This window comes from Streptomyces sp. enrichment culture (assembly GCF_964273255.1).
In the GTDB taxonomy this organism is placed as follows: Bacteria; Actinomycetota; Actinomycetes; order Streptomycetales; family Streptomycetaceae; genus Streptomyces.
This window is the reverse complement of the sequence record NZ_OZ186835.1, coordinates 2,863,988-2,919,107: the sequence shown is the minus strand read 5'-3', so window position 1 is coordinate 2,919,107 and position 55,120 is coordinate 2,863,988. Positions and strand designations below refer to the sequence as shown.

General features: G+C 69.8%; 63 protein-coding genes (1 of these 63 only partly in view). 51 read left to right on the top strand and 12 right to left on the bottom strand.

Features of this window, described 5'->3' with window-relative positions; genetic code table 11:
• The 9 genes from rpoB to ACSU53_RS12345 form a co-directional block, all read left to right on the top strand.
• Positions 1-2,429, top strand: the 3' portion of a protein-coding gene (gene rpoB / locus ACSU53_RS12385; RefSeq protein ID WP_432054996.1) for a DNA-directed RNA polymerase subunit beta. 1,057 nt of this gene lie to the left of the window's left edge; the window shows 2,429 of its 3,486 coding nt (coding positions 1,058-3,486); the start codon falls outside the window, past its left edge; the stop codon is at positions 2,427-2,429.
• 110 nt (positions 2,430-2,539) lie between these two features.
• Positions 2,540-6,451 carry a DNA-directed RNA polymerase subunit beta' gene (locus ACSU53_RS12380; protein WP_437027264.1) on the top strand — a complete coding sequence of 1,304 codons (3,912 nt, stop codon included), beginning with the start codon at positions 2,540-2,542 and terminating at the stop codon, positions 6,449-6,451.
• A 241-nt stretch (positions 6,452-6,692) separates the two neighbouring features.
• Positions 6,693-7,250 (top strand): DUF1707 and DUF4190 domain-containing protein, encoded by a 558-nt coding sequence (locus tag ACSU53_RS12375; protein WP_437027262.1) that lies wholly within the window; start codon positions 6,693-6,695, stop codon positions 7,248-7,250.
• 271 nt (positions 7,251-7,521) lie between these two features.
• Positions 7,522-7,893, top strand: a complete 372-nt coding sequence (gene rpsL, locus ACSU53_RS12370) for a 30S ribosomal protein S12 (protein ID WP_003948652.1) — start codon at positions 7,522-7,524, stop codon at positions 7,891-7,893.
• Positions 7,894-7,895: 2 nt separating this feature from the next.
• Entirely contained in the window at positions 7,896-8,366 is a 471-nt protein-coding gene (gene rpsG, locus ACSU53_RS12365; RefSeq protein ID WP_003998848.1) for a 30S ribosomal protein S7, read from the top strand.
• 38 nt (positions 8,367-8,404) lie between these two features.
• Positions 8,405-10,531, top strand: coding sequence for an elongation factor G (gene fusA, locus ACSU53_RS12360; RefSeq protein WP_362090582.1), 2,127 nt, complete (start codon positions 8,405-8,407; stop codon positions 10,529-10,531).
• 170 nt (positions 10,532-10,701) lie between these two features.
• On the top strand, positions 10,702-11,895 hold the full coding sequence (gene tuf / locus ACSU53_RS12355; protein ID WP_437027260.1) for an elongation factor Tu: 1,194 nt from the start codon (positions 10,702-10,704) through the stop codon (positions 11,893-11,895).
• A 177-nt stretch (positions 11,896-12,072) separates the two neighbouring features.
• On the top strand, positions 12,073-13,023 hold the full coding sequence (locus ACSU53_RS12350) for a hypothetical protein (RefSeq protein ID WP_437027258.1): 951 nt from the start codon (positions 12,073-12,075) through the stop codon (positions 13,021-13,023).
• A 156-nt stretch (positions 13,024-13,179) separates the two neighbouring features.
• The gene (locus ACSU53_RS12345) at positions 13,180-13,473 is read left to right on the top strand and encodes a hypothetical protein (RefSeq protein ID WP_437027256.1); all 294 of its coding nucleotides are present in this window, start codon (positions 13,180-13,182) and stop codon (positions 13,471-13,473) included.
• Between the two features lie 91 nt (positions 13,474-13,564).
• On the opposite strand, the gene ACSU53_RS12340 is transcribed toward ACSU53_RS12345, so the two are convergent.
• From ACSU53_RS12340 to ACSU53_RS12300, 9 genes are all read right to left on the bottom strand, one after another.
• On the bottom strand, positions 13,565-14,956 hold the full coding sequence (locus tag ACSU53_RS12340; RefSeq protein ID WP_437027255.1) for a carbohydrate-binding protein: 1,392 nt from the start codon (positions 14,954-14,956) through the stop codon (positions 13,565-13,567).
• Positions 14,957-15,049: 93 nt separating this feature from the next.
• Entirely contained in the window at positions 15,050-16,015 is a 966-nt protein-coding gene (locus tag ACSU53_RS12335) for a LysR family transcriptional regulator (RefSeq protein ID WP_437027254.1), read from the bottom strand.
• Between the two features lie 161 nt (positions 16,016-16,176).
• Positions 16,177-16,854, bottom strand: coding sequence for a toxin glutamine deamidase domain-containing protein (locus ACSU53_RS12330; protein ID WP_437027252.1), 678 nt, complete (start codon positions 16,852-16,854; stop codon positions 16,177-16,179).
• Complete coding sequence (locus ACSU53_RS12325; protein ID WP_437033149.1) at positions 16,851-17,927, bottom strand: ADP-ribosylglycohydrolase family protein; 1,077 nt, start codon at positions 17,925-17,927, stop codon at positions 16,851-16,853. The genes ACSU53_RS12330 and ACSU53_RS12325 overlap by 4 nt, the downstream gene beginning before the upstream one ends.
• Positions 17,928-18,428: 501 nt before the next feature.
• The gene (locus tag ACSU53_RS12320; RefSeq protein WP_437027249.1) at positions 18,429-20,438 is read right to left on the bottom strand and encodes a putative T7SS-secreted protein; all 2,010 of its coding nucleotides are present in this window, start codon (positions 20,436-20,438) and stop codon (positions 18,429-18,431) included.
• Positions 20,438-21,103, bottom strand: coding sequence for a hypothetical protein (locus tag ACSU53_RS12315; RefSeq protein WP_437027247.1), 666 nt, complete (start codon positions 21,101-21,103; stop codon positions 20,438-20,440). Before ACSU53_RS12315 ends, ACSU53_RS12320 begins: the two co-directional genes overlap by 1 nt.
• Positions 21,100-21,633 carry a hypothetical protein gene (locus tag ACSU53_RS12310; protein WP_437027245.1) on the bottom strand — a complete coding sequence of 178 codons (534 nt, stop codon included), beginning with the start codon at positions 21,631-21,633 and terminating at the stop codon, positions 21,100-21,102. The genes ACSU53_RS12315 and ACSU53_RS12310 overlap by 4 nt, the downstream gene beginning before the upstream one ends.
• Positions 21,634-21,833: 200 nt before the next feature.
• Complete coding sequence (locus ACSU53_RS12305) at positions 21,834-22,445, bottom strand: TetR/AcrR family transcriptional regulator (RefSeq protein ID WP_437027244.1); 612 nt, start codon at positions 22,443-22,445, stop codon at positions 21,834-21,836.
• 203 nt (positions 22,446-22,648) lie between these two features.
• Positions 22,649-22,825, bottom strand: coding sequence for a hypothetical protein (locus ACSU53_RS12300; RefSeq protein WP_437027242.1), 177 nt, complete (start codon positions 22,823-22,825; stop codon positions 22,649-22,651).
• Between the two features lie 873 nt (positions 22,826-23,698).
• Between ACSU53_RS12300 and gdhA the strand changes: the two genes are divergently transcribed.
• Positions 23,699-25,057 carry an NADP-specific glutamate dehydrogenase gene (gene gdhA / locus ACSU53_RS12295; protein ID WP_437027240.1) on the top strand — a complete coding sequence of 453 codons (1,359 nt, stop codon included), beginning with the start codon at positions 23,699-23,701 and terminating at the stop codon, positions 25,055-25,057.
• 228 nt (positions 25,058-25,285) lie between these two features.
• On the opposite strand, the gene ACSU53_RS12290 is transcribed toward gdhA, so the two are convergent.
• Positions 25,286-25,759 carry an ATP-binding protein gene (locus tag ACSU53_RS12290; protein ID WP_437027238.1) on the bottom strand — a complete coding sequence of 158 codons (474 nt, stop codon included), beginning with the start codon at positions 25,757-25,759 and terminating at the stop codon, positions 25,286-25,288.
• A 134-nt stretch (positions 25,760-25,893) separates the two neighbouring features.
• Between ACSU53_RS12290 and ACSU53_RS12285 the strand changes: the two genes are divergently transcribed.
• From ACSU53_RS12285 to truA, 33 genes are all read left to right on the top strand, one after another.
• Positions 25,894-26,739, top strand: coding sequence for a helix-turn-helix domain-containing protein (locus tag ACSU53_RS12285; RefSeq protein WP_437027236.1), 846 nt, complete (start codon positions 25,894-25,896; stop codon positions 26,737-26,739).
• Positions 26,736-26,924: a DUF397 domain-containing protein gene (locus ACSU53_RS12280; protein WP_437027235.1), complete on the top strand. Its 189-nt coding sequence runs from the start codon at positions 26,736-26,738 to the stop codon at positions 26,922-26,924. Before ACSU53_RS12285 ends, ACSU53_RS12280 begins: the two co-directional genes overlap by 4 nt.
• 463 nt (positions 26,925-27,387) lie before the next feature.
• Positions 27,388-27,696: a 30S ribosomal protein S10 gene (rpsJ, locus tag ACSU53_RS12275; protein WP_003948644.1), complete on the top strand. Its 309-nt coding sequence runs from the start codon at positions 27,388-27,390 to the stop codon at positions 27,694-27,696.
• A 17-nt stretch (positions 27,697-27,713) separates the two neighbouring features.
• Complete coding sequence (gene rplC, locus ACSU53_RS12270) at positions 27,714-28,358, top strand: 50S ribosomal protein L3 (protein WP_437027233.1); 645 nt, start codon at positions 27,714-27,716, stop codon at positions 28,356-28,358.
• An 8-nt stretch (positions 28,359-28,366) separates the two neighbouring features.
• Positions 28,367-29,026: a 50S ribosomal protein L4 gene (gene rplD, locus ACSU53_RS12265; protein ID WP_192229672.1), complete on the top strand. Its 660-nt coding sequence runs from the start codon at positions 28,367-28,369 to the stop codon at positions 29,024-29,026.
• Positions 29,026-29,445, top strand: a complete 420-nt coding sequence (rplW, locus tag ACSU53_RS12260; RefSeq protein WP_362090612.1) for a 50S ribosomal protein L23 — start codon at positions 29,026-29,028, stop codon at positions 29,443-29,445. Before rplD ends, rplW begins: the two co-directional genes overlap by 1 nt.
• A gap of 50 nt (positions 29,446-29,495) precedes the next feature.
• Positions 29,496-30,332, top strand: coding sequence for a 50S ribosomal protein L2 (gene rplB, locus ACSU53_RS12255; protein WP_164332808.1), 837 nt, complete (start codon positions 29,496-29,498; stop codon positions 30,330-30,332).
• 12 nt (positions 30,333-30,344) lie between these two features.
• Complete coding sequence (gene rpsS / locus ACSU53_RS12250) at positions 30,345-30,626, top strand: 30S ribosomal protein S19 (RefSeq protein WP_010036728.1); 282 nt, start codon at positions 30,345-30,347, stop codon at positions 30,624-30,626.
• 44 nt (positions 30,627-30,670) lie between these two features.
• Positions 30,671-31,018 carry a 50S ribosomal protein L22 gene (gene rplV, locus ACSU53_RS12245; RefSeq protein ID WP_006130776.1) on the top strand — a complete coding sequence of 116 codons (348 nt, stop codon included), beginning with the start codon at positions 30,671-30,673 and terminating at the stop codon, positions 31,016-31,018.
• Positions 31,018-31,842 carry a 30S ribosomal protein S3 gene (gene rpsC / locus ACSU53_RS12240; protein WP_164332810.1) on the top strand — a complete coding sequence of 275 codons (825 nt, stop codon included), beginning with the start codon at positions 31,018-31,020 and terminating at the stop codon, positions 31,840-31,842. Before rplV ends, rpsC begins: the two co-directional genes overlap by 1 nt.
• Positions 31,843-31,847: 5 nt before the next feature.
• On the top strand, positions 31,848-32,267 hold the full coding sequence (gene rplP, locus ACSU53_RS12235; protein WP_125504725.1) for a 50S ribosomal protein L16: 420 nt from the start codon (positions 31,848-31,850) through the stop codon (positions 32,265-32,267).
• Complete coding sequence (rpmC, locus tag ACSU53_RS12230; protein ID WP_007494763.1) at positions 32,267-32,491, top strand: 50S ribosomal protein L29; 225 nt, start codon at positions 32,267-32,269, stop codon at positions 32,489-32,491. Before rplP ends, rpmC begins: the two co-directional genes overlap by 1 nt.
• A complete protein-coding gene (gene rpsQ / locus ACSU53_RS12225) occupies positions 32,491-32,778 on the top strand; it encodes a 30S ribosomal protein S17 (RefSeq protein WP_023587024.1) in 288 nt (95 codons plus the stop codon). Before rpmC ends, rpsQ begins: the two co-directional genes overlap by 1 nt.
• A gap of 136 nt (positions 32,779-32,914) precedes the next feature.
• Entirely contained in the window at positions 32,915-33,283 is a 369-nt protein-coding gene (gene rplN / locus ACSU53_RS12220; RefSeq protein ID WP_003998823.1) for a 50S ribosomal protein L14, read from the top strand.
• Positions 33,284-33,285: 2 nt separating this feature from the next.
• Positions 33,286-33,609, top strand: coding sequence for a 50S ribosomal protein L24 (gene rplX, locus ACSU53_RS12215; RefSeq protein WP_164332812.1), 324 nt, complete (start codon positions 33,286-33,288; stop codon positions 33,607-33,609).
• A complete protein-coding gene (gene rplE, locus ACSU53_RS12210) occupies positions 33,609-34,166 on the top strand; it encodes a 50S ribosomal protein L5 (protein WP_019329632.1) in 558 nt (185 codons plus the stop codon). Before rplX ends, rplE begins: the two co-directional genes overlap by 1 nt.
• 5 nt (positions 34,167-34,171) lie before the next feature.
• Positions 34,172-34,357, top strand: coding sequence for a type Z 30S ribosomal protein S14 (locus ACSU53_RS12205; protein WP_003948630.1), 186 nt, complete (start codon positions 34,172-34,174; stop codon positions 34,355-34,357).
• A 240-nt stretch (positions 34,358-34,597) separates the two neighbouring features.
• A complete protein-coding gene (rpsH, locus tag ACSU53_RS12200) occupies positions 34,598-34,996 on the top strand; it encodes a 30S ribosomal protein S8 (protein ID WP_184760998.1) in 399 nt (132 codons plus the stop codon).
• 24 nt (positions 34,997-35,020) lie between these two features.
• The gene (gene rplF, locus ACSU53_RS12195; protein ID WP_164332813.1) at positions 35,021-35,560 is read left to right on the top strand and encodes a 50S ribosomal protein L6; all 540 of its coding nucleotides are present in this window, start codon (positions 35,021-35,023) and stop codon (positions 35,558-35,560) included.
• A gap of 3 nt (positions 35,561-35,563) precedes the next feature.
• Positions 35,564-35,947 carry a 50S ribosomal protein L18 gene (gene rplR, locus ACSU53_RS12190; RefSeq protein WP_164332814.1) on the top strand — a complete coding sequence of 128 codons (384 nt, stop codon included), beginning with the start codon at positions 35,564-35,566 and terminating at the stop codon, positions 35,945-35,947.
• 41 nt (positions 35,948-35,988) lie between these two features.
• Entirely contained in the window at positions 35,989-36,594 is a 606-nt protein-coding gene (gene rpsE, locus ACSU53_RS12185; RefSeq protein WP_009190144.1) for a 30S ribosomal protein S5, read from the top strand.
• Positions 36,595-36,596: 2 nt separating this feature from the next.
• On the top strand, positions 36,597-36,779 hold the full coding sequence (gene rpmD / locus ACSU53_RS12180; protein WP_362090619.1) for a 50S ribosomal protein L30: 183 nt from the start codon (positions 36,597-36,599) through the stop codon (positions 36,777-36,779).
• A gap of 2 nt (positions 36,780-36,781) precedes the next feature.
• Entirely contained in the window at positions 36,782-37,237 is a 456-nt protein-coding gene (rplO, locus tag ACSU53_RS12175) for a 50S ribosomal protein L15 (protein ID WP_164332817.1), read from the top strand.
• A 233-nt stretch (positions 37,238-37,470) separates the two neighbouring features.
• Positions 37,471-38,784, top strand: a complete 1,314-nt coding sequence (gene secY, locus ACSU53_RS12170) for a preprotein translocase subunit SecY (protein WP_437027228.1) — start codon at positions 37,471-37,473, stop codon at positions 38,782-38,784.
• Positions 38,784-39,437 (top strand): adenylate kinase, encoded by a 654-nt coding sequence (locus ACSU53_RS12165; RefSeq protein WP_437027226.1) that lies wholly within the window; start codon positions 38,784-38,786, stop codon positions 39,435-39,437. Before secY ends, ACSU53_RS12165 begins: the two co-directional genes overlap by 1 nt.
• Before the next feature lie 145 nt (positions 39,438-39,582).
• On the top strand, positions 39,583-40,419 hold the full coding sequence (gene map / locus ACSU53_RS12160) for a type I methionyl aminopeptidase (protein WP_437027224.1): 837 nt from the start codon (positions 39,583-39,585) through the stop codon (positions 40,417-40,419).
• A 158-nt stretch (positions 40,420-40,577) separates the two neighbouring features.
• A complete protein-coding gene (gene infA / locus ACSU53_RS12155) occupies positions 40,578-40,799 on the top strand; it encodes a translation initiation factor IF-1 (RefSeq protein ID WP_003948620.1) in 222 nt (73 codons plus the stop codon).
• Positions 40,800-40,859: 60 nt separating this feature from the next.
• The gene (rpmJ, locus tag ACSU53_RS12150; RefSeq protein WP_003974245.1) at positions 40,860-40,973 is read left to right on the top strand and encodes a 50S ribosomal protein L36; all 114 of its coding nucleotides are present in this window, start codon (positions 40,860-40,862) and stop codon (positions 40,971-40,973) included.
• Between the two features lie 191 nt (positions 40,974-41,164).
• Complete coding sequence (gene rpsM, locus ACSU53_RS12145) at positions 41,165-41,545, top strand: 30S ribosomal protein S13 (protein ID WP_164332821.1); 381 nt, start codon at positions 41,165-41,167, stop codon at positions 41,543-41,545.
• 65 nt (positions 41,546-41,610) lie between these two features.
• A complete protein-coding gene (rpsK, locus tag ACSU53_RS12140) occupies positions 41,611-42,015 on the top strand; it encodes a 30S ribosomal protein S11 (protein ID WP_003948617.1) in 405 nt (134 codons plus the stop codon).
• 244 nt (positions 42,016-42,259) lie between these two features.
• Positions 42,260-43,282: a DNA-directed RNA polymerase subunit alpha gene (locus ACSU53_RS12135; RefSeq protein ID WP_362090629.1), complete on the top strand. Its 1,023-nt coding sequence runs from the start codon at positions 42,260-42,262 to the stop codon at positions 43,280-43,282.
• 151 nt (positions 43,283-43,433) lie between these two features.
• On the top strand, positions 43,434-43,961 hold the full coding sequence (rplQ, locus tag ACSU53_RS12130; protein WP_437027222.1) for a 50S ribosomal protein L17: 528 nt from the start codon (positions 43,434-43,436) through the stop codon (positions 43,959-43,961).
• An 82-nt stretch (positions 43,962-44,043) separates the two neighbouring features.
• Positions 44,044-44,901 carry a tRNA pseudouridine(38-40) synthase TruA gene (truA, locus tag ACSU53_RS12125; protein ID WP_437027220.1) on the top strand — a complete coding sequence of 286 codons (858 nt, stop codon included), beginning with the start codon at positions 44,044-44,046 and terminating at the stop codon, positions 44,899-44,901.
• A gap of 40 nt (positions 44,902-44,941) precedes the next feature.
• Here truA and ACSU53_RS12120 read toward each other — a convergent pair whose 3' ends face one another.
• Positions 44,942-45,823 carry a hypothetical protein gene (locus tag ACSU53_RS12120; protein WP_437027219.1) on the bottom strand — a complete coding sequence of 294 codons (882 nt, stop codon included), beginning with the start codon at positions 45,821-45,823 and terminating at the stop codon, positions 44,942-44,944.
• A gap of 367 nt (positions 45,824-46,190) precedes the next feature.
• Between ACSU53_RS12120 and ACSU53_RS12115 the strand changes: the two genes are divergently transcribed.
• The 4 genes from ACSU53_RS12115 (at position 46,191) to glmM (ending at position 50,001) form a co-directional block, all read left to right on the top strand.
• Positions 46,191-47,156, top strand: coding sequence for a hypothetical protein (locus ACSU53_RS12115; protein WP_437027217.1), 966 nt, complete (start codon positions 46,191-46,193; stop codon positions 47,154-47,156).
• Positions 47,157-47,340: 184 nt separating this feature from the next.
• A complete protein-coding gene (gene rplM / locus ACSU53_RS12110) occupies positions 47,341-47,784 on the top strand; it encodes a 50S ribosomal protein L13 (RefSeq protein WP_437027215.1) in 444 nt (147 codons plus the stop codon).
• Between the two features lie 41 nt (positions 47,785-47,825).
• A complete protein-coding gene (gene rpsI / locus ACSU53_RS12105) occupies positions 47,826-48,338 on the top strand; it encodes a 30S ribosomal protein S9 (protein ID WP_129799256.1) in 513 nt (170 codons plus the stop codon).
• Between the two features lie 304 nt (positions 48,339-48,642).
• A complete protein-coding gene (glmM, locus tag ACSU53_RS12100; protein ID WP_437027212.1) occupies positions 48,643-50,001 on the top strand; it encodes a phosphoglucosamine mutase in 1,359 nt (452 codons plus the stop codon).
• Between the two features lie 205 nt (positions 50,002-50,206).
• Here the strand turns inward: glmM and coaA are convergent, their stop codons facing one another.
• The gene (gene coaA, locus ACSU53_RS12095) at positions 50,207-51,175 is read right to left on the bottom strand and encodes a type I pantothenate kinase (RefSeq protein ID WP_437027210.1); all 969 of its coding nucleotides are present in this window, start codon (positions 51,173-51,175) and stop codon (positions 50,207-50,209) included.
• Between the two features lie 329 nt (positions 51,176-51,504).
• Between coaA and ACSU53_RS12090 the strand changes: the two genes are divergently transcribed.
• From ACSU53_RS12090 to ACSU53_RS12075, 4 genes are all read left to right on the top strand, one after another.
• Positions 51,505-52,296 carry a hypothetical protein gene (locus tag ACSU53_RS12090; protein WP_437027208.1) on the top strand — a complete coding sequence of 264 codons (792 nt, stop codon included), beginning with the start codon at positions 51,505-51,507 and terminating at the stop codon, positions 52,294-52,296.
• A 645-nt stretch (positions 52,297-52,941) separates the two neighbouring features.
• On the top strand, positions 52,942-53,313 hold the full coding sequence (locus ACSU53_RS12085) for a holo-ACP synthase (protein ID WP_437027206.1): 372 nt from the start codon (positions 52,942-52,944) through the stop codon (positions 53,311-53,313).
• A gap of 6 nt (positions 53,314-53,319) precedes the next feature.
• Positions 53,320-53,460 carry a hypothetical protein gene (locus tag ACSU53_RS12080; protein WP_437027204.1) on the top strand — a complete coding sequence of 47 codons (141 nt, stop codon included), beginning with the start codon at positions 53,320-53,322 and terminating at the stop codon, positions 53,458-53,460.
• 141 nt (positions 53,461-53,601) lie between these two features.
• Positions 53,602-55,035: an NAD(P)H-hydrate dehydratase gene (locus ACSU53_RS12075; protein WP_437027202.1), complete on the top strand. Its 1,434-nt coding sequence runs from the start codon at positions 53,602-53,604 to the stop codon at positions 55,033-55,035.
• Positions 55,036-55,120 lie beyond the last annotated feature (85 nt).

Here is a 55,120-nt window from a genome sequence, read left to right as displayed (position 1 = left end):
CCGACGACATCGACCACTTCGGCAACCGCCGCCTGCGCAGCGTCGGCGAGCTCATCCAGAACCAGGTCCGCACGGGCCTGGCGCGCATGGAGCGCGTCGTCCGCGAGCGCATGACCACGCAGGACGTCGAGGCGATCACGCCGCAGACCCTGATCAACATCCGGCCGGTCGTCGCCTCCATCAAGGAGTTCTTCGGCACCAGCCAGCTGTCCCAGTTCATGGACCAGAACAACCCGCTGTCCGGGCTGACGCACAAGCGTCGTCTGTCCGCGCTCGGCCCGGGTGGTCTCTCCCGTGAGCGGGCCGGCTTCGAGGTCCGTGACGTGCACCCCTCGCACTACGGCCGCATGTGCCCGATCGAGACGCCGGAAGGCCCGAACATCGGTCTGATCGGCTCGCTCGCCACCTACGGCCGGGTCAACGCGTTCGGCTTCGTCGAGACCCCGTACCGCAAGGTCTTCGAGGGCCAGGTCACCGACCAGGTGGACTACCTGACCGCCGACGAGGAGGACCGCTTCGTCCTCGCCCAGGCCAACGCGCCGCTCACCGACGACCTGCGCTTCGCCGAGGCCCGCGTCCTGGTCCGCCGCAAGGGCGGCGAGGTCGACTACGTCAGCCCCGAGGACGTCGACTACATGGACGTCTCGCCGCGCCAGATGGTGTCGGTCGCGACCGCCATGATCCCGTTCCTCGAGCACGACGACGCCAACCGTGCCCTCATGGGCGCGAACATGATGCGCCAGGCCGTGCCGCTCATCAAGAGCGAGTCCCCGCTCGTCGGCACCGGCATGGAGTACCGCTCCGCCGTCGACGCCGGCGACGTGGTCAAGGCCGAGAAGGCGGGTGTGGTCCAGGAGGTCTCCGCGGACTACATCACCACCGCCAACGACGACGGCACGTACATCACGTACCGCCTGCACAAGTTCGCCCGCTCCAACCAGGGCACCTCGGTCAACCAGAAGGTCATCGTCAGCGAGGGCGACCGGATCATCGAGGGCCAGGTCCTGGCCGACGGTCCGGCCACCGAGAACGGCGAGATGGCGCTCGGCAAGAACCTGCTCGTGGCGTTCATGCCGTGGGAGGGCCACAACTACGAGGACGCGATCATCCTGTCGCAGCGCCTCGTGCAGGACGACGTCCTCTCCTCGATCCACATCGAGGAGCACGAGGTCGACGCCCGGGACACCAAGCTGGGCCCCGAGGAGATCACCCGGGACATCCCGAACGTCTCCGAGGAGGTCCTCGCCGACCTCGACGAGCGCGGCATCATCCGCATCGGTGCCGAGGTCATCGCCGGCGACATCCTCGTCGGCAAGGTCACGCCCAAGGGTGAGACCGAGCTGACCCCCGAGGAGCGCCTGCTGCGCGCGATCTTCGGCGAGAAGGCCCGCGAGGTCCGTGACACCTCGCTGAAGGTGCCGCACGGCGAGACCGGCAAGGTCATCGGCGTCCGCGTCTTCGACCGCGAGGAGGGCGACGAGCTTCCCCCCGGTGTGAACCAGCTGGTGCGCGTCTACGTCGCGCAGAAGCGCAAGATCACCGACGGTGACAAGCTCGCCGGCCGTCACGGCAACAAGGGCGTCATCTCCAAGATCCTGCCGATCGAGGACATGCCGTTCCTGGAGGACGGCACCCCGGTCGACATCATCCTCAACCCGCTCGGCGTCCCGTCCCGCATGAACCCCGGACAGGTCCTGGAGATCCACCTCGGCTGGCTCGCCAGCCGCGGCTGGGACGTCTCCGGTCTCGCCGAGGAGTGGGCGGAGCGGCTCCAGGCCATCGGCGCCGACCGCGTCGAGCCCGGCACCAACGTCGCCACGCCCGTCTTCGACGGTGCGCGCGAGGACGAGCTGGCGGGCCTGCTGCAGCACACCATCCCCAACCGCGACGGCGAGCGCATGGTGCTCCCGTCCGGCAAGGCGAGGCTGTACGACGGCCGCTCCGGCGAGCCGTTCCCGGAGCCGATCTCCGTCGGCTTCATGTACATCCTCAAGCTGCACCACCTGGTCGACGACAAGCTGCACGCCCGCTCGACCGGTCCCTACTCCATGATCACCCAGCAGCCGCTGGGCGGTAAGGCTCAGTTCGGTGGCCAGCGGTTCGGCGAGATGGAGGTGTGGGCACTCGAGGCGTACGGCGCCGCCTACGCGCTCCAGGAGTTGCTGACCATCAAGTCCGACGACGTCACCGGCCGCGTGAAGGTCTACGAGGCCATCGTCAAGGGCGAGAACATCCCCGAGCCCGGCATCCCCGAGTCCTTCAAGGTGCTCATCAAGGAGATGCAGTCCCTGTGCCTGAACGTGGAGGTGCTGTCCAGCGACGGTATGTCCATCGAGATGCGTGACACCGACGAGGACGTCTTCCGCGCGGCGGAGGAGCTCGGCATCGACCTGTCGCGGCGCGAGCCGAGCAGCGTCGAAGAGGTCTGACGGGAGCCGCGGTCCGGAGGTTCAGCGATGAATTTCCCTGAACCTCCGGCCGGCCCCAGGACCCCGTTTCAGACCCCACGACTTACGACCCTGAGAGGGATTGACGCATAGTGCTCGACGTCAACTTCTTCGACGAGCTCCGGATCGGCCTGGCCACCGCTGACGACATCCGTCAGTGGAGCCACGGCGAGGTCAAGAAGCCCGAAACCATCAACTACCGCACCCTCAAGCCCGAGAAGGACGGACTCTTCTGCGAGAAGATCTTCGGTCCGACCCGGGACTGGGAGTGCTACTGCGGCAAGTACAAGCGCGTCCGCTTCAAGGGCATCATCTGCGAGCGCTGTGGCGTCGAGGTCACGCGCGCCAAGGTGCGCCGTGAGCGGATGGGCCACATCGAGCTCGCCGCGCCCGTCACGCACATCTGGTACTTCAAGGGCGTCCCGAGCCGGCTGGGCTACCTGCTCGACCTGGCTCCCAAGGACCTCGAGAAGGTCATCTACTTCGCCGCGTACATGATCACGTACGTGGACGAGGAGCGCCGCACCCGCGACCTGCCCTCGCTGGAGGCCCACGTCTCCGTCGAGCGCCAGCAGATCGAGAACCGCCGCGACGCCGACCTCGAGGCCCGCGCCAAGAAGCTCGAGACGGACCTCGCCGAGCTGGAGGCCGAGGGCGCCAAGGCCGACGTGCGCCGCAAGGTGCGCGAGGGTGCCGAGCGCGAGATGAAGCAGCTGCGCGACCGTGCGCAGCGCGAGATCGACCGCCTCGACGAGGTGTGGAACCGGTTCAAGAACCTCAAGGTCCAGGACCTCGAGGGCGACGAGCTGCTCTACCGCGAGCTGCGTGACCGCTTCGGCACGTACTTCGACGGCTCGATGGGTGCCGCGGCGCTGCAGAAGCGCCTGGAGTCCTTCGACCTCGAGGAGGAGGCCGAGAAGCTCCGCGAGATCATCCGCACCGGCAAGGGCCAGAAGAAGACCCGTGCCCTGAAGCGGCTGAAGGTCGTCTCCGCGTTCCTGCAGACCTCCAACAGCCCCAAGGGCATGGTCCTGGACTGCGTCCCGGTCATCCCGCCGGACCTGCGTCCGATGGTGCAGCTGGACGGTGGCCGCTTCGCGACCTCCGACCTGAACGACCTGTACCGCCGTGTCATCAACCGCAACAACCGCCTGAAGCGGCTTCTCGACCTCGGCGCGCCCGAGATCATCGTGAACAACGAGAAGCGCATGCTCCAGGAGGCCGTCGACGCGCTCTTCGACAACGGCCGCCGCGGCCGCCCGGTGACGGGCCCCGGCAACCGTCCGCTGAAGTCGCTGTCCGACATGCTCAAGGGCAAGCAGGGCCGCTTCCGTCAGAACCTGCTCGGCAAGCGCGTGGACTACTCCGCGCGTTCCGTGATCGTCGTCGGTCCGCAGCTGAAGCTGCACCAGTGCGGTCTGCCGAAGGCGATGGCGCTGGAGCTGTTCAAGCCGTTCGTGATGAAGCGCCTGGTCGACCTGAACCACGCGCAGAACATCAAGTCGGCCAAGCGCATGGTCGAGCGCGGCCGCACGGTCGTGTACGACGTGCTGGAAGAGGTCATCGCGGAGCACCCGGTTCTGCTGAACCGTGCGCCCACGCTGCACCGCCTGGGCATCCAGGCCTTCGAGCCGCAGCTGGTCGAGGGCAAGGCCATCCAGATCCACCCGCTCGTGTGCACCGCGTTCAACGCGGACTTCGACGGTGACCAGATGGCCGTGCACCTGCCGCTGTCCGCGGAGGCGCAGGCCGAGGCCCGCATCCTGATGCTGTCCTCGAACAACATCCTCAAGCCCGCCGACGGCCGCCCGGTGACGATGCCGACCCAGGACATGGTCCTCGGTCTGTTCTTCCTCACCACCGACGGCGAGATGCGCGAGCTGAAGGGCGAGGGCCGGTCGTTCGCCTCGGTCGCCGAGGCGATCATGGCCTTCGACGCGGGCGAGCTGTCGCTCCAGTCGAAGATCGACGTCCGCTTCCCGGTCGGCACCATCCCGCCGCGCGGCTGGACCCCGCCGGTGGGCGAGGACGGCGAGCCCGTCGGCGGTGCCGAGTGGCAGCAGGGCGACCCGTTCCGGCTGACGACGACCCTGGGCCGCGCGCTCTTCAACGAGCTGCTGCCCGAGGACTACCCGTTCGTCGACTACGAGGTCGGCAAGAAGCAGCTCTCCGAGATCGTCAACGACCTCGCCGAGCGCTACCCGAAGGTCATCGTGGCGGCGACGCTCGACAACCTGAAGTCGGCCGGCTTCTACTGGGCCACCCGCTCCGGTGTCACCGTCGCGATCTCCGACGTCGTCGTCCCCGAGGCGAAGAAGGAGATCGTCCGCGGCTACGAGGCGCAGGACGAGAAGGTCCAGAAGCAGTACGAGCGCGGTCTGATCACCAAGGACGAGCGCACGCAGGAGCTCATCGCGATCTGGACCAAGGCGACCAACGAGGTCGCCGAGGCGATGAACGACAACTTCCCGAAGACCAACCCGATCTTCATGATGGTGAACTCGGGTGCACGAGGCAACATGATGCAGATGCGTCAGATCGCCGGTATGCGTGGTCTGGTGTCGAACGCGAAGAACGAGACGATCCCGCGTCCGATCAAGGCGTCGTTCCGTGAGGGCCTGTCCGTGCTGGAGTACTTCATCTCCACGCACGGTGCCCGTAAGGGTCTGGCGGACACCGCCCTGCGGACCGCCGACTCGGGTTACCTCACCCGTCGTCTGGTCGACGTCTCCCAGGACGTCATCATCCGCGAGGAGGACTGCGGCACCGACCGCGGTCTGCGGCTGCGGATCGCCGACCGCCTCGAGGACGGTTCGCTGCGCAAGACGGAGAACGTCGAGACCTCCGTGTACGCGCGGTGCCTCGCCGAGGACATCGTGGTCGACGGCTCGGTGCTGGCCCCGGCCGGCACGGACCTGGGCGACGTGCTCATCGAGGAGCTCGTGGGCCGCGGTGTCGCGGAGGTCAAGACCCGCTCGGTCCTGACCTGCGAGTCCGCCGTGGGCACCTGCGCCATGTGCTACGGCCGTTCGCTGGCCACCGGCAAGCTGGTCGACATCGGTGAGGCGGTCGGCATCATCGCCGCCCAGTCCATCGGTGAGCCCGGTACCCAGCTGACGATGCGTACCTTCCACACCGGTGGTGTGGCCGGTGACGACATCACCCAGGGTCTGCCGCGTGTCGTCGAGCTCTTCGAGGCCCGTACCCCGAAGGGTGTCGCCCCGATCTCCGAGGCGGCCGGCCGCATCCGGATCGAGGAGACCGAGAAGACCAAGAAGATCGTCGTCACGCCGGACGACGGCAGCGACGAGACGGCCTACCCGATCTCCAAGCGCTCCCGTCTGCTGGTCGGCGAGGGCGACCACGTCGAGGTGGGCCAGAAGCTCACCGTGGGTGCCACCAACCCGCACGACGTGCTGCGCATCCTGGGTCAGCGTGCCGTCCAGGTCCACCTGGTCGGCGAGGTCCAGAAGGTCTACAACTCGCAGGGCGTGTCGATCCACGACAAGCACATCGAGATCATCATCCGGCAGATGCTGCGCCGGGTGACGATCATCGAGTCGGGCGACGCGGAGCTGCTGCCCGGCGAGCTGGTCGAGCGGTCGAAGTTCGAGACCGAGAACCGTCGTGTGGTCCAGGAGGGCGGTCACCCGGCCTCCGGTCGTCCGCAGCTGATGGGTATCACCAAGGCCTCGCTGGCGACGGAGTCCTGGCTGTCGGCCGCCTCCTTCCAGGAGACGACCCGAGTCCTGACGGACGCGGCGATCAACGCCAAGTCCGACAGCCTCATCGGCCTCAAGGAGAACGTCATCATCGGTAAGCTCATCCCGGCCGGTACGGGCCTGTCCCGCTACCGCAACATCCGGGTCGAGCCGACCGAGGAGGCCAAGGCCGCGATGTACTCGGCCGTCGGCTACGACGACATCGACTACTCGCCGTTCGGCACCGGCTCCGGCCAGGCCGTTCCGCTGGAGGACTACGACTACGGTCCGTACAACCAGTAAGCGAGCCGCTTGATCCGAGGGGCGGTCACTCCGTACGGGGTGGCCGCCCCCGGCGTGCGCCCGGGGAGGTTCCCGGGCGTGGCCGGACCCCGGCGCACGCCGGGGTGTGGTTCCGCTCACGCCGGGCGCGCGGAGGTACCGGGAACCGTCCGGCCCATGGTTTCCGTCCGTAACAGTGCCGGAAACGTCCGCTCCAGCGCATCATGGAGGGACCCGGTGTCAACGGGGGAGATGGTGCTCGGTGTCGCATTCGCCGTATCCGCAGTGGCAGCCCTGGCAGCAGGGGCCCGGCGTTCCGCAGCCATGGGCCGGCCAGGCCGGCTCCCCGATGCTGGCCTCGCACGCCGACCGGGAGCGCGCCATCGACGTGCTGCGCTCCGGGTACGGTGAGGGCCGGCTGGAGAAGTCCGAGTTCGACCGGCGCGTGGCACGGGCCTACGCGGCCCGCACGGTGGGCGAACTGGCCCTGCTGGTGGCCGATCTGCCCCAGGGGCCGGTGGCGCACCCGGCGCCCCCTGTGGGTGTTCCTCCGGCCTTCCTGCCCGTGCCGCCCAGACCGCGGACGAACGGCAAGGCGGTGGCGGCGGCCGTCTGCGGCGGGCTCTGCCTCTTCACGGCCGGGCTCACCGGCATTCCGGCGATCATTCTGGGTCATTCGGCGCGCTCCGAGATCCGGCGGACCGGTGAGGAGGGCGACGGGTTCGCGCTCGTCGGACTGGTGCTGGGCTGGCTGTCCACGGCCGGCTGGGTGCTGCTGTTCATGGTGTCGTTCGCGCTGGCGCTCACCTCGACGGGCTGAGACGCGGACACGCCCTTGACGAGGCCGGGGGCATGGCCCATTTGTTTTGACCGCAGCGAATGCGATAGGTACGCTCAGACCTTGTGCCTGGGGTGTGCCCTGGCCTTCGTGCGTGCCTTTCCACCGCACTGAGGGCTGTGAACGGCCACCGCAATCTGCGCATTCTTTCTGCCTTGCGGCGGGAGTCCGCGTGATTCGACACACCCGACCGCGTGGGTCGGTGACGTTCCAGGTTAGCTGTACCCATCGGCACACAGAAACCGGAGAAGTAGTGCCTACGATCCAGCAGCTGGTCCGCAAGGGCCGGCAGGACAAGGTCGAGAAGAACAAGACGCCCGCACTCGAGGGTTCGCCCCAGCGTCGTGGCGTCTGCACGCGTGTGTTCACCACCACCCCGAAGAAGCCGAACTCGGCCCTGCGTAAGGTCGCGCGTGTGCGTCTGACCAGCGGCATCGAGGTCACGGCCTACATTCCGGGTGAGGGACACAACCTGCAGGAGCACTCCATCGTGCTCGTGCGCGGCGGCCGTGTGAAGGACCTGCCGGGTGTTCGCTACAAGATCATCCGCGGCTCGCTCGACACCCAGGGTGTCAAGAACCGCAAGCAGGCTCGCAGCCGTTACGGCGCCAAGAAGGAGAAGTAAGAATGCCTCGTAAGGGCCCCGCCCCGAAGCGCCCGGTCATCATCGACCCGGTCTACGGTTCTCCTCTGGTGACCTCCCTGATCAACAAGGTGCTGCTGAACGGCAAGCGCTCCACCGCCGAGCGCATCGTCTACGGCGCCATGGAGGGCCTGCGCGAGAAGACCGGCAACGACCCGGTCATCACGCTGAAGCGCGCTCTCGAGAACATCAAGCCGACCCTCGAGGTCAAGTCCCGCCGTGTCGGTGGCGCCACCTACCAGGTGCCGGTCGAGGTCAAGCCCGGCCGTGCCAACACCCTGGCGCTGCGCTGGCTGGTCGGTTACTCCCGCGCCCGTCGCGAGAAGACCATGACCGAGCGTCTGCTGAACGAGCTCCTCGACGCCTCCAACGGCCTCGGTGCCGCTGTGAAGAAGCGCGAGGACACGCACAAGATGGCCGAGTCCAACAAGGCCTTCGCCCACTACCGCTGGTAGTCGAAACCCCTTCGAAACCGAGAGAAGACTGAAGCCTTATGGCTACCACTTCGCTTGACCTGGCCAAGGTCCGCAACATCGGGATCATGGCCCACATCGACGCGGGCAAGACGACCACCACCGAGCGGATCCTGTTCTACACGGGCGTCTCCTACAAGATCGGTGAGACGCACGAGGGCTCCGCGACCATGGACTGGATGGAGCAGGAGCAGGAGCGTGGCATCACGATCACCTCTGCTGCGACCACCTGTCACTGGCCGCTTGAGAACATCGACCACACCATCAACATCATCGACACCCCGGGCCACGTCGACTTCACCGTCGAGGTGGAGCGCTCGCTGCGCGTCCTCGACGGTGCCGTCACGGTGTTCGACGGCGTGGCCGGTGTCGAGCCGCAGTCCGAGACGGTGTGGCGTCAGGCGGACCGCTACGGCGTTCCGCGTATCTGCTTCGTGAACAAGCTCGACCGCACCGGTGCCGAGTTCCACCGCTGCGTCGACATGATCTCCGACCGCCTGGGTGCGCAGCCGCTCGTCATGCAGCTGCCGATCGGCGCCGAGTCCGACTTCAAGGGCGTCGTCGACCTCGTGACGATGAAGGCCTTCGTCTGGTCCGCCGAGGCGACCAAGGGCGAGATGTACGACACCGTCGACATCCCGGCCACGCACACCGAGGCCGCCGAGGAGTGGCGCGGCAAGCTGCTCGAGGCCGTCGCGGAGAACGACGAAGAGCTGATGGAGCTGTACCTGGAGGGCACCGAGCCCACCGCGGAGCAGCTCTACGCGGCCATCCGTCGGATCACCATCGCGTCCGGCAAGGGCGGCGGCACCACCGTCACCCCCGTGTTCTGCGGCACCGCGTTCAAGAACAAGGGCGTGCAGCCCCTGCTCGACGCGGTCGTGCGCTACCTGCCCTCCCCGCTCGACGTCGAGGCCATCGAGGGCCACGACGTCAAGGACGCGGAGAAGGTCATCGAGCGCAAGCCGTCGGACGAGGAGCCCCTCGCCGCCCTCGCGTTCAAGATCATGAGTGACCCGCACCTCGGCAAGCTCACCTTCGTCCGCGTGTACTCCGGCCGTCTGGAGTCCGGCACCCAGGTGCTGAACTCCGTGAAGGGCAAGAAGGAGCGCATCGGCAAGATCTACCGCATGCACGCCAACAAGCGTGAGGAGATCGAGTCGGTGGGCGCCGGCGACATCGTCGCCGTCATGGGCCTGAAGCAGACCACCACCGGTGAGACGCTGTCCGACGACAAGAACCCGGTGATCCTGGAGTCCATGGACTTCCCGGCGCCGGTCATCCAGGTCGCCATCGAGCCCAAGTCGAAGGGCGACCAGGAGAAGCTCGGCGTCGCGATCCAGCGCCTGGCCGAGGAGGACCCCTCCTTCCAGGTCCACTCGGACGAGGAGACCGGCCAGACCATCATCGGCGGCATGGGCGAGCTGCACCTCGAGGTGCTGGTCGACCGCATGCGCCGTGAGTTCAAGGTCGAGGCCAACGTCGGCAAGCCGCAGGTCGCGTACCGCGAGACCATCCGCAAGTCGGTCGAGAAGGTCGAGTTCACCCACAAGAAGCAGACGGGTGGTACCGGCCAGTTCGCCCGCGTCATCATCGCGATCGAGCCGATCGAGGGCGGCGACGCCTCGTACGAGTTCGTCAACAAGGTGACCGGTGGCCGCGTGCCGAAGGAGTACATCCCTTCGGTGGACGCCGGTGCGCAGGAGGCCATGCAGTTCGGCATCCTCGCCGGCTACGAGATGACCGGTGTCCGCGTGACGCTGCTCGACGGTGCCTACCACGAGGTGGACTCCTCCGAGCTCGCGTTCAAGATCGCCGGTTCGCAGGCCTTCAAGGAGGCCGCGCGCAAGGCCAGCCCCGTGCTCCTCGAGCCGATGATGGCCGTCGAGGTCACCACGCCCGAGGACTACATGGGTGAGGTCATCGGTGACATCAACTCCCGCCGTGGTCAGATCCAGGCCATGGAGGAGCGCGCCGGTGCCCGCGTCGTGAAGGGCCTCGTGCCCCTGTCGGAGATGTTCGGCTACGTCGGAGACCTCCGCAGCAAGACGTCGGGTCGCGCAAGCTACTCGATGCAGTTCGACTCCTACGCCGAGGTTCCGCGGAACGTCGCCGAGGAGATCATCGCGAAGGCCAAGGGCGAGTGACGGGCTCCGTTTAACGGACGGCGTCCCCACGCTTTAGGCTTGACCCCGGAGCTTGCAGGTGGGTGTCCCGCCGCCATCCTGGCGGGACACCCCGGGCCCGGGTTTCCCAGCACAGATCACCTGGCGCCGATGAAGTAAGGCGTACAGAACCACTCCACAGGAGGACCCCAGTGGCGAAGGCGAAGTTCGAGCGGACTAAGCCGCACGTCAACATCGGCACCATCGGTCACATCGACCACGGTAAGACGACCCTCACGGCCGCCATTACCAAGGTGCTGCACGACGCGTACCCCGACCTGAACGAGGCCTCGGCCTTCGACATGATCGACAAGGCGCCGGAAGAGCGCCAGCGTGGTATCACGATCTCGATCTCGCACGTCGAGTACCAGACCGAGTCGCGTCACTACGCCCACGTCGACTGCCCCGGTCACGCGGACTACATCAAGAACATGATCACCGGTGCCGCCCAGATGGACGGCGCGATCCTCGTGGTCGCCGCGACCGACGGTCCGATGCCGCAGACCAAGGAGCACGTGCTCCTGGCCCGCCAGGTCGGCGTTCCGTACATCGTCGTCGCCCTGAACAAGGCCGACATGGTGGACGACGAGGAGATCCTGGAGCTCGTCGAGCTCGAGGTGCGTGAGCTCCTCTCCGAGTACGAGTTCCCGGGCGACGAGGTTCCGGTCGTCAAGGTCTCCGCTCTGAAGGCCCTCGAGGGCGACAAGGAGTGGGGCAACTCGGTCCTCGAGCTCATGAAGGCCGTGGACGAGTCCATCCCCGAGCCCGAGCGTGACGTCGACAAGCCGTTCCTGATGCCGATCGAGGACGTCTTCACCATCACCGGTCGCGGTACGGTCGTCACCGGCCGCATCGAGCGTGGTGTCCTCAAGGTCAACGAGACCGTCGACATCATCGGCATCAAGCAGGAGAAGACCACCACCACGGTCACCGGCATCGAGATGTTCCGCAAGCTGCTCGACGAGGGCCAGGCCGGTGAGAACGTCGGTCTGCTGCTCCGCGGCATCAAGCGCGAGGACGTCGAGCGCGGCCAGGTCATCATCAAGCCGGGCTCGGTCACCCCGCACACCGAGTTCGAGGCCCAGGCCTACATCCTGTCGAAGGACGAGGGTGGCCGCCACACCCCGTTCTTCAACAACTACCGCCCGCAGTTCTACTTCCGCACGACGGACGTGACCGGCGTCGTGACCCTCCCCGAGGGCACCGAGATGGTCATGCCGGGTGACAACACCGAGATGAAGGTGGAGCTCATCCAGCCCGTCGCCATGGAGGAGGGCCTGAAGTTCGCCATCCGTGAGGGTGGCCGGACCGTGGGCGCCGGCCAGGTCACCAAGATCAACAAGTGAGCTTGCTGATCTGACCTGGTAGCTCCTGCTGCGAGCACCTGGGAGGGCCCGCACGACTTCGGTCGTGCGGGCCCTCCTGCGTTGTGGCGTCAGCTCCCTGCTGCGCGGACCACTCGTTCGCGGGACGCATGGCGCATCTGCGCGAAGCGGACCCGCCGACGCCCATAGTTTTGCGCCATGGTCAGCTCATCCCATGAGGCCCTGCACCGGATCTTCCAGCAGGAACCGGGCCTCTTCGCACGCGCCGCCAGGCATCTCGGCGTCGCCTTCCCCCCACCCTTGTCCGCGTCCGAACTCTCCACCGACCTCACGGAGACGCGGCCGTTGGAGCGTCGGGTGGACACCTTGCTGCGCATGGAGACCGAGGACGGCAGTTTCGTGCTGGCGGTCGAGTCGCAGAGCGCGCCCAGCGCGGACAAGCCCGCCAGCTGGGCCTACTACCTCTCCCACGTGTACGCCAAGTACGGCATCCCACCGGTGCTGCTCGTGGTCTGTCCCGACCGGAAGACGGCTGCCTGGGCCGCCCAACAGTTCGACATCGGCCCCCGCCAGTGGCCCTCCCTCACCCTGCGGCCGCTGGTCCTGGGGCCGAATGACGTGCCGGTGATCGACAGCCCCGACGAAGCCGCCCGGGACATTCCGCTCACGATCCTCTCGGCCGCTCTTCACCGTTGCGAGCCGGAAGCCGATGCCATACTGAACGCGTTGGCAAAGGCGCTGAAAAGCCTGTCGGCCGACGACGAGATCACCGCCGGCACCTTCATCGAACTCACGGAACAAGGCCTCGGCTCGTCCCGGGCCGCGGATCTCTGGAGGCATCTCATGGCCGTCGACCTCTCCTTCTTCCAGTCGCAGACCGCGCAGAAGCTCCGGCAGGAGGGCCGTGAAGAGGGCCGTGAGGAGGGCCGTGAGGAGGGCCGTGAGGAGGGTCGGGCCGAGGGGCTGGCGAGTGCGCTCCTTCTGCTGTTGCGTCATCGGGGTGTCGCGGTGACCGAGGGGGACCGGGAGCGTATCGAGAGCTGTGATGACCTCGACGTGCTGGATCTGTGGCTCACTCGGGCCATTGCTGCGACCTCGATGACGGAGGTCTTCGCGGCGGCCGGGGAGAGGCCGGGAGGCGCTGACTGACGGGGCGTTCTGCACGGCCGTCCGGCTCCGGGGGCGTCGCACTTGGCGGCGGAGGGGGCGGTGGGTGACGGCGGGGAACAGCTCGCGAAGCGCGTCGGCTGCTCGGACGAACAAGGCCTCGGCACGTCCCGGGCCGCGGATCTCTGGAGGCATCTCATGGCCGTCGACCTCTCCTTCTTCCAGTCGCAGACCGCGCAGAAGCTCCGGCAGGAGGGCCGTGAGGAGGGCCGTGAGGAGGGCCGTGAGGAGGGTCGGGCCGAGGGGCTGGCGAGTGCGCTCCTTCTGCTGTTGCGTCATCGGGGCGTCGCGGTGACCGAGGGGGACCGGGAGCGTATCGAGAGCTGTGATGACCTCGACGTGCTGGATCTGTGGCTCACTCGGGCCATTGCCGCGACCTCGATGACGGAGGTCTTCGCGGCGGCCGGGGACACGCCGGGAAGCGCTGGGTGACAGGCGTTCTACACGGCAGGCCGGCCCCGGGCGCGTCGTCAGGGTGCGCCCGGGGCCGGTCGGTTCCCCCGTCGGGTTGGTCAGCCGGTGGTCACACGCGCTGCCACAGGGCCGGGACGTTCGGGGGCTCCCAGCCGGTCTGGGCCTGGTGGGCCTGGAGGCAGCGGTAGGTGGCGCCGCCGTAGGTGACCGTGTCGCCGGCCTGGTAGACGGTGCCCGCGGACCAGGTGCCGCCCGGCTCCTCTCCGCCCGGGGGCGGTTCCTCGTTGCCGCCGGTCGTCTTCAGGGTGAGGCCGTAGTTCTGCAGGAGCGGGTTGAGCGGCTGGAAGTACGTGGTGCCGCCGCTGCTGCAGTTGCCCGAGCCGCCCGAGGTGACGCCCTGGGCCTGGCTGCCGGAGATGTAGGAGCCGCCGGAGTCGCCGGGCTCGGCGCAGACCGAGGTGCGGGTGACGCCGGTGATGGTGCCCTCGGGGTAGGTCACGCTGGTGTTCAGCTGCTGGATGACGCCGCAGTGCCAGCCGGTGGTGGAGCCGGAGCGGCAGACGGAGGAGCCGACCGGGGCCTGGGTCGAGCCGGTGACCTGGACGTTCTGGCCGCCCGCGCCCTTCACGTACGGCGTGGCCGTCCAACTGCTGTTGGTGGCGACCCAGGCCATGTCGCGGCCCGGGAAGACGGAGCCCTGGAAGGTGCCCTGGGCGACGCGGTTGTGGCCGCTGGTGCTGGCGCCGGTCCGGCCACAGTGGCCGGCGGTGGCGTAGCCCTCCTGGGTGCCCTTGGTGACGGGGAAGCCGATGGAGCAGCGGCCGCTGTTGTTGATGTAGTACGCCTCGCCGCCGCGCAGGTCGTAGAGCGGGCGGGGCTGTTCGGCGGACTTCTCGACGCGGGCGAGCGAGGTGCCGACGCCGGCCGCGGAGAGCAGGAAGCGGGCTGCGGAGGGGCGTGCGGCCTGCACGACGACCTGGTTGCTGCGGACGTCGACGTACCAGACGGGGGCCCCGGTGGTGTCACGGCCGGCGGCCGCCTTGTCGAGGCGGGCCTTGGCGGCGTCCAGCTCGGCGAGGGAGTGGCGCACGACGGTGGCTTCGGCGCCCCGTGCCTCGATGGCCGGCACGTCGCGGGTGTCCGTGGTCGCCACGGTCAGGGTGCCGGAGTCGGCGCCGGACACCCAGGCGCCCGCGAAGTCGGCGCCGAGGGCCAGGCTCAGCCGGCCCGTGGTGGCTCCGGCCTCGGCCTCGTTCGCCAGCCGCCGTTCCGCCTGCTTCCGGTCGATGCCGAGGTCGCGTTCCATGGACTTCAGCAGGGCGGGCGGGGCGGCGTCGGTGCGCAGGGTGTCGGCGGCCGAGGGTGCGCTGCCGGACCGGGCCTCGGGGGCGGTGCCCGCGTTCGCGGAGCCGCTGAGCCCGGCCACGAGCAGGGCGGCCGTCGCGGCCAGCGCGGCGCCCGCGGCACCGGCCCGGGGGTGTCGTCTGAGCAGGGAGGACATGGGGCATCTCCTCGGTGTCGGGTGGGGAGGTGCCGAAACCGTAGGGAGGGCCGGGCGGGTGCCGTAAGACGTCGGTCGACCCTCTGCACGGTGTTATGGGAGGGCCGGGGGCGCCGGGTCGCGGCGGGCGGAGAGCCAGGCGGTGTAGCTGTCGCTGCGGGCCGCCACCCCCGCGTGCGCCATCCGCGCCTGGGCCAGGACGGTCGTGGCGAGGGCGTCCCCCTGGGTCACGGTGTGCCGGCCCAGGAGGTGCCGCCAGGTCAGCGGAGTGCCGGTGAGCGGGCGGGTGATCACACCGGGTGTGGTGGGGAAGGTGGCCCGGCACGTGCCGACCGCCCGGCCCACCTGGACGAGGTGGACCAGGGCCGCCGTGTCCGTCTCGTACATGCGCCGGGGGGTGAATCCGGCGCGGGCGCAGGCGGCGGTGAAGCAGTCCCCGAAGCAGCCGTCGCCGGGCACGCAGGCCCACTCCGCGTCGGCCAGCTCGGCCAGGTCCAGCTCCGCGCGGCCGGCGAGCGGATGACCGGCGGCGAGCATCACGAACACCGGGTCGACGGCGACCTCCTGCCACACCAGGCCCGCGGCGCCGGGCGGGTCGGCGGAGCCGCAGGTCCCGGCGAGCGCGAAGTCCAGGCGCCCCTCGGCCAGCAGCCGGGCCAGCTCCCGCTCGGACCAGGAGGTGCAGGTGCTGACCCGGGCGTCGGGCACCGCGTCGGCCAGCCGGTCCACCAGGGCCCCCAGCAGAGGGCCGTGGGTGCCGCCCAGCCGGAGGACCGAGGACGTACGGGGTGCGCGGGCGAACCGCGCCGCCTCCTGCTGGAGTTCGGTCACCGCGGGCAGCACGACCCGGGTGCGTTCCAGCACGAGTTCGCCGAGGGCCGTGACCCGCACCCCGTGCCGTCCGCGCTCGAACAGCGCACCGCCCAGCGCCCGTTCGATCCGCTTGAGCTGTGCGCTCAACGCGGGCTGCGCCAGCCCCAGGTCGGTGGCGGCCCGGGTGAGGCTGCCCGCGTCCGCGATCGCCCTGATCGTCTTCAGATGCCGCAACTCCAGCTCCATGGAGGGAGCTTGCGCCGTGACGGGGGCGGGGGCAAGGGTTTGGTACGGACCAGAGTCGACGAGGTGGCGTCCACCGCTCGGCAGCCCCCGGCCGTCGCCCCGATCGTCGCCCCCGGTCGTCACCCCCGGCCGTCGCCCTCGCTGGCGGTCCGGCGGGTGGGTCAGGAGTCCCGGCCGCCGGGCGGTGCGAGCAGCAGCCGGAGCTCGCGCACCCCGCCGGTGTCCAGCTCGGCGAGCGAGGAGGTCATGGCGTCGAGGAGGACCACGCGGCCGTCGTTGTTGTGCGCGTAGACGAGGTGACCGCTGATCTCCTGGCCGCCGAGTTCGCGCCGGACCCAGACCAGGCCCCGGGCGTCCGGCCCGGCTCCGCTGAGCGCGCGGACGACATCGTCCCAGTCGCCGGCCGGGGTCTCCCGGAACCCCGGGAAGTAGCGCCGGACGAGCCTCCCCCACCAGCCCGGGGCCTCGTGGCCGGGAGCCCACGGCAGCGGACTGGCCTTGGTTCCGTCGATCCGGTGGTGCAGGGCCACCGTCCGGCCGCGGATGTTGAGCCGCTTGGGCTGGGACACCAGCCGGTCGGCGAGTACCCAGGCCGGTGCGGAATCGAGGTCGGCGAGCGGGGCGCCGGGGGAGGGGTGGAAGGGGAGCCCGCTGTACCGGGGGACGACGACCGACGCCGCCAGCATCGGCGTGCGGGGGAAGCCGGGCTGCGTCACGGACCGGCAGGCGAGCAGCCAGGCCGCCGGGGTCTCGTGCACGGGGTCGGGGGCGCTCAGCTCGACCAGACCGCCGTACGTCTGCTGGAGCCATTCGGTGGCCAGCCGCGCGGGCCGGTTCACGCGCGGCGCCCCGGCGCGGTCCCGCGCCCCGGGCCGCCCCAGCGGGCGTGGGTGTGGCCCGCGTCCCACGGGGCGACCAGCGGCCGCACGCGGTCCCCGTACTCCAGGGCGCGCACCCAGTCGGCGGGCCAGGCCGGACCGCCGACCGAGGCCCCGGCGAACGCTCCGGCCAGGGCCGCGATGGAATCGGAGTCGCCGGAGGAGAACGCGGCCCGCTGGACGACGGGGACGGGCTCCTCGGGGAAGAGCAGGAAGCAGTAGAGGGCGGCCGCCAGCGCCTCCTCGGCGATCCAGCCGCCACCGGCCACCTCGCACGGGTCGCGCTCCGGGTCCGGCTGTGCGAGGGCGGCGGCGACGGTGTCCAGGGCCGCCAGGGTCTCGTCCCAGCCGTGGGCGATGAACGCGGCGGGATCGGCCGCGCCGGCCCGCTGGGCCAGGTCCCCGAGCCAGTCGCCGTGGTAGGTCCGGCGCGCCGTCCGGCCGTAGTGGCGCAGGCGGGGCAACAGCTCCGACGGGTGGCAGTTGTGGGCGAGCAGCCACACCGCGTGCGCCGTCAGGTCGCTGGCGGCCAGCGCGGTGGGGTGGCCGTGGGTGAGCGCCGCCTGCAACTGGGCCGTTCCGGCCCGCTGTTCGGCCGTCAGACCGGGCAGCAGGGCGACGGGCGCGACCCGCATGTTGGCCCCGCACCCCTTGGAGGGCAGCACGGTGGCCTCCTGCCACGGCACCCCGCGTTCGAGGGCCGCACAGGCGTCGAGGCAGGTCCGGCCCGGGGCCCGGTTGTTGTCGGGGGAGCGCAGCCAGGCCACGAAGTGCTTGCGCAGGGCCGGTTCGACCGTCGCCGCCGTCACGGAGGAGACGCCGTCCAGCGAGGCCTCCGCGAGGGCCTCGACCACCGCCAGTGTCATCTGGGTGTCGTCCGACACCTGGGCCACCCCGTCCTGCAGGGGCAGCTCCAGCTGCCGCCAGGAGCCGTAGCGCCGGGTGAGTGCGGCGAGGTCGAGGAATTCGGTCGGATAGCCCAGGGCGTCGCCGATGGCGAGGCCGTAGATCGAGGCCACCGCTCCGCCCTTGATGGTGTCCTGGCGCCACTTCCGTCCCGTGAGGTGGTCGAGGACGGCGATGCTCTCGGCCTCGGCGAGGGAGCCCGCGACGATGTGTGAACCGCCCGCGGAGGTCGGGTTCCTCAGCATCTCCTCCAGCACGTGGGTGGGCCGTTCGCCGCGTTCCTTCGCGCGGTGCAGGTGGAACACCCATGCGCCGGCCATGTTCGATTCGGCGGGGGTCGCCGTGCTGTGCAACACCACGCTTGCGGCGTCGTCCTCGTCGTTGGCCCATACGTAGCCGATCACCTGGTTCTCCGGGTTGGCGATCGCCACGTACCGCACCGGGCGTCCCGTGTGCCGTGAATAGCGCGGCGGCCCTCCCGGAACGATGAAGCCGCCGACGCTTTCGGCGAAGCGGGGGTTGACCCGGCGGTCGTGGCGTTCGGAACTCATGCTGGTGAACTTTCCTCGTCGGGGGCGGATGTGCGGTGCTCGAAGGGGGCGCCGGCCGGCCCGTCATCCAGCCGGTAGTCAATCACGGGGCAGCACCTCGCCGTAGATCTGCAGCTGACCGTTGTCGTCCTCGAAGGCGCGCGTCACCCGGTAGCTGGTGTCCCGACCGAGGAGGAGTTCGCGCTCGGTGACGCCGAAGTCGCTGACCTTCTCCACCCACGCCGCGGGCGTGCCCTCCGGCACCCGCAGCCGCAGGATCGCGTCCTTGCCCTCGAAGCTGGGCACCGGGTGGTTGCCGAGTGACGACGACGTGTATCCGGGATCCGTGATGGTCCGGCCGACGAGGTCCTCCACCTGGTCGAACTCGAGGTGCGCGGTGCCTGATCCGCGCACCACCATGACGTCTTCCCGCAACGGATTCCCGGCGAGTGCCCGGTCGACTTCCCGGATGTTGTTCATCACCTCGGGTGTCCCCAGGTCCGTGTCCCCCCGCAGGTAACCGTTCATCTCCCGGTAGGTCGCGTATCCGGGGGCGCCGGGGTAGGGCGGCTCCCCCGTGTAGTCCCGCAGGGCCTGACGGGCCTCGGGAGGCAGGTCGTCCACGTAGCGGTTCCAGTTGTCCCGGCCGTAGGCGATGGCGTCGTCGGGGTCCGTGAACGAACGGGCGCCGCGTTCGAGCTCGCCGGCGGCGACCTGGTGCCGTGCGTCGGGCGCCAGCCCGTCCCACACGTCGTCGGTCACATCGGGCCGGTAGGTGTACCCGCCGCCGGATGCGTCCGCCCGCCCCGGTCCGTCGTAGGTCTCGTCCAGGAAGTCCCGCGCCGACCCGGCGTCCACGGAGTCCGTGTGGGCACCGCGCCCGCCGAGCGGCGAGTCGGCCCGGGCGCCCGCCTCGACGCCGTCCCGCAGGCCGGACCGGGCGCCGGTCTCCAGGCCCTCCTTCACGGCGACGCGGAGTCCGGAGCGGGCCAGCCCGGCGCCCTTGGTGCCGAGCAGTTCGGGGACGAGACGCCCGATGAACTCGGAGGGGTCCTTCTTGAACCCCTCCACCACGTTGTTCAGGGTGCGTTCGGGCTGGGCGACGGCGGAGACCAGCCCGGAGAGCGTCATGGAGACGTTCTGCAAGTACTCCGCGGGGTGGGTCAGGTTGTAGGGGTCGAGGGGATTCACGCCGCGGACGAAGCTGACCAGGCCCGCGGTGCCTTTGATCACGCCGCCGGCCAGGTGGGTGGCTTCAAGATTGCCGGCCATGAAGCCGTCGAGCAGGTTGTTGCCCAGGCGCTCCAGCGGCGGCGGCTCGGCGGGCGCGTGGGCCAGGGCCTTCCTGATGCTGTGCTCGGCGTCGGAGGCGGCCGTGTTGCGCTGATTGCGGGCCTCGGCGAGCTTCTCCCGCGCCCGCTGCACCTTCTCCTTGCCGGGGTCACGGAAGGGCGCGGGGGCAGCACCGGGGTCCTGACCCGCCCGGATCTTGGCGTTGTAGGCGTCGACCTGCTTGTTGTGGTCCTCGACAGCCCGCTCGGAGGCCCGCCGGCCCTCCTTGTAGAGCTGGACCGCCTCCTGCGCCTGCCGCTGTGCCCAGGTGACGGTGAGCGCGTACGACTCCAGGGCGCCCGCGGCCGTCTCGCAGGCGTCGGCGGCCCGCAGCCACTTCGAGGGGTGGACGCCGAACTTCTCGCGGAAGGTGTCGCCGCCCTCGCCGCGCCAGCGGGAGGAATCGATCTTCCTCATCCCCGAGCCGACCTTGTCGAAGGCGACCGAGAAATCGCGCAGGTGCTGGGCGCTGCTCTGGATCCTCTCCGGTTTGCCGTGGATCAGCTCGTCGGCCTCGTCGGTCTGGCCGAGCTGTTTCTCGCCGGGTGTGGCACCGAGGTCGGAGGCGACTTCGTCGCCCCAGTCCTCCACCGCGTCGGCGGCGCCCTCCAGGCCGACCTTCTCCAGGCCTTCGCCGAGCCGGTCGGTACCCCAGTCGACGCCCTCGCCGAGGGCCTTCTTTCCCGCGTCGACACTGTGCTCGATGACGGTCAGCCCGGTGTTGAGGCCGTCCCTGACCTTGCTGAAACCGTCCTCGAGGTCGTCGAGTACGCCCATCAGCCCGGGCCTCCGTCAGCCTCCATACGGGCCCGCTCCTCGGGCGAGGGACCGAACTTCTCGTCCAGCCACTCCTCGTACTCGGCCTCGGAGACCCCCATCTGCGCGCGTACGACGTCCGGTCCCGTCCCCGGCAGGCCGAGGGTGTCGGACGTCATGATGTCGCGGCCGGCGTCCCTCCAGCCCTGGGCGCTGTTCTCCCAGGCCCGGTCGAAGGATTCCTTGCTGTAGTCGGCGTCCCTGATGTGCGTGAACGCGTTGCTCGACAGCACCTCCTTCCAGTCCTTGCCGGCGATCTCCTCCTCCGAGGCGTAGGGGTTGCCCATCACGGAGTTCACGCCGATCTTCAGGGCGCCCTCCACGTACTGGTCGGTCTCGTAGTACGTGCCGGCCGCGAGCCCGGTCTTGAGGGCGAAGCCGTTCCCTTCGTTGATCAGCGAGCGCACCCCCCATTCCCACCGCTCGCAGAACGAGGAGAAGACGCCGGTGAGCCCCTCCGCACCGAGCTCCAGACCGGACAGCGCGATGTCGCTGAAACCGCGGCCCGTCCCGGCCTCGCCGATCATCCCCAGTTCCCTCAGCTCGCTGAGCGCGAGAGTGAGCCCCTGGGCCACCTCGTCGAGACCGACCGCCGCGAGGTCGGGGCCGTTCGCGTCCGCCGTCACCGGGCCGCTCCTCCTGCGGGCAGCAGGTCCACCGCACAGGCGTCCGGGACCACTCCGGCCACCGGCGGGAACAGCACCGCGTGTTCGGCGCCGTCGGCCGCGTCCAGGGCGACACCGCAGGGCACACCCGCTTCGGGGACGGCCACGTCCAGCAGCCGGTGCCCGAGGACGGTCCGGTAGCTCCACTCCTGGTGGCCCTCGCCCCGGGCCAACGCGTAACGGGCCAGCGCCGACTCGTCGGAGAAGGCCAGGATCCAGCGCACGCCGCCGAAGTCGGCGGTGAGCCAGCCGCCGTCGCGCAGCGGAACCAGGACGGCGGTGTCCCGGAATGCCTCCAGCAGGGCGGTGAACTCCCGTCGCCGCTCGGCGACTTCGGCTGCCGAAGGCTCGTCGGGGACCCGTGTACCGGCGGCGGGGGCGGCCTGCTCCCCGCTGTGCTCACCGTCCGCTGCGAGCGGGGTCGTCGCCGGCCGCTCGGTCGTCGGCGGCTCGGTCATCTCTGCGTAGTCGGCCAGTCGGGACCGCCTCACCGGCGGATTCCCGTCGCCCCCGGATTCCGTCACCGTCCAAGCCTGGCACAACACTTGACCCGTTCACACCACAGGCCCCACTGGACCCGAGGACGCGCACAGAATCGATACGCAAGGCTCACAGAAGGAGTTGGGGGAGGGCAGGGAGCGGGGGGCAGCGTGGCGGTGCGGGGGGTGCGGTCAGGGAGAACGGCTCTGAGTCAGTCCGCCCGCCTCAGTCCCGTGATCAGCAGTCCGACCAGCCGGCGCGGGTCGTAGTCGGGGTCGTTCTCGCCGCCGATGCAGAGGTTGCCGACGCCCCGCATGAGGGCGAACGGTTCGATGGACGTACGGACCTCACCCGCGTCGGACGCGGCGTCGAGGAGCCGGCCGCAGACGGGGACCAGACGCTCCAGGAAGTAGGCGTGCAGGGTCTCGAAGCCCGCCTGGTCGGAGCGGAGGACCTCGGCGAGGCCGTGCTTGGTGACCAGGAAGTCGACGAACAGGTCGATCCACCGCCGGAGCGCGGCGAACGGCGACGGGCTGCTCTCCAGCAGAGCCGGGCCCGCCTCCGCGCAGGCTTCGACCTGATGCCGGTACACGGCGATGATCAGGTCCGACCGGGTCGGGAAGTGCCGGTAGATCGTGCCCAGCCCGACGCCGGCCCGGGCCGCGATGTCGCGCACCGGGGCGTCCACGCCCGAGGCGACGAAGGCCGCGGCGGCCGCGTCGAGCAGCGCGGCCTTGTTGCGTCGCGCGTCCTTGCGCCGGGACCCGGCGGCCCCCTCCGGGACGTTGCCGCTGCCGTTGCCGCCGTCGCTGCTGTCGCTCACCGAGCCGCTCCTCCCGCCCTGATGTCGGAACGCTGTTCCGTTTGCGCATGATGGCAGAGGGGAGGCGCAGCACCAAGGTGTGAGGGAGCGAGGCGGCCAGGGGGGGGCCGAGTCTCCCCGGCCAACGGCGCCCGGTGGGGGAGGAGGGCGCGGGGACGCCCTCAGGCGGGCTCCTCCTCCCGCTCTTGAGGAGGAGCCCGGCATCAGCGGGCGGGGGCCTGGATGCTCACGTACCAGCGGACGGAGTCCTCCGTATTCACGGTGAAGTGGAGTCTCCGTGCTGCCTCCAGGTTCAGCTGATGTGCCGTCTTCTCCACGGACACGCCTGAGCAGCCGACGGAGAATCCGCCGATCTTCTCCAGAGAAAGTTCGAGGTTCACCGATTTCGAACGGGAAATACAGTTCACCTTGATCCAGGATTCCCCCTTCGGCAGTCCGATCGTGCCGAACGGCCTGACACCGCGGTGAGGGCCCTCTGAAAGTATTTCCTCGAACCCCGGCTCCACCTCGGGGGCTGTCAATGCCTCCTGGGGAGGGGGTGCGACGGTTGACGCGGAAGGGAGAGGGGAGGGGGGTCCGGGTTCGTCGGAACCTCCCCTTTCCGTGCATGCGGCCAGCGTGCTGCACCAGAGGATGGCGCAGGTGAGGGCCGCACGCCTTGAATTCATCAGCAGCTCGTCTCCCCGTATGTGAACCCGATGGTCCGAAGCGCGCGTTCCGTACTTCTTCGCTTCGTGAGCACACCACTGATTCGGGCCGACCGCATATCAATACTGTGTTGCGTTACGTGCTCGTGATGCGTTGAGCTTGCCCTGAGCTCGTGGGGAGCATTTGCTCGGAGTGGGTGTCTCCTATGTTTTTGAATGAGCGTTCAATGGTTCACGGGGCGGCTTCGCTCGATCCTCGGGATGGAGCCGGCGTCGGTGCCGAGCGGCGAACCTGCGAGGGGTCCGGCCGGGGCCCGGACTCGGCGGAGCGTCCGGCCGGGGTCTTCAAGTGGCGTCGCGGTCCCGGACTGCCGTGGCCGGCGGTGCGGTGGCCCGGTGTCGTCCCGAAACCGGTGCTGTCATGTCTCAAATGGCGGACGTTCCGGCCGGGGCCCTTGGCCTTCCGGTTTACACATGGGTAACACTGAAGGGTCGACTGTTGTCCGGGGCGACCGCCCGGACCGTCGTGTCCTGCGCGCGGCAATGGCGCCGAGCGCCCATCACCGGTTCCCGAACCGGTGTCAGCCGCGCCAGAAAGGGACCGCCGTGACCTCACGCCACGCCTCCACGCCCGCCATCGACCAGCTGCGCACCGACATCCTGCGCCGCAACCCGGCCGAACCCGAGTTCCACCAGGCGGCGCGCGAGGTGCTGGACACGCTGGCGCCGGTGCTCGCGGCGCGGCCGGAGTACGCCGTGCCGGGGCTCGTCGAGCGGCTGATCGAGCCGGAGCGGCAGATCATCTTCCGCGTGCCGTGGGAGGACGACAACGGTCGCGTTCACGTCAACCGGGGCTTCCGGATCGAATACAACTCCGCCCTCGGCCCCTACAAGGGCGGACTGCGGTTCCACCCCTCGGTGAACCTCGGGATCGTGAAGTTCCTCGGCTTCGAGCAGGTCTTCAAGAACGCGCTCACCGGCCTCGGCATCGGCGGCGGCAAGGGCGGCAGCGACTTCGACCCGCAGGGCCGCAGCGACTCCGAGGTCATGCGCTTCTGCCAGTCCTTCATGACCGAGCTGCACCGGCACATCGGCGAGTACACCGACGTGCCCGCCGGCGACATCGGGGTGGGCGCCCGCGAGATCGGCTACCTGTTCGGCCAGTACCGGCGGATCACCAACCGCTGGGAGGGCGGCGTGCTCACCGGCAAGCGGGCCGGCTGGGGCGGTTCGCTGATACGGCCGGAGGCCACCGGCTACGGCAACGTGCTGTTCGCCGAGGCGATGCTGCGCGTGCGCGGCGAGGACCTGCAGGGCCAGACGGCGGTCGTGTCCGGCTCCGGCAACGTCGCCATCTACACCATCCAGAAGCTCGCGGCCCTCGGCGCCAACCCGGTCACCTGCTCCGACTCCAGCGGCTACGTCGTGGACGAGAAGGGCATCGACCTGGAGCTGCTGCGCCAGGTCAAGGAGGTCGAGCGCGGGCGCGTGAGCACCTACGCCGAGCGCCGGGGCGGCTCGGCCCGGTTCGTGCCCGGCGGGCGCGTCTGGGAGGTCCCGGCGGACGTGGCGCTGCCCTCGGCGACGCAGAACGAGCTGAACGCGCAGGACGCCGCCACCCTCATCCGGCACGGCGTGAAGGCGGTGTCCGAGGGCGCCAACATGCCGACCACCCCCGAGGCGGTCCAGCTGCTCCAGCAGGCCGGGGTCGCCTTCGGCCCGGGCAAGGCGGCCAACGCGGGCGGTGTCGCGGTGAGCGCCCTGGAGATGACGCAGAACGCCTCGCGGACCTCGTGGAAGGCCGACCAGGTCGAGAACGAGCTGGCCCGGATCATGACCGACATCCACACCACCTGCGCCGAGACCGCCGAGCGCTACGGCTTCCCCGGTGACTACGTGACCGGCGCCAACATCGCCGGCTTCGAGCGGGTGGCCGACGCCATGCTGGCGCAGGGCGTCATCTGACGCACCCGCGTCATCGCGGAAGGGGCGGCGGTCCCGGGTGCCGTACGAGCGGACCTGGGACCGCCGCCTTTTCGTGCCGCTCGGTGACCGCACGGCAGTACCGGTCCGCGGCCGGCGGCGGCCCGGACGCCTGCCGCCGCCGGCGGCCACCACGGGGACGTGGGACGCGCTGCACCGAGCCGGCCCCGTACGGCCGTCCCGTCACGCGCTGAGCAGCAGCCCTGTCGGTCACGAGGGCGGGTCGACGGGCCGGGAGCCGATGGACCCCGCCCCCACCTCGGCCCAGACGGTCTTGAGCGGGGGCGGGCCGGGGACGACTCCCCACCGGTCGGCGAGGGCGTCCACGAGCAGCAGACCACGGCCGGACTCGGCGTCCTCGGCGTTCTCGGCGGCGGAGCGCTGCGGGCACGGCAGCCGGTCACCGCGTGTGTCGGTGACCTCGATACGGAGCGTGCCACCGACGACGTACAGCAACAGCCGGACGTTTCGGCCGGAGACGCGGCCGTGGGTGACGGCGTTGGCCGCCAGCTCCCCGACGATCAGCTCCGCGGGATGCGGCGGCAGCCCCCACGTGCGCAGTTGCTCGGTGGCGAGCAGCCGGGCGAGATGGGCGCCGCGAGGTGTGGACGACAGCTGGAGGCTGAAGTTCCGGACCGGGACGGCGGCAGTTCGGTGCGTCGAGTCGCTGATTTCCTGGTTCACGTCACTCAGCGTGTCGGAGCCTGCTTCCGTGCAGGAGTGACAACGCCACCACGTACCGTCACTGTCCCGGCTTCTGTCTCGGCTGTCCCGGGCGTTGTACGAGTAGGAGCACGCGTACGCGCGAAGGAGGAGCCGTGGACGAGGGTGTCGGCGAGGCGGGCTGGGACGTCGAACCGGACGACGAGATCGAGCCGGTGGTGCAGGCGGTGGGCCGCCTGCTCAGGGTCTGCCGGGAGTCCGCCGGGATGAGCGTGTCCGAACTGGCGGCCGCCCTCGGGTACGGCGAGGACATGATCCGCAAGATCGAACGCGGGGCCCGCATCCCGCGCCCCGAGTTCCTGGACCGGGCGGACCGGATCCTGAAGGCGCAGGGGCATCTGCGGGCCTTCATGGAGGACATGCGGAAGGCCCGGTATCCGAAGAAGGTGCGGCAGCTGGCCGAGCTGGAGGGGCGGGCGGTGGACGTGCTGCTGTACAGCAACCTCCATATCCACGGACTCTTGCAGACCGAGGAGTACGCACGGTCGATGTTCGGGGTCTACCGGCCCGCGCACTCACCGGACGTGCTGGAGGCCGGCGTCGCTGCGCGCATGGCCCGTCAGTCCATCTTCGAGCGAACTCCCATGCCGGAACTGAGTTTTGTCCAGGAGCAGGCGACACTCCAACGCCCGGTCGGGGGGACAATGGTGCTGCGTGGGCAGCTCGAACGCCTCCTTCAGGTGGCGGCACGGCCCAACGTGGAGCTCCAGGTGATGCCGACCGCGCGGTGGGACCACCCTGGACTGAACGGCCCGATCGAGTTGCTGAGGTTCGCGGACGGCACGGCCATCGGACGCTCCGACGGAGTGTTCAACGGCCGTCCGACCCGGGACCCCCGACAGCTGCGGGTCCTCGAACTGCGGTATGGCATCATCCGGGCGCAGGCGCTCTCGCCGGGGGAGTCCCTGGCCTTCATCGAGCAAATGCTGGGAGCACTATGAGTACCCCTGAACTCCATTGGTTCAAGAGCAGCTACAGCAGCGGCCCCGATGTGAACGACTGCCTCGAAGTCGCCCCCACCCCCACCACCGTCCACGTCCGCGACACCAAGAACGTCTCCGGCCCGCGACTGGCGCTCACGCCGGCGGCGTGGGCGGACTTCGTCACCTACGCGTCGCGGAGCTGATCCCCACCCGGCGTCCGTCCGTGTCTGGGCCGGGCGGGCGGTGGGCGTTTGACCTACGTCACCCTCGGGGTATTCTCTCCGGCTCGATTGGCCAGGCTCCCGCCCGCTGTGGCAGACTGTCCGAGTTGCTCGGTCGAGTGTTGATGCTGCGCGCCTCCCGCCGGGAGGACCGGAAGCGAGTCCCACAGTACTCGTCGTCCCATGCAATGCGCCGGAAGGCGTAGGGGCGGACGTACGGGAATCTTCCGGGAAGCGTGGGCGCGGCGCCGGCCAGGCGCCCGGTGGGCCGTCCGCCCCCGGTCCGCGGTTCTGGTAGGGCCGTGTCAATCCCGCAGGGGTGTTCGAACAAGGGACATCTGTGTCAGCGGGACCGCGACACGCCCGACCGCGTGGGTCGGAGGAACGGGCATCAGGAACCACCGGGTACCAGAGCGTTCACGAGAGACAGGACTACGAAGTAGCCATGGCGGGACAGAAGATCCGCATCCGGCTCAAGGCCTACGACCACGAGGTCATCGACTCCTCGGCGAAGAAGATCGTCGAGACGGTGACCCGTACTGGTGCGTCGGTCGCGGGCCCGGTGCCGCTGCCCACTGAGAAGAACGTGTACTGCGTCATCAAGTCGCCGCACAAGTACAAGGACTCGCGCGAGCACTTCGAGATGCGCACGCACAAGCGCCTGATCGACATCCTCGACCCGACTCCCAAGACCGTTGACTCTCTGATGCGACTCGACCTCCCGGCCGGTGTCGACATCGAGATCAAGCTCTGAGGGCCGGTGATCTGAGAATGGCTAAGCAGATCAAGGGCATCCTGGGCGAGAAGCTCGGCATGACGCAGGTGTGGGACGAGAACAACCGTGTTGTTCCGGTCACCGTCGTCAAGGCCGGCCCCAACGTCGTCACCCAGGTCCGCACGAACGACGTCGACGGCTACGAGTCGGTCCAGATCGCCTTCGGCGAGATCGACCCGCGCAAGGTGAACAAGCCCCTCAAGGGTCACTTCGCCAAGGCCGACGTCACCCCCCGTCGTCACCTCGTCGAGATCCGCACGGCGGACGCCTCCGAGTACACGCTGGGCCAGGAAGTCACCGCCGAGGTGTTCGAGGCCGGTGTGAAGGTCGACGTGACCGGCAAGAGCAAGGGCAAGGGCTTCGCCGGTGTCATGAAGCGCCACAACTTCGGTGGCCTCGGCGCCGGACACGGTACCCAGCGCAAGCACCGCTCGCCCGGTTCCATCGGTGGCTGCGCCACCCCGGGTCGTGTGTTCAAGGGCCTGCGCATGGCGGGTCGCATGGGCAACGAGCGGGTCACCACCCAGAACCTGACCGTCCACGCCGTTGACGCGGAGAAGGGTCTGCTGCTCATCAAGGGCGCGGTTCCCGGTCCGAACGGCGGCCTCGTCCTGGTCCGCACCGCGGCCAAGGGGGCCTGAGGTAACCGATGAGCACTGTTGACATCCTTTCGCCGGCGGGCGACAAGGCCGGTACCGTCGAGCTCCCCTCGGAGATCTTCGACGTCGAGAAGGTCAGCATCCCGCTGATCCACCAGGTCGTCGTCGCACAGCTGGCCGCTGCCCGCCAGGGCACGCACAAGACGAAGACGCGTGGCGAGGTTCGCGGCGGTGGCCGCAAGCCGTACCGCCAGAAGGGCACCGGCCGCGCCCGCCAGGGTTCGACCCGCGCCCCGCAGTTCGCCGGCGGTGGCATCGTCCACGGCCCGCAGCCGCGCGACTACTCGCAGCGGACCCCGAAGAAGATGAAGGCCGCGGCCCTGCGCCACGCCCTCACCGACCGGGCCCGCCACAACCGCATCCACGTCGTCACCGGCGTGGTCGAGGGCGAGACCCCCTCCACGAAGGCCGCCAAGAGCCTGTTCGGCAAGATCAGCGAGCGCAAGAACCTGCTCCTGGTCGTCGACCGCGCCGACGAGGCCGCGTGGCTGTCCGCCCGCAACCTGCCCCAGGTCCACATCCTGGAGCCGGGCCAGCTGAACACGTACGACGTTCTCGTCTCGGACGACGTGGTCTTCACCAAGGCCGCTTTCGAGTCCTTCGTCGCCGGCCCGAACAAGGCCAACGACAACGAAGGGAGCGAGGTCTGATGGCTGCCCGTCACCCCTCGATCGCCTCGAAGGCCGCCAAGGCGGCCAAGGCCCGTCGCGTCGCCAAGGCGCGCCGCCACGAGGCCGAAGGCAAGAACACCGTCGTCACCCCGGCGAGCAAGGCGTTCACGGACCCCCGTGACGTGCTGCTCAAGCCGGTCGTGTCGGAGAAGAGCTACGCGCTCATCGACGAGAACAAGTACACGTTCCTCGTCGCGCCTGGCTCCAACAAGACCCAGATCAAGGAGGCCGTGCAGGCGGTCTTCTCGGTCAAGGTCACCGGCGTCAACACGATCAACCGCGTCGGCAAGCGCAAGCGGACCCGTACGGGCTTCGGCCAGCGTGCCGCCACCAAGCGCGCGATCGTGACCCTCGCCGAGGGCGACCGTATCGACATCTTCGGCGGTCCGACCGCGTAAGCGGTCGGGATCGTCCAGATTTCGGAATCACTTCCGAGGACTGAGAGACAATGGGTATCCGCAAGTACAAGCCGACGACCCCGGGCCGTCGTGGCTCCAGCGTCGCCGACTTCGTCGAGGTCACGCGGTCCACGCCGGAGAAGTCGCTGGTCCGCCCGCTGCACAACAAGGGCGGCCGTAACAATTCCGGTCGTGTGACCGTCCGCCACCAGGGCGGCGGCCACAAGCGCGCCTACCGCGTGATCGACTTCCGTCGTCACGACAAGGACGGCGTGCCGGCGAAGGTCGCGCACATCGAGTACGACCCCAACCGCACCGCGCGCATCGCGCTGCTGCACTACGCGGACGGCGAGAAGCGCTACATTCTCGCGCCGCGTGACCTGAAGCAGGGCGACCGCGTCGAGAACGGTCCCGGGGCCGACATCAAGCCGGGCAACAACCTCGCCCTGCGCAACATCCCGGTCGGTACGACGCTGCACGCCATCGAGCTGCGTCCCGGCGGCGGCGCCAAGTTCGCCCGCTCCGCCGGCGCCTCGGTGCAGCTGCTCGCGAAGGAGGGCACCATGGCCCACCTGCGCATGCCGTCCGGCGAGATCCGCCTGGTCGACGCCCGCTGCCGCGCCACGGTCGGCGAGGTCGGCAACGCCGAGCAGAGCAACATCAACTGGGGCAAGGCCGGCCGCAAGCGGTGGCTGGGCGTCCGCCCGTCCGTCCGCGGTGTCGTGATGAACCCGGTGGACCACCCGCACGGTGGTGGTGAGGGCCGGACCTCCGGTGGCCGTCACCCCGTGTCCCCCTGGGGCCAGAAGGAAGGCCGTACTCGTTCGCCCAAGAAGGCGTCGAACAAGTACATCGTCCGCCGCCGCAAGACGAACAAGAAGCGCTAAGGACGGGTTGAGATGCCTCGTAGCTTGAAGAAGGGACCCTTCGTCGACGACCACCTGATCAAGAAGGTGGACGCGCAGAACGAAGCCGGTACCAAGAACGTCATCAAGACCTGGTCCCGTCGCTCGATGATCGTCCCGGCGATGCTGGGCCACACGATCGCGGTGCACAACGGCAAGACCCACATTCCGGTGTTTGTCACCGAGTCGATGGTCGGCCACAAGCTCGGCGAGTTCTCGCCGACCCGCACCTTCCGGGGCCACGTCAAGGACGACCGGAAGTCGAAGCGCCGCTAGTCGGCGGGGTGCAATCGACCATGACAGACACTGAAGGGACAACCATGGAAGCCAGGGCCCAGGCGCGGTACATCCGCGTCACGCCCATGAAGGCCCGCCGCGTGGTGGACCTCATCCGTGGCATGGATGCCACGGAGGCTCAGGCGGTCCTGCGTTTCGCCCCGCAGGCCGCGAGCGTGCCGGTGGGCAAGGTGCTGGACAGCGCCATTGCCAACGCCGCGCACAACTACGACCACACCGATGTCGACAGCCTCTTCATTTCCGAGGCCTACGTCGACGAGGGCCCGACCCTGAAGCGGTTCCGTCCGCGCGCCCAGGGCCGCGCCTACCGGATCCGCAAGCGGACCAGCCACATCACCGTGGTCGTCAGCAGCAAGGAAGGAACCCGGTAATGGGCCAGAAGGTAAACCCGCACGGGTTCCGGCTCGGTGTCACGACCGACTTCAAGTCGCGTTGGTACGCCGACAAGCTGTACAAGGACTACGTCAAGGAAGACGTCGCCATCCGTCGGATGATGACGTCCGGCATGGAGCGCGCCGGCATCTCCAAGGTCGAGATCGAGCGCACCCGTGACCGCGTCCGTGTGGACATCCACACGGCCCGTCCGGGCATCGTCATCGGCCGCCGCGGCGCCGAGGCCGACCGCATCCGCGGTGACCTCGAGAAGCTCACTGGCAAGCAGGTCCAGCTGAACATCCTCGAGGTCAAGAACCCCGAGACGGACGCTCAGCTCGTGGCCCAGGCCGTCGCCGAGCAGCTCTCCTCCCGCGTCTCCTTCCGCCGCGCCATGCGCAAGAGCATGCAGTCGGCGATGAAGGCGGGCGCCAAGGGCATCAAGATCCAGTGCGGTGGCCGCCTCGGCGGCGCCGAGATGTCCCGCTCGGAGTTCTACCGCGAGGGCCGCGTGCCCCTGCACACGCTCCGCGCGAACGTGGACTACGGCTTCTTCGAGGCCAAGACGACCTTCGGCCGCATCGGTGTGAAGGTCTGGATCTACAAGGGCGACGTCAAGAACATCGCCGAGGTCCGCGCCGAGAACGCCGCAGCCCGCGCGGGCAACCGCCCGGCGCGCGGCGGTGCCGACCGCCCGGCCCGTGGTGGCCGCGGTGGCGAGCGGCGCGGTCGCAAGCCGCAGCAGCAGGCTCCGGCCGCCGAGGCCCCCAAGGCCGAGGCTCCCGCCGCTGCTCCGGCTGAGAGCACCGGAACGGAGGCCTGACCGACATGCTGATCCCCCGTAGGGTCAAGCACCGCAAGCAGCACCACCCCAAGCGCACCGGTATGTCGAAGGGTGGCACGCAGGTTGCGTTCGGCGAGTACGGCATCCAGGCGCTGACCCCGGCGTACGTGACGAACCGCCAGATCGAGGCGGCTCGTATCGCCATGACCCGTCACATCAAGCGTGGCGGCAAGGTCTGGATCAACATCTACCCGGACCGCCCCCTCACCAAGAAGCCGGCCGAGACCCGCATGGGTTCCGGTAAGGGTTCCCCGGAGTGGTGGGTGGCCAACGTCAAGCCCGGACGCGTGATGTTCGAGCTGTCGTACCCCAACGAGAAGATCGCGCGCGAGGCCCTGACCCGTGCGGCCCACAAGCTGCCGATGAAGTGCAAGATCGTCAAGCGCGAGGCAGGTGAAGCGTGATGTCGGCCGGTACCAAGGCGTCAGAGCTGCGCGAGCTGGGCAACGAGGAGCTTCTCGCGAAGCTCCGCGAGGCCAAGGAAGAGCTGTTCAACCTCCGTTTCCAGGCGGCGACCGGGCAGCTCGAGAACCACGGCCGTCTGAAGGCGGTCCGCAAGGACATCGCGCGGATCTACACCCTGATGCGCGAGCGTGAGCTGGGCATCGAAACGGTGGAGAACGCCTGATGAGCGAGAACAACGTGACTGAGACGAACACTGAGGCTCGGGGCTTCCGCAAGACCCGCGAGGGCATCGTCGTCAGCGACAAGATGGACAAGACCGTCGTCGTCGCCGTCGAGGACCGCAAGAAGCACGCGCTGTACGGCAAGGTCATCCGCAGCACGAGCAAGCTCAAGGCCCACGACGAGCAGAACGCCGCCGGCGTCGGTGACCGCGTCCTCCTGATGGAGACCCGGCCGCTGTCCGCGACGAAGCACTGGCGCATCGTCGAGATCCTCGAGAAGGCCAAGTAAGCAGTTCCCGCAAGGGAATTGCACCAGTACGTTCCCGCGAGGCACCCCTCGCAGGACAGTTCCGCCAGGCTCCGGGGGTCGCTCACCCACGTGGTGAAGCGCCCCCGGGGAACCGGCAGACAATCAGGAGATAGACGTGATCCAGCAGGAGTCGCGACTGCGTGTCGCCGACAACACGGGTGCGAAGGAGATCCTTTGCATCCGTGTGCTCGGTGGCTCCGGTCGCCGCTACGCGGGCATCGGTGACGTCATCGTCGCCACCGTCAAGGACGCGATCCCCGGTGGCAACGTGAAGAAGGGTGACGTCGTCAAGGCGGTCATCGTTCGCACCGTCAAGGAGCGCCGCCGTCCGGACGGCTCGTACATCCGCTTCGACGAGAACGCCGCCGTCATCCTCAAGAACGACGGCGACCCTCGTGGCACCCGTATCTTCGGCCCGGTCGGCCGTGAGCTGCGCGAGAAGAAGTTCATGAAGATCATCTCCCTCGCGCCGGAGGTGCTGTGAGCATGAAGATCAAGAAGGGCGACCTGGTCCAGGTCATCACCGGCAAGGACAAGGGCAAGCAGGGCAAGGTCATTGCCGCTTACCCGCGCGAGGAGCGCGTCCTGGTCGAGGGTGTCAACCGGGTCAAGAAGCACACCAAGGCCGGTCCGACGGCAGGCGGTTCGCAGGCCGGCGGCATCGTGACCACCGAGGCGCCGGTCCACGTCTCCAACGTCCAGCTGGTCGTGGAGAAGGACGGCAAGAAGGTCGTCACGCGCGTCGGTTACCGCTTCGACGACGAGGGCAACAAGATCCGCGTTGCCAAGCGGACGGGTGAGGACATCTGATGGCTACCACCACCACTCCGCGTCTGAAGACGAAGTACCGCGAGGAGATCGCGGGCAAGCTGCGTGAGGAGTTCTCCTACGAGAACGTCATGCAGGTTCCCGGCCTCGTCAAGATCGTGGTCAACATGGGTGTGGGCGACGCCGCCCGCGACTCCAAGCTGATCGAGGGCGCCATCCGCGACCTCACCACGATCACCGGTCAGAAGCCGGCCGTCACCAAGGCCCGCAAGTCCATCGCGCAGTTCAAGCTGCGCGAGGGCCAGCCGATCGGTGCCCACGTCACGCTCCGTGGCGACCGCATGTGGGAGTTCCTGGACCGCACCCTGTCGCTCGCGCTGCCGCGCATCCGCGACTTCCGCGGCCTGTCCCCCAAGCAGTTCGACGGCCGTGGCAACTACACCTTCGGTCTCACGGAGCAGGTCATGTTCCACGAGATCGACCAGGACAAGATCGACCGCGTCCGGGGTATGGACATCACCGTGGTGACCACGGCGACCAACGACGCTGAGGGCCGTGCGCTCCTTCGTCACCTCGGCTTCCCCTTCAAGGAGGCGTGAGCGAGATGGCGAAGAAGGCTCTGATCGCTAAGGCTGCTCGCAAGCCCAAGTTCGGTGTGCGTGGCTACACCCGCTGCCAGCGCTGTGGCCGCCCGCACTCCGTGTACCGCAAGTTCGGCCTGTGCCGCGTGTGCCTTCGTGAGATGGCTCACCGCGGCGAGCTGCCGGGCGTGACCAAGAGCTCCTGGTAAGACGGTCCTTCAGGACCACCAGGGCTCTCGGTAAGCAACCGGTACGGCAGGGGGCCCACGCCGCATGCCTTAGGCTTGTGGGGTTGGGCGCCTGCCGTACCCGTACGCCACGCGGGCACACCGCCCGCCAATGATTGCTTACTACGCCGTAGGTCCACCGCGCCGCACCCGTCCCGTCTCGGATCGGGGAGAGGGATGGCGCACCAGGAAACCACGGCGAGAGAGGCCGAAGGCCAATTCATGACCATGACTGATCCGATCGCAGACATGCTCACGCGTCTGCGGAACGCGAACTCGGCATACCACGACTCCGTGGCGATGCCGCACTCGAAGATCAAGTCTCACATCGCGGAGATCCTCCAGCAGGAGGGCTTCATCACGGGCTGGAAGGTCGAGGACGCCGAGGTCGGCAAGAACCTCGTCCTGGAGCTGAAGTTCGGCCCCAACCGTGAGCGCTCCATCGCGGGCATCAAGCGGATCTCCAAGCCCGGTCTCCGGGTGTACGCGAAGTCCACCTCCCTGCCGAAGGTGCTGGGCGGCCTCGGCGTGGCGATCATCTCCACGTCGCACGGGCTCCTCACCGACAAGCAGGCCGGCAAGAAGGGCGTGGGTGGGGAAGTCCTCGCCTACGTCTGGTAGCAGAAGGGAACGGAGGAAACAGCTATGTCGCGCATCGGCAAGCTCCCCATCGCGGTTCCCGCCGGCGTGGACGTCACCATCGACGGCCGTACGGTCGCGGTCAAGGGCCCGAAGGGCACGCTGACCCACACCGTCGTGGCGCCGATCGAGATCGCCAAGGGCGAGGACGGCGTGCTCAACGTCACCCGCCCCAACGACGAGCGTCAGAACAAGGCCCTGCACGGCCTGTCGCGCACGCTGGTGGCGAACATGATCACCGGCGTGACCCAGGGTTACGTGAAGAAGCTCGAGATCAGCGGTGTCGGTTACCGCGTGCTCGCCAAGGGTTCGAACCTGGAGTTCTCCCTCGGTTACAGCCACCCGATCCTGGTCGAGGCCCCCGAGGGCATCACCTTCAAGGTGGAGTCCCCGACCCGTTTCTCGGTCGAGGGCATCGACAAGCAGAAGGTCGGCGAGGTTGCGGCCAACATCCGCAAGCTGCGCAAGCCCGACCCGTACAAGGCCAAGGGCGTCAAGTACGAGGGCGAAGTCATCCGCCGCAAGGTCGGAAAGGCGGGTAAGTAAGCCATGGCATACGGGCAGAAGATCCTCAAGGGCGACGCCTACAAGCGCGCCGCGATCAAGCGCCGTCACATCCGGATCCGCAAGAAGGTCGCGGGTACGGCGGAGCGTCCCCGTCTCGTCGTGACCCGCTCGAACCGCCACATCGTGGCGCAGGTCATCGACGACCTGAAGGGCCACACCGTGGCGTCGGCGTCCACCCTGGACAGCTCGATCCGCAGTGGCGAGGGCGACAAGTCCGCGCAGGCCAAGCAGGTCGGTGCCCTGGTCGCCGAGCGTGCCAAGGCCGCCGGTGTCGAGGCCGTCGTGTTCGACCGTGGTGGCAACCAGTACGCCGGGCGCATCGCCGCCCTGGCGGACGCCGCCCGCGAAGCCGGGCTCAAGTTCTGAGCCGGTTCCGGAGCTAGCGGAAACAGAGAGAGGTAATTCCAATGGCTGGACCCCAGCGCCGCGGTGGCGGCGCCGGTGGCGGCGAGCGGCGGGACCGGAAGGGCCGTGACGGCGGCGCTGCTGCCGCCGAGAAGACCGCGTACGTTGAGCGCGTCGTCGCGATCAACCGCGTCGCCAAGGTTGTGAAGGGTGGTCGTCGCTTCAGCTTCACCGCGCTGGTCGTGGTGGGCGACGGTGACGGCACCGTGGGTGTCGGATACGGCAAGGCCAAGGAGGTGCCGGCCGCCATCGCCAAGGGCGTTGAGGAGGCCAAGAAGCACTTCTTCAAGGTCCCCCGCATCCAGGGCACCATCCCGCACCCCATTCAGGGTGAGAAGGCTGCCGGCGTCGTGCTGCTCAAGCCCGCCTCCCCGGGTACCGGTGTGATCGCCGGTGGTCCGGTGCGTGCCGTGCTCGAGTGCGCCGGTATTCACGACGTGCTGTCGAAGTCGCTCGGCTCCGACAACGCGATCAACATCGTGCACGCGACCGTGGAGGCCCTCAAGGGCCTGCAGCGTCCCGAGGAGATCGCGGCCCGCCGCGGTCTGCCGCTCGAGGACGTCGCCCCCGCGGCTCTTCTCCGTGCGCGTGCCGGGGCGGGTGCGTAATCATGGCGCAGCTCAGGATTACGCAGGTCAAGTCCTACATCGGCAGCAAGCAGAACCACCGTGACACCCTGCGCACCCTTGGTCTCAAGGGCATCAACACGCAGGTCGTCAAGGAGGACCGCCCCGAGTTCCGCGGCATGGTGCACACCGTCCGCCACCTCGTGACGGTCGAGGAGGTCGACTGATCATGGCGGAGCAGAACCCGCTCAAGATCCACAACCTCCGTCCCGCCCCGGGCGCCAAGACCGCCAAGACCCGTGTGGGTCGTGGTGAGGCGTCGAAGGGTAAGACGGCCGGTCGTGGTACCAAGGGCACCAAGGCCCGCTACCAGGTTCCGGAGCGCTTCGAGGGTGGCCAGATGCCGCTGCACATGCGCCTCCCGAAGCTGAAGGGCTTCAAGAACCCGTTCAAGACCGAGTTCCAGGTCGTGAACCTGGACCGTCTCGCCTCCCTCTACCCCGAGGGCGGGGAGGTCACGGTCGAGGACCTGGTCGCCAAGGGTGCCGTTCGCAAGAACAGCCTCGTCAAGGTGCTCGGCCAGGGCGAGATCTCCGTGGCGCTGCAGGTGACGGTCGACGCCGTCTCCGGCTCCGCCAAGGAGAAGATCACCGCCGCCGGCGGCACCGTCACCGAGCTCGTCTGAACCCCTCGGACGAGCCGATGACTTGAGCGATCCCGACCGGGGATACCCCACATTTGGGGTATCCCCGGTTGGTCGTTCCTAGGGCGGCAGTCTCGCCGGTAAGGTGGCCTGCGCTGCCCAATTCCACCGGGCGCCCCACACGGGCACTCGGAGCGGCAGTTGACCGTTACGTATTTGTCGAACCTCAAGACCGTCACCCTTGACGCAGACGCGCGGGGGTCGCAGGAGGCACCGTGCTCACCGCGTTCGCCCGGGCGTTCAAGACGCCCGACCTGCGCAAGAAGCTGCTCTTCACGCTCGGCATCATCGTGGTGTACCGGCTCGGTACCAACGTGCCGATCCCGGGCGTCGACTACCGGAACGTCCAGGCCTGCATCGACAACGCCGAGGCCAACCAGGGTCTGTTCGGTCTGGTCAACATGTTCAGCGGTGGCGCGTTGCTTCAGATCACGATCTTCGCGCTGGGCATCATGCCGTACATCACGGCGGCCATCATCCTGCAGCTGCTGACCGTGGTGATCCCGCGTCTGGAGGCCCTGAAGAAGGAGGGCCAGGCAGGCACCGCGAAGATCACGCAGTACACGCGTTATCTGACGGTGGCGCTCGCCATCCTCCAGGGCACCGGTCTGGTGGCCACCGCCCGCAGCGGCGCGCTCTTCCAGGACTGTCCGGTCGCCAACCAGATCGTTCCCGACCAGTCGATCTTCGTGACCATCACCATGGTCATCACCATGACCGCCGGTACGGCCGTCGTGATGTGGCTCGGTGAGCTCATCACCGACCGCGGCGTGGGCAACGGCATGTCCATCCTGATGTTCATCTCGATCGCCGCGACCTTCCCCGCCGCCCTGTGGGCCATCAAGGAGCAGGGCAGCCTGGCGGACGGCTGGATCGAGTTCGGCACCGTGATGCTCGTCGGCTTCGTGATGGTCGGCCTGGTGGTCTTCGTGGAGCAGGCCCAGCGCCGGATCCCGGTGCAGTACGCCAAGCGCATGATCGGCCGCCGTTCCTACGGCGGGACGTCCACCTACATCCCGCTGAAGGTGAACCAGGCCGGTGTGATCCCGGTCATCTTCGCCGCGTCGCTGCTCTACATCCCCGCGCTGATCGTGCAGTTCGCCGGCTCCACGGCCGGCTGGGCGACCTGGATCCAGAAGAACCTGGCGGATCCGTCCGCGACGCCGCACATCGTCCTGTACTTCTTCCTCATCGTGTTCTTCGCGTTCTTCTACGTGGCGATCACGTTCAACCCCGAGGAAGTCGCGGACAACATGAAGAAGTATGGTGGCTTCATCCCGGGCATCCGGGCTGGCCGACCGACCGCTGAGTACCTGAGCTACGTACTCAACCGGATCACCTGGCCGGGTTCGCTGTATCTGGGCCTGATCTCTCTCGTGCCGACAATGGCGTTGGCTGGTTTCGGGGCGAACCAGAACTTCCCGTTCGGCGGGACCAGCATTCTGATCATCGTGGGTGTCGGTCTCGAGACGGTGAGGCAGATCGAGAGCCAGCTCCAGCAGCGCAATTACGAAGGGTTCCTCCGCTGATGCGAATCGTCCTCGTCGGGCCGCCGGGTGCCGGAAAGGGTACGCAGGCCACCCGCCTTGCCGAGAAACTGCGCATCCCCCACATCTCGACGGGCGATCTGTTCCGCGCCAACATCAGCCGGCAGACCGAGCTGGGCAAGCTGGCGAAGTCCTACATGGACGCGGGCAACCTCGTACCGGACGAGGTGACGATCGCCATGGCCAAAGACCGCATGGAGCAGCCCGACGCCGAGGGCGGCTTCCTGCTGGACGGCTTCCCGCGCAACGTCTCCCAGGCCGAAGCGCTCGACGAACTGCTGACCACCGAGGGCATCGAGCTGGACGCGGTGCTCGACCTGGAGGCCCCCGAGGCCGAGGTGGTCAAGCGGATCGCGGGGCGGCGCATCTGCCGCAAGGACTCCAGCCACGTCTTCCACGTGACCTACAGTCCGCCCGAGCAGGAGGGCGTCTGCGACCGCTGCGGCGGTGAGCTGTACCAGCGCGACGACGACTCCGAGGAGACCGTGCGCACGCGCCTGGAGGTCTACCACACGCAGACCGAGCCGATCATCGACTACTACAAGGCCCAGGGCCTCGTGGTGACGATCTCGGCGCTGGGTCCGGTCGACGAGGTCACCGGGCGGGCGCTCGAGGCGCTCCGGCACGGCAAGTAGCCGTCTTCGCCCGGCCGCGGTTCCCTGCGGGGGCCGCGGCCGAGCTGTGCGCGGGGCCGGGCGGCGTCCCCCGTATCGTTGAGGGTGTCCGCCGTCGTCCGTGAACCCGCCGGTACCGTCACCGGTCGAGAAAGGCCCTGGCCCCATGGTGCAGATCAAGACCCCCGAGCAGATCGCCAAGATGCGTGAGGCGGGGCTGGTCGTGGCCGCCATCCACGCGGCCACCCGCGAGGCCGCCGTGCCGGGCGCGACCACGAAGGACCTCGACGAGGCCGCCCGCAAGGTGCTCGCGGAGCACAACGCCAAGCCGAACTTCCTCGGCTACGGCGGCTTCCCCGCGACGATCTGCACCTCGGTCAACGAGGTCGTGGTGCACGGCATCCCCTCCGACGACGTCGTCCTCAAGGACGGCGACATCATCTCGATCGACTGCGGCGCGATCATCGACGGCTGGCACGGTGACGCGGCCTTCACGGCCTTCGTCGGTTCCGGTCACTCCCCGGAGCTGGTGGAGCTGTCCCGGGTGACCGAGGAGTCGATGTGGGCCGGCATCGCGGCGATGAAGCAGGGCAACCGGCTCGTGGACATCTCCCGGGCCATCGAGACCTACATCCGCCGCCAGCCCAAGCCCGGCGGCGGCAAGTACGGGATCATCGAGGACTACGGCGGCCACGGCATCGGCACCGAGATGCACATGGACCCGCACCTGCTGAACTACGTCGACCGGCGCCGCGGCAGGGGCCCCAAGCTGGTCCCCGGCTTCTGCCTGGCCATCGAGCCGATGGTGTCCCTGGGCACCCCGAAGACCGAGGTCCTGTCGGACGACTGGACCGTGATCACCACCGACGGCACCTGGTCCTCGCACTGGGAGCACTCCGTCGCGCTGACCGAGCAGGGGCCGTTGGTGCTGACCGCCCCGGACGGCGGGAAGGCCAAGCTGGCGGAGCTGGGCGTCACGGCCGCTCCGGACCCGCTCGGTTAAAGATCTCCCGGGTGGGGCAGACTTCTCCGATTCGTGTTTCCGGGGGCCCTGACGTAGACTGACTCGTCGGCTCTTGTGCACCCGCATGTCCGCATGCGCTCGGATTCCGAGGGGTGCACGTCCGAGCCGATCAAGGTAGTCGATTCGAAGGGCGAAGCGTGGCCAAGAAGCAAGGTGCCATCGAGATCGAGGGCACTGTCGTCGAGTCTCTTCCGAACGCCATGTTCAAGGTCGAGCTCCAGAACGGCCACCAGGTCCTGGCACACATCAGCGGCAAGATGCGCATGCACTACATCCGCATCCTCCCTGACGACCGGGTCGTGGTGGAGCTCTCTCCGTACGACCTGACGCGTGGCCGGATCGTCTACCGGTACAAGTAGATCTTGCCCGCGCCCCGGTCCGCCGGGGTGATGGCACTGACCCGGAGAACCTCACATCCCATGAAGGTCAAGCCGAGCGTCAAGAAGATCTGCGACAAGTGCAGGGTGATCCGCCGTCACGGCCGGGTCATGGTCATCTGCGACAACCCGCGCCACAAGCAGCGCCAGGGCTGATCGCAGCACGTCCACCCTCTGCGTCTTTCCGCAGAACTTCGCGCGACGCGAGCAACACAGTTCATACGCAGGTCCCGAGCCGCACGGCTCGACACCCCCGGCTCGGAGGCCGGGGACCCGGTCCGTACCTGGTACGGCGGGCTGGGATCCGGTCCTGTGGAAGACCTCCGACAACTAACTGGAGCCATTGAATGGCACGCGTTTCCGGTGTTGACATTCCGCGCGAAAAGCGCGTGGAGATCGCCCTCACCTACGTGTTCGGCATCGGCCGGACCCTTTCGCAGCAGACGCTGGCCGCCACCGGCGTCGACCCGAACACCCGCGTTCGCGACCTCTCCGAGGAGCAGCTCGTCGCGATCCGCGAGTACGTCGACAACAACCTGAAGACCGAGGGTGACCTCCGTCGCGAGATCCAGGCCGACATCCGCCGCAAGGTCGAGATCGGTACCTACCAGGGTCTGCGTCACCGTCGCGGTCTGCCCGTCCGCGGTCAGCGCACCAGCACCAACGCGCGTACCCGCAAGGGCCCGCGTCGCGCCATCGCCGGCAAGAAGAAGCCGGGCAAGAAGTAGTCCGCAGCGGACGCCTGTCCACGGTCTTCGCTGTAGGACCGACCACCTCCCGTAGGAGTTAAGAGATGCCCCCCAAGGGACGTCAGGGCGCTGCCAAGAAGGTGCGCCGCAAGGAAAAGAAGAACGTCGCTCACGGCCACGCGCACATCAAGAGCACGTTCAACAACACCATCGTGTCGATCACGGACCCGACCGGCAACGTGATCTCCTGGGCCTCCGCCGGCCACGTCGGCTTCAAGGGCTCCCGGAAGTCCACGCCGTTCGCCGCGCAGATGGCCGCCGAGTCGGCCGCCCGCCGCGCCCAGGAGCACGGCATGCGCAAGGTCGACGTGTTCGTCAAGGGCCCGGGCTCCGGTCGTGAGACCGCGATCCGTTCCCTGCAGGCCACGGGCCTCGAGGTCGGCTCCATCCAGGACGTCACCCCGACCCCGCACAACGGCTGCCGTCCGCCGAAGCGCCGCCGCGTCTGAGGCACCGGCCGCGCCGGTCGGCCCCCTGCTGGGGGTGCGGGGGTCGCCCCCGCAAGGTCGCAGCACGGCTGCCGTCCGCCGAAGCGCCGCCGCGTCCGAGGCACCGGCTTCCTGAGGTTCCGGGCGGTACGGCTCGTAAGGGCCGTATCGCCCGTACCCTTGCAGTACCCGCACTTTTCACCGGGTGCGGTTTCCGTCGGACGTCAAATAGCGGGCGTCCACGAATGAAGGATCTGATCCACACATGCTGATCGCTCAGCGTCCCTCGTTGACCGAAGAGGTCGTCGACGAATTCCGCTCCCGGTTCGTGATCGAGCCGCTGGAGCCGGGCTTCGGCTACACCCTCGGCAACTCCCTCCGCCGCACCCTCCTGTCGTCGATCCCCGGAGCCGCTGTCACCAGCATCCGCATCGACGGCGTCCTGCACGAGTTCACCACCGTGCCGGGCGTCAAGGAGGACGTCACCGACCTGATCCTCAACATCAAGCAGCTGGTCGTCTCCTCGGAGCACGACGAGCCGGTCGTGATGTACCTGCGCAAGCAGGGCCCGGGTCTGGTCACCGCCGCCGACATCGCGCCGCCGGCCGGTGTCGAGGTGCACAACCCCGACCTCGTCCTCGCCTCGCTCAACGGCAAGGGCAAGCTGGAGATGGAGCTGACTGTCGAGCGCGGTCGCGGCTACGTCTCCGCCGTGCAGAACAAGCAGGTCGGCCAGGAGATCGGCCGGATCCCGGTCGACTCGATCTACTCGCCGGTCCTCAAGGTCACCTACAAGGTCGAGGCGACCCGTGTCGAGCAGCGCACCGACTTCGACAAGCTGATCGTCGACGTCGAGACCAAGCAGGCCATGCGTCCGCGTGACGCCATGGCGTCGGCCGGAAAGACCCTGGTCGAGCTGTTCGGTCTGGCGCGCGAGCTCAACATCGACGCCGAGGGCATCGACATGGGCCCGTCCCCCACGGACGCCGCCCTCGCCGCCGACCTGGCGCTGCCGATCGAGGAGCTCGAGCTCACCGTCCGGTCCTACAACTGCCTCAAGCGTGAGGGCATCCACTCCGTGGGTGAGCTCGTCGCCCGCTCCGAGGCGGACCTCCTCGACATCCGCAACTTCGGTGCGAAGTCGATCGACGAGGTCAAGGCGAAGCTGGCGGGCATGGGGCTCGCGTTGAAAGACAGCCCGCCTGGATTCGACCCCACTGCCGCCGCGGACGCCTTCGGCGCGGACGACGACGCGGATGCCGGGTTCGTAGAGACCGAGCAGTACTGACTGCTCCGCGGAGGGGCCGCCGCACGGCGGCCCGCCGCACCCTCCGGACAGGTCCCCCCGGGCCCTGTCCGGATCTCCGACAGGCGGCCGCCTGCTCGGATACTGACCCCGGTACCTGATACGGCCGGGGCAGACACACAGGAGAAGAACCATGCCGAAGCCCACCAAGGGTGCCCGTATGGGCGGCAGCGCCGCGCACGAGAAGCTGATGCTCGCGAACCTCGCGAAGTCGCTCTTCGAGCACGGCCGCATCACCACCACCGAGGCGAAGGCGCGCAAGCTGCGTCCGTACGCCGAGCGTCTGATCACCAAGGCGAAGAAGGGCGACCTTCACAACCGCCGTCAGGTGCTCCAGGTCATCACGGACAAGGGCATCGTCCACACGCTCTTCACCGAGATCGGCCCGCGGTACGAGAACCGTCCCGGTGGCTACACCCGCATCACCAAGATCGGTAACCGCCGTGGCGACAACGCGCCCATGGCCGTCATCGAGCTGGTCGAGGCGCTGACCGTGCAGCAGAAGGCGGTCGGCGAGGCCGAGGCCGCCACCAAGCGCGCGGTCAAGGAAGACGCCCTCAAGAAGGACGAGGCCGCCGAGGCCCCGGCCGAGGACGCCAAGGCCGACCTGTCCAAGGACGAGGCCGCCGAGGCCCCGGCCGAGGAGTCGAAGGACGCGTAAGGCGTTCCGCGGCCCCAGGGTCACGACGGGCCCGTTCCCTCCGGGGAGCGGGCCCGTTCCCGTGTTCTGAGAGGATGCCGAGGTGAGTGACGAAGTACAGCCCGGACACGTCCGCATCCGCCTCGACCTCTCCTACGACGGCGCCGCCTTCCACGGCTGGGCCAAGCAGGCCGGGGGCCGGCGGACGGTGCAGGGGGAGATCGAGGACGCGCTGCGGACCGTGACGCGGTCGGGGGAGCGGACGTACGAGCTGACCGTGGCCGGGCGCACCGACGCCGGGGTGCACGCGCGCGGCCAGGTGGCCCACGTGGACCTGCCCGCCCAGCTGTGGGAGGCGCACCGGGAGAAGCTGCTGAAGCGGCTCGCGGGACGGCTGCCGCGCGATGTGCGGATCTGGTCCCTCACCGAGGCCCCGGCGGGTTTCGACGCGCGGTTCTCCGCGATCTGGCGGCGCTACGCCTACCGGGTCACCGACCACCCGGGCGGGGTCGACCCGCTGCTGCGCGGCCACGTGCTGTGGCACGACTGGCCGCTGGACGTCGACGCCATGAACGAGGCGGCGCGGGGGCTGCTGGGGGAGCACGACTTCGCCGCCTACTGCAAGCGGCGCGAGGGCGCGACGACCATCCGCACGCTCCAGGAGCTGAGCCTTCAGCGGGGCGCGGACGGGGTGATCACGGCGACGGTGCGGGCCGACGCCTTCTGCCACAACATGGTGCGCTCGCTCATCGGCGCGCTGCTGTTCGTGGGCGACGGCCACCGCCCGCCGGACTGGCCCGGCAAGGTGCTGGCGGCGGGCGTACGGGACTCGGCCGTGCACGTGGTGCGGCCGCACGGGCTGACCCTGGAGGAGGTCGGCTACCCGGCGGACGAACTGCTGGCCGCCCGCAACAAGGAGGCCCGCAACCGGCGTTCGCTGCCTCCGGCCGGCTGCTGCTGAGCCACGGGGCCGGAACCGCACGCCGGGCCGGCCCCCGGGGTCACTCGTTGGCCGCTGCCGACGCCTGCGCCTCGCCCCGGCGGCGGATCTGACGGAATGTGAACTCCGCGAGGTCGTCGCCCGCGGCGAACACCGCGGTGTCCTTCTCCGTCACGTCCTTGCCGTCGGTGAAGCCGGCCAGCGTGAAGTAGGCGTAGCGGCCGACCGAGTTGGTCGTGGAGCGGCAGACCGCTCCGTCGCAGAACTCCTTGACGCCGCCGCCGGCGAGGGACTTGACGATGCTTCGCTTGTCGGCCTGCTTCTTCGCCTCGGCCGCCCGTGCCTCGGTGTCGAAGACGGCGACGCCGACGGTGACCGCGACACCGTCCTTGGTGTAGGTCACGCGCATCAGACGGGTGCAGTCGTTGTCCGCCAGCACCTTGGGGAGGGTGGCCTTGGCTGCGGACCCGCAGTTGCGGGTGTCGGCCGTCGGGCCCTTCTTGTAGACCGTCTCGCCCATGGTGAGCTGGGTGCCGGGGAAGAGGACGTCGGGGGCCAGGGGCGCCCGGTCCTTCTTCGCGCTGGCGATGAAGTCCGCCGGGTCGAGCGGCGGCGGGGCGCTCGTCGGGGCGAACGACGGCACGGTGGCCTCGGCGCTCGGGATCGTGGTGGCCCCGGGCAGCTGGGACGACGGGCCGCCGGCGGTCCGGTTGTCACCGCCCGCGGAGACGACGGCCACCGCAACGGCCGTGCCTATCGCGACGGTGGCGAGCGCGCCGCCGCCGATGAAGAACAGACGGCGCCGCTTGTGACGGGCCTCGGAGGCGTCGGCGAGCGCGGCCCAGTCGGGCGACTGGCTGGAGCCGCCGCTGTTCCAGGGCTGCTGAGACTGCGGTTTCCAGGGATCCCACTGCTGCTGAGGTCCCCCCTGCCCATAACTCATGGGGCGCATCTTAGACGGGGCGCGGGGTGTGCTGGTCCGCCTCAACGGGCCGCGCAGCCCTTAGCGTTGCCCGCATGACGAGGGGCAAAAGCGACAACTGCGGGTGGTTGGTGCGACCCGTCCGCGGGCTCTCGGGCGGGGGGCGCACCCCTGCGGTGACGGCACCGGAGGGGTGCGCGGTGGGCGTGACCTCGCACGGAGGCGGACGGGGGCCCTGGGCCGGGTGCCCGGCCGGGGTGCGGCGGGGGTCGGGGGCGTCGTATGACGAGGCGCACGTCCGTCCCGGGCGGAATCGTGCGCGCCGGTCGGGCCGGCGGGGCCTTCGGGTGCCGACGGCGGGGCGTCCCGCGTGAACGGGGTGTGCGCCGTGGCCGCCGTGGCGGCGCTGCCCCTGTGCCTGCTGCTCGCGAGCCGGGGCCGCTGGGTGGCGGCGGGCGCGGTGCTCGGTGCGGCCGCGGCGCACCGGCCGCTGCTCGCGCCGGTGGCGCTGCTCTTCCTGTTCGCGGGCCGGTGGCGGGCGCTGGGCGTGCTGCTGCTGGTGCACACGGTCCTGGTCCTGCCGCACCCGGCGTACCCGTTCCTGCCGGACCCGTTCCCGCCGGACCCGGCGTACTCGTTCCCGCCGGACCTGGCGGTGGGGCTCCCGGGTGTCCCGTCGTGGCTCTCCGGTGGGGCCTGGTGGTTCCCGGACCCCCTTGCCCCCTCCGGTCCGCCGGATCCCTCCGGTCCCCCCGGTCCCTTCCCTCCCTCCCATGCCGCTGTTTCCTCCGGGCCGTTGCGCGCGCCGGCCACCGGGCCGGGAGAGGCGGTCCGGGCCGCGGGCGGCCCGCCATGGCGCGACGGGTCGGCCGTCCGGGCCCTCGCGCTGCTCGTGGCGGCGGCGGGCGTAGTGCGCGCCCACCGGCGATGGCGCGGGCCGGGGCCCGCGCTGCCGCGGCTGGCGGAGACGGCCACGGGGCTGGTGCTCTCGGCCTTCCTGGTCCTGCGCCCCTCCTGGACCGACCACCTGCTCGTCGTGGTGCCGCTGCTGCTCACGGGTCTGCCGTCCGCCCGCTCGGCGGCCCTGCGGCCGTGGTTCTGGCTGGCCCTGGTGCCGCAGCTGCCGGGGGTGGCGCCGCCCGGCCCCGGGTCCGGGCGGCGCCGGGCGTCCGGGCGGGCCGCCGTGTGGTGTGCGGCGAGGGCGGGGCGCCGCGGGGCACGGGGCCGGGCGGCGGGGGCTGCGACCCCCGTGGGGGCGGCGTACCGTGGCCGTATCGGTGCGGGGCGCCGGTGCCGGGGCCGGTCAGCCGACGGCACGGGCCCCGTTTTGACCCGTCCGGCCGCGGGCGGGTAGTCTGCAGGTTCGTTATGTGTATTGGCTTGCTCATTCTCACGTGAGGGGCCCTTACACCGGTCCACCGGGCCGATGACCAGCGACCAGCACGCGGTTTGCGTCACCGCTGTGCGGTCAGGGCTGTCGTGATCGTCTTCGGTGACCTTGTCAGGACCATTCACTGAAGAAGCGAAGGCTACGAACCGTGCGTACGTACAGCCCCAAGCCCGGCGATGTGACGCGCCAGTGGCACGTCATCGATGCTCAGGACGTCGTCCTGGGTCGTCTGGCCTCCACTGCGGCCTCCATCCTGCGCGGCAAGCACAAGCCGATCTACGCCCCTCACGTCGACACCGGTGACTTCGTCGTCATCATCAACGCCGACAAGGTGCACCTCTCCGGCAACAAGCGGACCCAGAAGATGGCGTACCGCCACTCGGGCTACCCGGGCGGTCTGCGCTCCGTCCGCTACGACGAGCTGCTGGCGAAGAACCCCGAGAAGGCCATCGAGAAGGCCGTCAAGGGCATGCTCCCCAAGAACACCCTGGGCCGTCAGATGCTCTCGAAGCTGAAGGTCTACTCGGGCGACCAGCACCCGCACGCTGCCCAGCAGCCGGTGCCGTTCGAGATCACCCAGGTCGCGCAGTAAGTCCGGCCACCCCTAAGACTGAACAGAATCTGAGGAGAATCGTGGCCGAGACCACTGCCGAGCAGCCGCTCGAAGAGCTTGACATCGACAGCTACACCACCGAGTCCGAGGTCCCCGTCGAGGGCGAGTACACCTCGGAGTCCATGGCCTCCCGCTTCGGCGAGCCCCAGCCGGCCGCCGGCCTGGGCCGTCGCAAGAACGCCATCGCCCGCGTCCGGATCGTTCCGGGCTCCGGCAAGTGGAAGATCAACGGTCGCACCCTCGAGGACTACTTCCCGAACAAGGTGCACCAGCAGGAAGTCAACGAGCCCTTCAAGGTGCTCGAGCTCGAGGGCCGCTACGACGTGATCGCCCGCATCGCGGGCGGCGGCGTCTCCGGTCAGGCCGGTGCGCTCCGTCTCGGTGTCGCCCGTGCGCTGAACGAGGCCGACGTCGACAACAACCGCGGCCCGCTCAAGAAGGCCGGCTTCCTGCGCCGCGACGACCGCGCGGTCGAGCGGAAGAAGGCCGGTCTGAAGAAGGCCCGCAAGGCCCCGCAGTACAGCAAGCGCTAGTCGCAGCTGGCCGAAGCAGGTCATCCGAACGCCCCGGCGGCACGCCTCGTGCCGCCGGGGCGTTCGTTTCTTCACTACCTTGGGCGTATAACGACACAAGGCGCTCAAACGCTAATGTGATCGGATGGTCGGGTCCGGCGGGGCCCGGATGCGCGAGCCGCACACGCATCACGACCGCCGAACACATCACATCTTTCGTCAGCGGCACAACCGTCGAACGCGCGGGCAGGTCCAACGCCCCGGCACGGCCGGGGACGTCACCACGGCACGGTCATTCGACACTGACGCTTCCTCAGGAGGACAAGTGGGACGACTCTTCGGCACGGACGGCGTGCGTGGCGTCGCCAACGCGGGCCTGACGGCGGAGATGGCGATGGGCCTCTCCGTGGCCGCCGCGCACGTACTGGCCGAGGCGGGCACCTTCGCGGGGCACCGCCCGACCGCCGTGGTGGGACGTGACCCGCGTGCCTCCGGGGAGTTCCTGGAGGCCGCCGTGGTGGCGGGTCTGGCCAGCGCGGGCGTGGACGTGCTGCGGGTCGGTGTGCTGCCGACGCCCGCCGTCGCCCACCTCACCGGTGCGCTCGGCGCGGACCTGGGGGTGATGCTGTCCGCCAGCCACAACGCCATGCCCGACAACGGCATCAAGTTCTTCGCGCGCGGCGGCCACAAGCTGGCCGACGAGCTGGAGGACCGCATCGAGGCCGTGTACGACGAGCACTGCACCGGCGCCCCCTGGGACCGCCCGACCGGTGCCGGCGTGGGCCGGGTGCGGGACTACGCGGAGGGACTCGACACCTACGTCTCCCACCTCGTCGGCGTCCTGCCGAACCGGTTGGACGGCTTGCGGATCGTCCTCGACGAGGCGCACGGCGCCGCCGCCCGGGTCTCGCCGGAGGCGTTCGCGCGGGCCGGGGCCGACGTCGTCACCATCGGTGCGGAGCCCGACGGGCTCAACATCAACGACGGCTGCGGCTCCACCCACCTCGACCGGCTGCAGGCCGCCGTCGTCGAGCACGGCGCCGACTTCGGCATCGCCCACGACGGCGACGCCGACCGCTGCCTGGCCGTGGACCACACCGGCGAGGAGGTCGACGGCGACCAGATCCTCGCCGTGCTCGCCCTGGCGATGCGGGAGCGGTCCGCGCTGCGCTCCGACACCGTCGTCGCGACCGTGATGTCCAACCTCGGCTTCAAACTGGCCATGGAGCGCGAGGGGATCCGCCTCGTGCAGACCGCCGTCGGCGACCGGTACGTGCTGGAGGAGATGAAGCGCAAGGGCTACGCCCTCGGCGGCGAGCAGTCCGGGCACGTGATCATCCTCGACCACGCCACCACCGGCGACGGCACGCTCACCGGCCTGATGCTGGCGGCCCGGGTCGCCGAGACCGGGCGCCCGCTGCGGGAGCTGGCGTCGGTCATGGAGCGGCTGCCGCAGGTGCTCATCAACGTGCCGGACGTGGACAAGTCCCGGGTGAAGACCTCGGCGGAGCTCACGGCCGCCGTGACCGACGCCGAGCGGGAGCTGGGCGAGACCGGCCGCGTCCTGCTGCGCCCCTCCGGCACGGAACCGCTGGTCCGCGTGATGGTGGAGGCCGCCGACATCGACCAGGCCCGTTCCGTGGCCGGCCGCCTCGCGGACGTGGTGAAGTCGGCCCTGGGCTGACCGGGGTGGCAGCGCGCCGGGGCCCGGCCCGAGTCCGGCCCGTGCGGGGCGCGGTCGGCCGTCCTGTCGCGTACCCGCCGCTTCGCGGGCCGGGCGTCCCGTACCGCCGCCGCGCGGGCCGCTGCCGGGCGCGCGTCCGCCGGGCGGCGGCCCGTCCGGGGCCTCCGGTCCGGTGTCACCCCCGCGCGAGTCCGCCGGGCCGCCGTCAGAGTTTGCGCAGGCGCAGGCGCTGCACCTTGTGGTCCGGGCCCTTGCGCACGATGAGGGTGGCCCGGCCGCGGGTGGGGGCGATGTTCTCCACCAGGTTGGGCCGGTTGATGGTGCGCCACATGGTGCGGGCGTAGTCCAGCGCCTCCTCCTCCGCGACCTGCGTGTAGCGGCGGAAGTACGACGACGGGTCCTGGAAGGCGGTCTCGCGCAGCCGCTTGAAGCGGTTGAGGTACCAGCGTTCGATGTCCTCGGTCCGGGCGTCCACGTACACGCTGAAGTCGAAGTAGTCGGCGAGCCCGACCCGGGTCCGCCCGTCCTTGCCGGGCAGCGCCGGCTGCAGGACGTTGAGCCCCTCGACGATCAGGATGTCCGGGCGGCGCACCGTGAGCACCTCGCCGGGAACGATGTCGTAGATCAGGTGGGAGTAGACCGGCGCCGTCACCTCGTCCTTGCCGGCCTTGATGTCGGCGACGAACCGGGTGAGCGCCCGCCGGTCGTAGGACTCGGGGAAACCCTTGCGGGACATCAGCCCGCGGGCCTGGAGCTCCTTGGTGGGCAGCAGGAACCCGTCGGTCGTCACCAGTTCGACGCGGGGGTGCTCGGGCCAGCGCGACAGCAGCGCCCGCAGCAGCCGGGCGACGGTGGACTTGCCCACGGCCACCGATCCGGCGACCCCTATGACGAAGGGCGTACCGGCCTGCGAGCCCTGCTCGCCGAGGAAGGTGTTCAGCGCGCCCCGCAGTCCGTCCGTGGCACCCACGTACAGATTGAGCAGCCGGGACAGCGGGAGGTAGATGTCCCGCACCTCGTCGAGGTCGATGACGTCACCGAGCCCGCGGAGCCGCTCCACCTCCTCGGCGGTCAGCGGCAGCGGCGTCTTCTCGCGCAGGGCGCTCCACTCCGCACGGGTGAGGTCCACGTACGGGGACGCCTCCGGCCGCTGCCGGTGGGCGTTGCGAGACATCGAGGAGACCGGTGAGATCACAGTCCATTGTTAACGGAGGACGAACGGGGCGGCGGGTGGGGTGCGTCACGCGTCGGCCCTCGCGCGGTGGGGGAGGGGGCGAGAGGGCCGGGGGAGGTGCGGAGAAGGCCCGGAGAGGCCCGGAGAGGCCCGGAGAGGCCCGGAGAGAAGCCGAACGGCCCAGGCCGGAGGGGGTCTCGCCGTCAAGATCACGTCGGTGTCACGGTCATGTACCGGATGATTCAACGCTTGATCATCTGTGGAGTCCCCGTGCATAAAGTGCGAACACGTGTGCGGAATTGTCCGCACTTTCCTGAAGAGAGACCACCGTGAAGTCCACCGCCGTCCGCCGTACCGCGCTCGCCGCCTCCGCCGCCGCCCTCGCCCTGCTCGTCACCGCCTGCGGCGGCTCCGGTGACGACAAGGCCGCCGACGACAAGAAGAAGGACGCGTCCGCTCCCGCCTCGTCCGCGCCCGCGTCCTCGGGCAAGGCGCTGACCGCCGCCGAACTGGAGAAGGTGGCGCTGGTCCAGGCCGACGTCAAGGACGGCAAGGTGGTCACGAAGCTGCCGGCGTCGGACGACGCCACCGCCGACCAGGTCACCACCGGGGACAAGGCGTGCCAGCCCCTCGCCCTCCTCCAGGCCGGTGTGCCGGTCGGTTCGCCGGCCGCGACGGTGAAGCGGTCGTGGACGGGCGAGGCCGAGAAGCCCGCCGCCGACGCCGACCCCGAGGAGGCGCTGCTCGCCGGCCTCGGCGGCGGCAAGGTGATCGTCACCCTCGCCTCCTACGAGGACGGCGCCGCCGAGCAGGTCATGAAGGACGTCGACGCGGCCACCGGGAAGTGCGCCGGTGGCTACTCGTACACCGCGGTCGGCGAGAAGACCAAGGCGCTCAAGGTCACCGCGGCCGACCGGCCCGAGGGTGCCGACGAGGGCCGTTCCGTCACGATCGACATGGAGCTGGAGGAGGGCCTCTCGGCCCCCATGAAGGTGGTCGTCGCCCGCAAGGGTTCCACGGTCGTCTCCTTCACCGCCGTCGACTTCGCGGCGCTCGCCAAGGGCGAGGACTTCGACTTCCCGGCCGAGGTCGCGGACGCCCAGCTGGCCAAGCTGGACTGACCCGGAGGCACCGGCGCGGCGCGCCCGCCGCGGCGGGACCTCCCGCCCCGCCGCGGCGCGCCGCCGCCGTCAGACGCTTCCCGGGGGCGCACCGTGCCGGAGCTGCCGGTCTCCCAGCCAGGTGACCGAGGTGGCGGGCCAGCCGCCGGGCGGCCGCCAGGCCCTGTTCGGCATGGTCGCGCGGGTCCGGACGCGCATCGGGCGTTCCGGGCGGCCGGGCCAGTGAGCAGGACAGCAGCGTGTCCGCCGGCTCGTGCGGCAAGGACAGCCGGACGGTCGTCGAGTCCGACGGTGTACGTGAACGCGTCCGGGTCCTCGTGGGCGCCGGTCTCCCGCGGCTCGTACAGCACAGACGGCTCACCCGCGGCCCGCACCAGCAGGGGCCGTGCTGCTGCGAGGGTCATGTGGTGTGCGCTCCTGTGAGGTGTCGACCGCCGCCCACGGTGCCGGGCCCGCGCTGCTCGCCCGGCCGCGGCCCCGGCCCACCCGTGCGCGCCCCCGGGTCCGCGGGCCGTCGTCCACCGGCTCACGTGCTCGGCGTGGTCGGCATGGTAGCGGCCCCGACCGCGGCCGGACCGTTCGCCCACGACGGGCCCGGCACGTGGAATCCCAGGGCGGCACCGCTCGCCCCGTAGGGTGCCCGGCATGAGCATCATCGGAGTCGGGATCGACGTGGCCGAGATCGACAGGTTCGCCGCGTCGCTGGAGCGGACGCCCGGGCTGACTCAGCGGCTGTTTCTCGAGAGCGAGTTGCTGCTGCCGGGCGGGGAGCGGCGCGGGGCGGCCTCGCTGGCCGCGCGGTTCGCCGCCAAGGAGGCGTTGGCCAAGGCGCTGGGGGCACCCGGCGGGATGTACTGGACCGACGCCGAGGTGTACGTGGAGGACAGCGGACAGCCCCGGCTGCGGGTCAGGGGGACCGTGGCGGCACGGGCCGCCCAACTGGGCGTGCGTTCCTGGCACGTGTCGCTCAGCCATGACGCCGGGGTGGCCTCGGCGGTCGTGATCGCGGAGGGATGACGAACCGTGCGCGCGGGTGATGGGACGACGGCCTTTCCGGGGGTCGCGGTCGATCTGCCGCCCTGGGGGCAGGCGTTCCTCGGCATCGCCGCCGTTCTCACCGTCGTCTTCGCGCTCGTACGGCTGGTGCGTCACCGGCGTCGGTGACCGGCGTCGGTGACGGGCGTCGGCGACGGGCAGCGGTGACCGGCATCGCCGACAGTCGGCGCCGACAGACGGCGCCGACCGGCGTCCTCGACCGCGGCGACCGGTGCGCGGCGGTGTTCCGTCTGCGGGACACTCGGACGCATGCGGACTGCGTACGGCGTGGAGACGGTCAGAGCGGCGGAACGGGACCTGATGGCACGGCTGCCGGAGGGGGCGCTGATGCAGCGCGCCGCCGCCGGACTCGCCGCCGCCTGCGCGGGGTTGCTCGGGCGGGTCTACGGCAGCCGGGTGGTGCTGCTGGTCGGCAGCGGCGACAACGGCGGCGACGCCCTGTACGCCGGTGCCCGGCTCGCCCGGCGCGGCGCGGGCGTCACGGCGGTGCTGCTCGCCCCGGACCGCGCGCACGCCGGTGGGCTGACGGCGCTGCGCGGGGCGGGCGGCCGGGCCGTGGGAACGGACGGGGCCGAGCAGCTGATCGAGCGGGCGGACCTCGTCGTGGACGGCATCGTCGGGATCGGCGGGAAGGGCGGGCTGCGGCCGGAGGCGGTGCCGCTCGCCGAGGCGGCCGGACGGTCGCGCGGCGCGGTGGTCGCCGTGGACCTGCCGAGCGGGGTCGACGCCGACACCGGGGAGGTGCCCGGCGAGGCGGTCCGCGCCGACCTGACGGTGACGTTCGGAGCGCACAAGCCCGGCCTGCTGATCGACCCCGCGCGGGAGTACGCCGGGTCGGTGCGGCTGGTCGACATCGGGCTGACCCTGCCGGCCGAGCCGGAACTGCGGGCCCTGCAGCACGCCGACGTGGCCCGGCTGCTGCCCGAGCCCGCGGCGGAGAGCGACAAGTACCGGCGGGGCGTCGTCGGCGTCGCCGCCGGCTCCGCCCGCTACCCCGGGGCCGCCGTGCTCGCCGTCGCCGGGGCACTGCGGGGCGGCGCGGGCGCCGTGCGGTACGTCGGTCCAGCCGCCGACGCGGTGATCGCACGCTTCCCGGAGACGCTCGTGTCGGACCGGGGTCCCGCGCACGCGGGCCGGGTGCAGGCGTGGGTGACCGGTCCGGGGGCCGGCGACGACGCGGCGACCGTGGCGGAGGTGCTGGCCGCCGACGTACCGGTGCTGATCGACGCCGACGGGCTGCGGCTGGCCGACCCGGACGCCGTACGGGCCCGGCGGGCCCCGACCCTGATGACCCCGCACGCCGGCGAGGCCGCCGCCCTGCTCGGCGCCGACCGGCGGCAGGTCGAGGGGGCGCGGCTGCGGGCGGCCCGTGAACTGGCCGGACGGTACCGGGCCACCGTCCTCCTCAAGGGCTCCACGACGCTGGTCGCCGACCCGGGCGGGGGTGCCGTACGGGTGAACCCGACCGGCACCCCCTGGCTGGCGACGGCGGGCAGCGGGGACGTGCTGTCGGGCCTCGCCGGTTCCCTGCTGGCGGCGGGGCTGCCGCCCCTGGACGCGGGCAGCGTCGCGGCCTACCTGCACGGCCTGGCGGGCCGCTTCGCCGCGGACGGGGCGCCGACGGCGGCGCAGGACGTGGCGGGACACCTTCCCGAGGCCTGGCGGGACGTGGTGCGCGGCTGATCCGTGCGGCCGTGCCGTGCGCGGGGTGCGCGCGCCGGGCGGCGCGAGGCGGGGGGGGGAGGGCGGCCGGGCCCGCTCCCGTCCC

What these genes read in the sequence shown, in the direction of transcription:
- rpsG (WP_003998848.1), top strand. Translation starts at nt 7,896, where the DNA reads ATGCCTCGTAAGGGCCCCGCCCCGAAGCGCCCGGTCATCATCGACCCG.
- fusA (WP_362090582.1), top strand. Translation starts at nt 8,405, where the DNA reads ATGGCTACCACTTCGCTTGACCTGGCCAAGGTCCGCAACATCGGGATC.
- ACSU53_RS12350 (WP_437027258.1), top strand. Translation starts at nt 12,073, where the DNA reads ATGGTCAGCTCATCCCATGAGGCCCTGCACCGGATCTTCCAGCAGGAA.
- ACSU53_RS12345 (WP_437027256.1), top strand. Translation starts at nt 13,180, where the DNA reads ATGGCCGTCGACCTCTCCTTCTTCCAGTCGCAGACCGCGCAGAAGCTC.
- ACSU53_RS12340 (WP_437027255.1), bottom strand. Translation starts at nt 14,956, where the DNA reads ATGTCCTCCCTGCTCAGACGACACCCCCGGGCCGGTGCCGCGGGCGCC.
- ACSU53_RS12335 (WP_437027254.1), bottom strand. Translation starts at nt 16,015, where the DNA reads ATGGAGCTGGAGTTGCGGCATCTGAAGACGATCAGGGCGATCGCGGAC.
- ACSU53_RS12320 (WP_437027249.1), bottom strand. Translation starts at nt 20,438, where the DNA reads ATGGGCGTACTCGACGACCTCGAGGACGGTTTCAGCAAGGTCAGGGAC.
- ACSU53_RS12280 (WP_437027235.1), top strand. Translation starts at nt 26,736, where the DNA reads ATGAGTACCCCTGAACTCCATTGGTTCAAGAGCAGCTACAGCAGCGGC.
- rpsJ (WP_003948644.1), top strand. Translation starts at nt 27,388, where the DNA reads ATGGCGGGACAGAAGATCCGCATCCGGCTCAAGGCCTACGACCACGAG.
- rplC (WP_437027233.1), top strand. Translation starts at nt 27,714, where the DNA reads ATGGCTAAGCAGATCAAGGGCATCCTGGGCGAGAAGCTCGGCATGACG.
- rplD (WP_192229672.1), top strand. Translation starts at nt 28,367, where the DNA reads ATGAGCACTGTTGACATCCTTTCGCCGGCGGGCGACAAGGCCGGTACC.
- rplW (WP_362090612.1), top strand. Translation starts at nt 29,026, where the DNA reads ATGGCTGCCCGTCACCCCTCGATCGCCTCGAAGGCCGCCAAGGCGGCC.
- rplB (WP_164332808.1), top strand. Translation starts at nt 29,496, where the DNA reads ATGGGTATCCGCAAGTACAAGCCGACGACCCCGGGCCGTCGTGGCTCC.
- rpsS (WP_010036728.1), top strand. Translation starts at nt 30,345, where the DNA reads ATGCCTCGTAGCTTGAAGAAGGGACCCTTCGTCGACGACCACCTGATC.
- rplV (WP_006130776.1), top strand. Translation starts at nt 30,671, where the DNA reads ATGGAAGCCAGGGCCCAGGCGCGGTACATCCGCGTCACGCCCATGAAG.
- rpsC (WP_164332810.1), top strand. Translation starts at nt 31,018, where the DNA reads ATGGGCCAGAAGGTAAACCCGCACGGGTTCCGGCTCGGTGTCACGACC.
- rplP (WP_125504725.1), top strand. Translation starts at nt 31,848, where the DNA reads ATGCTGATCCCCCGTAGGGTCAAGCACCGCAAGCAGCACCACCCCAAG.
- rpmC (WP_007494763.1), top strand. Translation starts at nt 32,267, where the DNA reads ATGTCGGCCGGTACCAAGGCGTCAGAGCTGCGCGAGCTGGGCAACGAG.
- rpsQ (WP_023587024.1), top strand. Translation starts at nt 32,491, where the DNA reads ATGAGCGAGAACAACGTGACTGAGACGAACACTGAGGCTCGGGGCTTC.
- rplX (WP_164332812.1), top strand. Translation starts at nt 33,286, where the DNA reads ATGAAGATCAAGAAGGGCGACCTGGTCCAGGTCATCACCGGCAAGGAC.
- rplE (WP_019329632.1), top strand. Translation starts at nt 33,609, where the DNA reads ATGGCTACCACCACCACTCCGCGTCTGAAGACGAAGTACCGCGAGGAG.
- ACSU53_RS12205 (WP_003948630.1), top strand. Translation starts at nt 34,172, where the DNA reads ATGGCGAAGAAGGCTCTGATCGCTAAGGCTGCTCGCAAGCCCAAGTTC.
- rpsH (WP_184760998.1), top strand. Translation starts at nt 34,598, where the DNA reads ATGACCATGACTGATCCGATCGCAGACATGCTCACGCGTCTGCGGAAC.
- rplF (WP_164332813.1), top strand. Translation starts at nt 35,021, where the DNA reads ATGTCGCGCATCGGCAAGCTCCCCATCGCGGTTCCCGCCGGCGTGGAC.
- rplR (WP_164332814.1), top strand. Translation starts at nt 35,564, where the DNA reads ATGGCATACGGGCAGAAGATCCTCAAGGGCGACGCCTACAAGCGCGCC.
- rpsE (WP_009190144.1), top strand. Translation starts at nt 35,989, where the DNA reads ATGGCTGGACCCCAGCGCCGCGGTGGCGGCGCCGGTGGCGGCGAGCGG.
- rpmD (WP_362090619.1), top strand. Translation starts at nt 36,597, where the DNA reads ATGGCGCAGCTCAGGATTACGCAGGTCAAGTCCTACATCGGCAGCAAG.
- rplO (WP_164332817.1), top strand. Translation starts at nt 36,782, where the DNA reads ATGGCGGAGCAGAACCCGCTCAAGATCCACAACCTCCGTCCCGCCCCG.
- ACSU53_RS12165 (WP_437027226.1), top strand. Translation starts at nt 38,784, where the DNA reads ATGCGAATCGTCCTCGTCGGGCCGCCGGGTGCCGGAAAGGGTACGCAG.
- map (WP_437027224.1), top strand. Translation starts at nt 39,583, where the DNA reads ATGGTGCAGATCAAGACCCCCGAGCAGATCGCCAAGATGCGTGAGGCG.
- rpmJ (WP_003974245.1), top strand. Translation starts at nt 40,860, where the DNA reads ATGAAGGTCAAGCCGAGCGTCAAGAAGATCTGCGACAAGTGCAGGGTG.
- rpsM (WP_164332821.1), top strand. Translation starts at nt 41,165, where the DNA reads ATGGCACGCGTTTCCGGTGTTGACATTCCGCGCGAAAAGCGCGTGGAG.
- rpsK (WP_003948617.1), top strand. Translation starts at nt 41,611, where the DNA reads ATGCCCCCCAAGGGACGTCAGGGCGCTGCCAAGAAGGTGCGCCGCAAG.
- ACSU53_RS12135 (WP_362090629.1), top strand. Translation starts at nt 42,260, where the DNA reads ATGCTGATCGCTCAGCGTCCCTCGTTGACCGAAGAGGTCGTCGACGAA.
- rplQ (WP_437027222.1), top strand. Translation starts at nt 43,434, where the DNA reads ATGCCGAAGCCCACCAAGGGTGCCCGTATGGGCGGCAGCGCCGCGCAC.
- ACSU53_RS12120 (WP_437027219.1), bottom strand. Translation starts at nt 45,823, where the DNA reads ATGAGTTATGGGCAGGGGGGACCTCAGCAGCAGTGGGATCCCTGGAAA.
- coaA (WP_437027210.1), bottom strand. Translation starts at nt 51,175, where the DNA reads ATGTCTCGCAACGCCCACCGGCAGCGGCCGGAGGCGTCCCCGTACGTG.
- ACSU53_RS12085 (WP_437027206.1), top strand. Translation starts at nt 52,942, where the DNA reads ATGAGCATCATCGGAGTCGGGATCGACGTGGCCGAGATCGACAGGTTC.
- ACSU53_RS12075 (WP_437027202.1), top strand. Translation starts at nt 53,602, where the DNA reads ATGCGGACTGCGTACGGCGTGGAGACGGTCAGAGCGGCGGAACGGGAC.